Origin of the sequence: Aeromonas sp. Prich7-2, assembly GCF_017939255.1 — a bacterium.
Lineage (GTDB): Bacteria > Pseudomonadota > Gammaproteobacteria > Enterobacterales > Aeromonadaceae > Aeromonas > Aeromonas caviae.
The window spans coordinates 1-55,313 of record NZ_JAGKRI010000030.1; the positions used below are offsets into that span (position 1 = coordinate 1).

Annotated in this window: 57 protein-coding genes (1 of these 57 running past the window's edge); 30 read left to right on the forward strand and 27 right to left on the reverse strand. The window is 60.3% G+C overall.

Features of this window, described 5'->3' with window-relative positions; genetic code table 11:
• Positions 1–181 precede the first annotated feature (181 nt).
• The 3 genes from J9892_RS06505 to J9892_RS06515 all read right to left on the reverse strand — a co-directional run bounded on the left by J9892_RS06505 (position 182) and on the right by J9892_RS06515 (position 3,545).
• Entirely contained in the window at positions 182–1,672 is a 1,491-nt protein-coding gene (locus tag J9892_RS06505; RefSeq protein WP_109421956.1) for a SulP family inorganic anion transporter, read from the reverse strand.
• A gap of 319 nt (positions 1,673–1,991) precedes the next feature.
• Complete coding sequence (locus J9892_RS06510; RefSeq protein WP_201984450.1) at positions 1,992–2,567, reverse strand: DJ-1 family glyoxalase III; 576 nt, start codon at positions 2,565–2,567, stop codon at positions 1,992–1,994.
• A 30-nt stretch (positions 2,568–2,597) separates the two neighbouring features.
• Positions 2,598–3,545 carry a 2-dehydropantoate 2-reductase gene (locus J9892_RS06515; RefSeq protein WP_128344696.1) on the reverse strand — a complete coding sequence of 316 codons (948 nt, stop codon included), beginning with the start codon at positions 3,543–3,545 and terminating at the stop codon, positions 2,598–2,600.
• A gap of 358 nt (positions 3,546–3,903) precedes the next feature.
• Between J9892_RS06515 and J9892_RS06520 the strand changes: the two genes are divergently transcribed.
• Positions 3,904–4,386, forward strand: a complete 483-nt coding sequence (locus J9892_RS06520) for a YajQ family cyclic di-GMP-binding protein (RefSeq protein WP_010673357.1) — start codon at positions 3,904–3,906, stop codon at positions 4,384–4,386.
• 104 nt (positions 4,387–4,490) lie between these two features.
• On the opposite strand, the gene J9892_RS06525 is transcribed toward J9892_RS06520, so the two are convergent.
• The 6 genes from J9892_RS06525 to J9892_RS06550 all read right to left on the reverse strand — a co-directional run bounded on the left by J9892_RS06525 (position 4,491) and on the right by J9892_RS06550 (position 9,719).
• Positions 4,491–5,333, reverse strand: coding sequence for an outer membrane protein OmpK (locus J9892_RS06525; RefSeq protein WP_111896963.1), 843 nt, complete (start codon positions 5,331–5,333; stop codon positions 4,491–4,493).
• A gap of 156 nt (positions 5,334–5,489) precedes the next feature.
• A complete protein-coding gene (locus J9892_RS06530) occupies positions 5,490–6,791 on the reverse strand; it encodes an MFS transporter (RefSeq protein WP_041215845.1) in 1,302 nt (433 codons plus the stop codon).
• Positions 6,792–6,978: 187 nt separating this feature from the next.
• The gene (locus J9892_RS06535; protein WP_042864276.1) at positions 6,979–7,308 is read right to left on the reverse strand and encodes a hypothetical protein; all 330 of its coding nucleotides are present in this window, start codon (positions 7,306–7,308) and stop codon (positions 6,979–6,981) included.
• A 114-nt stretch (positions 7,309–7,422) separates the two neighbouring features.
• A complete protein-coding gene (locus tag J9892_RS06540; protein ID WP_010673361.1) occupies positions 7,423–7,974 on the reverse strand; it encodes a peptidylprolyl isomerase in 552 nt (183 codons plus the stop codon).
• A gap of 14 nt (positions 7,975–7,988) precedes the next feature.
• Positions 7,989–8,561: a YajG family lipoprotein gene (locus J9892_RS06545; RefSeq protein ID WP_039040711.1), complete on the reverse strand. Its 573-nt coding sequence runs from the start codon at positions 8,559–8,561 to the stop codon at positions 7,989–7,991.
• A 24-nt stretch (positions 8,562–8,585) separates the two neighbouring features.
• Positions 8,586–9,719, reverse strand: coding sequence for a methyltransferase (locus J9892_RS06550; RefSeq protein ID WP_010673363.1), 1,134 nt, complete (start codon positions 9,717–9,719; stop codon positions 8,586–8,588).
• A gap of 207 nt (positions 9,720–9,926) precedes the next feature.
• Here J9892_RS06550 and J9892_RS06555 point away from each other — a divergent pair, with 207 nt between their 5' ends.
• The 9 genes from J9892_RS06555 (at position 9,927) to nqrM (ending at position 17,752) form a co-directional block, all read left to right on the forward strand.
• Positions 9,927–10,235, forward strand: a complete 309-nt coding sequence (locus tag J9892_RS06555; RefSeq protein WP_010673364.1) for a BolA/IbaG family iron-sulfur metabolism protein — start codon at positions 9,927–9,929, stop codon at positions 10,233–10,235.
• Between the two features lie 419 nt (positions 10,236–10,654).
• On the forward strand, positions 10,655–11,998 hold the full coding sequence (locus tag J9892_RS06560) for a Na(+)-translocating NADH-quinone reductase subunit A (RefSeq protein WP_029313920.1): 1,344 nt from the start codon (positions 10,655–10,657) through the stop codon (positions 11,996–11,998).
• Positions 11,999–12,001: 3 nt separating this feature from the next.
• The gene (locus tag J9892_RS06565) at positions 12,002–13,231 is read left to right on the forward strand and encodes an NADH:ubiquinone reductase (Na(+)-transporting) subunit B (RefSeq protein WP_010673367.1); all 1,230 of its coding nucleotides are present in this window, start codon (positions 12,002–12,004) and stop codon (positions 13,229–13,231) included.
• The gene (locus tag J9892_RS06570; protein ID WP_029313922.1) at positions 13,221–14,009 is read left to right on the forward strand and encodes a Na(+)-translocating NADH-quinone reductase subunit C; all 789 of its coding nucleotides are present in this window, start codon (positions 13,221–13,223) and stop codon (positions 14,007–14,009) included. The genes J9892_RS06565 and J9892_RS06570 overlap by 11 nt, the downstream gene beginning before the upstream one ends.
• Positions 14,002–14,634, forward strand: coding sequence for an NADH:ubiquinone reductase (Na(+)-transporting) subunit D (locus tag J9892_RS06575; RefSeq protein WP_005303545.1), 633 nt, complete (start codon positions 14,002–14,004; stop codon positions 14,632–14,634). Before J9892_RS06570 ends, J9892_RS06575 begins: the two co-directional genes overlap by 8 nt.
• A 3-nt stretch (positions 14,635–14,637) precedes the next feature.
• On the forward strand, positions 14,638–15,234 hold the full coding sequence (gene nqrE / locus J9892_RS06580) for an NADH:ubiquinone reductase (Na(+)-transporting) subunit E (protein WP_005303538.1): 597 nt from the start codon (positions 14,638–14,640) through the stop codon (positions 15,232–15,234).
• A gap of 17 nt (positions 15,235–15,251) precedes the next feature.
• On the forward strand, positions 15,252–16,475 hold the full coding sequence (nqrF, locus tag J9892_RS06585) for an NADH:ubiquinone reductase (Na(+)-transporting) subunit F (protein ID WP_010673369.1): 1,224 nt from the start codon (positions 15,252–15,254) through the stop codon (positions 16,473–16,475).
• Between the two features lie 3 nt (positions 16,476–16,478).
• Positions 16,479–17,516: an FAD:protein FMN transferase gene (locus tag J9892_RS06590; protein ID WP_029313924.1), complete on the forward strand. Its 1,038-nt coding sequence runs from the start codon at positions 16,479–16,481 to the stop codon at positions 17,514–17,516.
• An 11-nt stretch (positions 17,517–17,527) separates the two neighbouring features.
• Positions 17,528–17,752, forward strand: coding sequence for a (Na+)-NQR maturation NqrM (nqrM, locus tag J9892_RS06595; protein WP_010673371.1), 225 nt, complete (start codon positions 17,528–17,530; stop codon positions 17,750–17,752).
• A gap of 80 nt (positions 17,753–17,832) precedes the next feature.
• On the opposite strand, the gene J9892_RS06600 is transcribed toward nqrM, so the two are convergent.
• Positions 17,833–18,042 (reverse strand): hypothetical protein, encoded by a 210-nt coding sequence (locus tag J9892_RS06600; protein WP_069785571.1) that lies wholly within the window; start codon positions 18,040–18,042, stop codon positions 17,833–17,835.
• 216 nt (positions 18,043–18,258) lie between these two features.
• On the opposite strand from J9892_RS06600, the gene dinB reads away from it, so the two are divergent.
• The 6 genes from dinB (at position 18,259) to rlmM (ending at position 24,886) form a co-directional block, all read left to right on the forward strand.
• A complete protein-coding gene (gene dinB, locus J9892_RS06605; protein ID WP_200164423.1) occupies positions 18,259–19,311 on the forward strand; it encodes a DNA polymerase IV in 1,053 nt (350 codons plus the stop codon).
• Between the two features lie 67 nt (positions 19,312–19,378).
• Complete coding sequence (locus J9892_RS06610) at positions 19,379–21,514, forward strand: methyl-accepting chemotaxis protein (protein WP_210538109.1); 2,136 nt, start codon at positions 19,379–19,381, stop codon at positions 21,512–21,514.
• A gap of 286 nt (positions 21,515–21,800) precedes the next feature.
• On the forward strand, positions 21,801–22,721 hold the full coding sequence (locus J9892_RS06615) for a transcriptional regulator GcvA (RefSeq protein ID WP_103858147.1): 921 nt from the start codon (positions 21,801–21,803) through the stop codon (positions 22,719–22,721).
• 12 nt (positions 22,722–22,733) lie between these two features.
• Entirely contained in the window at positions 22,734–23,369 is a 636-nt protein-coding gene (locus tag J9892_RS06620) for an alpha/beta fold hydrolase (RefSeq protein WP_103858148.1), read from the forward strand.
• Between the two features lie 43 nt (positions 23,370–23,412).
• The gene (locus J9892_RS06625; protein WP_010673377.1) at positions 23,413–23,799 is read left to right on the forward strand and encodes a DUF423 domain-containing protein; all 387 of its coding nucleotides are present in this window, start codon (positions 23,413–23,415) and stop codon (positions 23,797–23,799) included.
• Positions 23,792–24,886, forward strand: a complete 1,095-nt coding sequence (gene rlmM, locus J9892_RS06630; protein WP_041214679.1) for a 23S rRNA (cytidine(2498)-2'-O)-methyltransferase RlmM — start codon at positions 23,792–23,794, stop codon at positions 24,884–24,886. The genes J9892_RS06625 and rlmM overlap by 8 nt, the downstream gene beginning before the upstream one ends.
• Positions 24,887–24,952: 66 nt before the next feature.
• Here the strand turns inward: rlmM and J9892_RS06635 are convergent, their stop codons facing one another.
• From J9892_RS06635 to queF, 7 genes are all read right to left on the reverse strand, one after another.
• The gene (locus J9892_RS06635; RefSeq protein ID WP_041211281.1) at positions 24,953–25,396 is read right to left on the reverse strand and encodes a hypothetical protein; all 444 of its coding nucleotides are present in this window, start codon (positions 25,394–25,396) and stop codon (positions 24,953–24,955) included.
• 120 nt (positions 25,397–25,516) lie between these two features.
• Complete coding sequence (locus J9892_RS06640; protein WP_049636264.1) at positions 25,517–26,524, reverse strand: isocitrate dehydrogenase; 1,008 nt, start codon at positions 26,522–26,524, stop codon at positions 25,517–25,519.
• Positions 26,525–26,666: 142 nt separating this feature from the next.
• Positions 26,667–27,464 carry a flap endonuclease Xni gene (gene xni, locus J9892_RS06645; protein WP_210538110.1) on the reverse strand — a complete coding sequence of 266 codons (798 nt, stop codon included), beginning with the start codon at positions 27,462–27,464 and terminating at the stop codon, positions 26,667–26,669.
• 122 nt (positions 27,465–27,586) lie between these two features.
• Positions 27,587–28,942: a nucleotide 5'-monophosphate nucleosidase PpnN gene (gene ppnN, locus J9892_RS06650; protein ID WP_010673382.1), complete on the reverse strand. Its 1,356-nt coding sequence runs from the start codon at positions 28,940–28,942 to the stop codon at positions 27,587–27,589.
• 158 nt (positions 28,943–29,100) lie between these two features.
• Positions 29,101–30,702 (reverse strand): GGDEF domain-containing protein, encoded by a 1,602-nt coding sequence (locus J9892_RS06655; RefSeq protein ID WP_200164418.1) that lies wholly within the window; start codon positions 30,700–30,702, stop codon positions 29,101–29,103.
• A gap of 85 nt (positions 30,703–30,787) precedes the next feature.
• Positions 30,788–33,058 (reverse strand): hypothetical protein, encoded by a 2,271-nt coding sequence (locus tag J9892_RS06660; protein WP_103858152.1) that lies wholly within the window; start codon positions 33,056–33,058, stop codon positions 30,788–30,790.
• Between the two features lie 116 nt (positions 33,059–33,174).
• The gene (gene queF, locus J9892_RS06665) at positions 33,175–34,023 is read right to left on the reverse strand and encodes an NADPH-dependent 7-cyano-7-deazaguanine reductase QueF (protein ID WP_010673385.1); all 849 of its coding nucleotides are present in this window, start codon (positions 34,021–34,023) and stop codon (positions 33,175–33,177) included.
• A 105-nt stretch (positions 34,024–34,128) separates the two neighbouring features.
• Here queF and syd point away from each other — a divergent pair, with 105 nt between their 5' ends.
• A complete protein-coding gene (syd, locus tag J9892_RS06670) occupies positions 34,129–34,677 on the forward strand; it encodes a SecY-interacting protein (protein WP_128343641.1) in 549 nt (182 codons plus the stop codon).
• A 73-nt stretch (positions 34,678–34,750) separates the two neighbouring features.
• Here syd and J9892_RS06675 read toward each other — a convergent pair whose 3' ends face one another.
• The 5 genes from J9892_RS06675 to J9892_RS06695 form a co-directional block, all read right to left on the reverse strand.
• A complete protein-coding gene (locus J9892_RS06675; RefSeq protein WP_210538111.1) occupies positions 34,751–35,536 on the reverse strand; it encodes a Zn-ribbon-containing protein in 786 nt (261 codons plus the stop codon).
• Between the two features lie 9 nt (positions 35,537–35,545).
• On the reverse strand, positions 35,546–35,851 hold the full coding sequence (locus tag J9892_RS06680) for a DNA-binding protein (protein WP_045523590.1): 306 nt from the start codon (positions 35,849–35,851) through the stop codon (positions 35,546–35,548).
• Positions 35,852–36,009: 158 nt separating this feature from the next.
• The gene (locus J9892_RS06685; RefSeq protein WP_039039420.1) at positions 36,010–36,246 is read right to left on the reverse strand and encodes a DUF2789 domain-containing protein; all 237 of its coding nucleotides are present in this window, start codon (positions 36,244–36,246) and stop codon (positions 36,010–36,012) included.
• Between the two features lie 59 nt (positions 36,247–36,305).
• Entirely contained in the window at positions 36,306–36,602 is a 297-nt protein-coding gene (locus J9892_RS06690) for a DUF3301 domain-containing protein (RefSeq protein ID WP_039039421.1), read from the reverse strand.
• A 68-nt stretch (positions 36,603–36,670) separates the two neighbouring features.
• Positions 36,671–37,699: a DUF3549 family protein gene (locus J9892_RS06695; protein WP_049636270.1), complete on the reverse strand. Its 1,029-nt coding sequence runs from the start codon at positions 37,697–37,699 to the stop codon at positions 36,671–36,673.
• Positions 37,700–37,896: 197 nt separating this feature from the next.
• Between J9892_RS06695 and J9892_RS06700 the strand changes: the two genes are divergently transcribed.
• From J9892_RS06700 to J9892_RS06710, 3 genes are all read left to right on the forward strand, one after another.
• Entirely contained in the window at positions 37,897–38,232 is a 336-nt protein-coding gene (locus J9892_RS06700) for a YqcC family protein (protein WP_010673392.1), read from the forward strand.
• Entirely contained in the window at positions 38,229–39,008 is a 780-nt protein-coding gene (gene truC / locus J9892_RS06705; protein ID WP_010673393.1) for a tRNA pseudouridine(65) synthase TruC, read from the forward strand. The genes J9892_RS06700 and truC overlap by 4 nt, the downstream gene beginning before the upstream one ends.
• A gap of 184 nt (positions 39,009–39,192) precedes the next feature.
• Entirely contained in the window at positions 39,193–39,633 is a 441-nt protein-coding gene (locus J9892_RS06710) for a flavodoxin (RefSeq protein WP_043152293.1), read from the forward strand.
• Positions 39,634–39,704: 71 nt separating this feature from the next.
• Here the strand turns inward: J9892_RS06710 and J9892_RS06715 are convergent, their stop codons facing one another.
• The gene (locus J9892_RS06715; RefSeq protein WP_155488369.1) at positions 39,705–39,845 is read right to left on the reverse strand and encodes a hypothetical protein; all 141 of its coding nucleotides are present in this window, start codon (positions 39,843–39,845) and stop codon (positions 39,705–39,707) included.
• Positions 39,846–40,160: 315 nt separating this feature from the next.
• On the opposite strand from J9892_RS06715, the gene J9892_RS06720 reads away from it, so the two are divergent.
• From J9892_RS06720 to ptsG, 3 genes are all read left to right on the forward strand, one after another.
• A complete protein-coding gene (locus tag J9892_RS06720) occupies positions 40,161–41,435 on the forward strand; it encodes a maltoporin (RefSeq protein WP_210538112.1) in 1,275 nt (424 codons plus the stop codon).
• Between the two features lie 182 nt (positions 41,436–41,617).
• Entirely contained in the window at positions 41,618–42,487 is an 870-nt protein-coding gene (locus tag J9892_RS06725; RefSeq protein WP_246876633.1) for a MalM family protein, read from the forward strand.
• 432 nt (positions 42,488–42,919) lie between these two features.
• Positions 42,920–44,353 (forward strand): PTS glucose transporter subunit IIBC, encoded by a 1,434-nt coding sequence (gene ptsG / locus J9892_RS06730; protein WP_010673398.1) that lies wholly within the window; start codon positions 42,920–42,922, stop codon positions 44,351–44,353.
• Between the two features lie 163 nt (positions 44,354–44,516).
• Here ptsG and J9892_RS06735 read toward each other — a convergent pair whose 3' ends face one another.
• The 4 genes from J9892_RS06735 to map all read right to left on the reverse strand — a co-directional run bounded on the left by J9892_RS06735 (position 44,517) and on the right by map (position 49,676).
• A complete protein-coding gene (locus J9892_RS06735; RefSeq protein ID WP_039039426.1) occupies positions 44,517–44,900 on the reverse strand; it encodes a DUF3461 family protein in 384 nt (127 codons plus the stop codon).
• 274 nt (positions 44,901–45,174) lie between these two features.
• Complete coding sequence (gene dapD / locus J9892_RS06740; RefSeq protein ID WP_010673400.1) at positions 45,175–46,002, reverse strand: 2,3,4,5-tetrahydropyridine-2,6-dicarboxylate N-succinyltransferase; 828 nt, start codon at positions 46,000–46,002, stop codon at positions 45,175–45,177.
• A gap of 178 nt (positions 46,003–46,180) precedes the next feature.
• Positions 46,181–48,823: a bifunctional uridylyltransferase/uridylyl-removing protein GlnD gene (gene glnD, locus J9892_RS06745; protein WP_042015535.1), complete on the reverse strand. Its 2,643-nt coding sequence runs from the start codon at positions 48,821–48,823 to the stop codon at positions 46,181–46,183.
• 64 nt (positions 48,824–48,887) lie between these two features.
• Positions 48,888–49,676 carry a type I methionyl aminopeptidase gene (gene map, locus J9892_RS06750; RefSeq protein WP_010673402.1) on the reverse strand — a complete coding sequence of 263 codons (789 nt, stop codon included), beginning with the start codon at positions 49,674–49,676 and terminating at the stop codon, positions 48,888–48,890.
• A 358-nt stretch (positions 49,677–50,034) separates the two neighbouring features.
• Between map and rpsB the strand changes: the two genes are divergently transcribed.
• From rpsB to ispC, 7 genes are all read left to right on the forward strand, one after another.
• Positions 50,035–50,763 carry a 30S ribosomal protein S2 gene (rpsB, locus tag J9892_RS06755; RefSeq protein WP_010673403.1) on the forward strand — a complete coding sequence of 243 codons (729 nt, stop codon included), beginning with the start codon at positions 50,035–50,037 and terminating at the stop codon, positions 50,761–50,763.
• Between the two features lie 104 nt (positions 50,764–50,867).
• Positions 50,868–51,749: a translation elongation factor Ts gene (gene tsf, locus J9892_RS06760; RefSeq protein WP_010673404.1), complete on the forward strand. Its 882-nt coding sequence runs from the start codon at positions 50,868–50,870 to the stop codon at positions 51,747–51,749.
• A 71-nt stretch (positions 51,750–51,820) separates the two neighbouring features.
• The gene (gene pyrH / locus J9892_RS06765) at positions 51,821–52,555 is read left to right on the forward strand and encodes a UMP kinase (protein ID WP_010673405.1); all 735 of its coding nucleotides are present in this window, start codon (positions 51,821–51,823) and stop codon (positions 52,553–52,555) included.
• 95 nt (positions 52,556–52,650) lie between these two features.
• Positions 52,651–53,208, forward strand: a complete 558-nt coding sequence (gene frr, locus J9892_RS06770; protein ID WP_010673406.1) for a ribosome recycling factor — start codon at positions 52,651–52,653, stop codon at positions 53,206–53,208.
• 72 nt (positions 53,209–53,280) lie between these two features.
• Positions 53,281–54,057, forward strand: coding sequence for a polyprenyl diphosphate synthase (uppS, locus tag J9892_RS06775; RefSeq protein ID WP_039039427.1), 777 nt, complete (start codon positions 53,281–53,283; stop codon positions 54,055–54,057).
• A 27-nt stretch (positions 54,058–54,084) separates the two neighbouring features.
• Entirely contained in the window at positions 54,085–54,942 is an 858-nt protein-coding gene (locus tag J9892_RS06780; RefSeq protein ID WP_039039428.1) for a phosphatidate cytidylyltransferase, read from the forward strand.
• Between the two features lie 67 nt (positions 54,943–55,009).
• A protein-coding gene (gene ispC / locus J9892_RS06785; RefSeq protein ID WP_113977718.1) for a 1-deoxy-D-xylulose-5-phosphate reductoisomerase crosses the window boundary here: on the forward strand, positions 55,010–55,313 show its start. Its footprint extends 893 nt past the window's final position; only the first 304 of its 1,197 coding nucleotides appear in the window; the start codon lies at positions 55,010–55,012; the stop codon falls past the right edge of the window.

Genomic DNA, 55,313 nt, shown 5'->3' on the forward strand with positions numbered 1-55,313 from the left:
ATAACCTGGCCAGAAGGAGGCAATATCAATATGATGCACGGCGACAGCAGGGTGATGGTGGTGGTGTGTTTGGAGACAGCCAGTTTACCAGCACCCTGTCTGTCAACTTCCACTTCCCCAAGATCCCGCGAAGAACCTTTTTTATGGCTTGCAGGCAGCGCCCTCTTGGGGCGCGCCGGGATCAATGCTCGGCCAGCAGGGGCTCTCCCTCCTGGCGTTTGTCGTGGATGGCAAAGCGATCGACCAGGGTGGCACTGGCGTCGTTCAGGCCGATGACCGCCACCTCTTTCCCCTCACGGCGGAACTTGATGACCACCTTGTCGAGGGCCGTGATGGCGGTGATGTCCCAGAAGTGGGCGTGCGTCAGGTCGATGACCACCTTCTCCACTTCCTCCCTGAAATCGAAACCGGCCAGGAACTGCTCGGCGCTGGCAAAGAAGATCTGGCCCCGCACCAGATAGGTACGCACGGCGCCGCTGCGCTCGCTGTCGCTCTTGACCAGCATGACGCGGGCAACCTTGTGGGCGAAGAAGAGGGAGGCGAGCAGCACCCCTACGAATACCCCGAGTGCCAGGTTGTGGGTCGCGACCACCACGGCGACGGTGGTTACCATCACCAGGTTGGTGGAGAGGGGGTGGCTCTTCAGGTTGCGTACCGACTCCCAGGAAAACGTGCCGATGGAAACCATGATCATCACGGCCACCAGGGCTGCCATGGGGATCTGACGGATCCACTCATCCATGAAGACCACCATCAGGATGAGCAGGGTCCCCGCCACGAAGGTGGAGAGGCGGCCGCGGCCACCGGATTTGATGTTGATGACGGACTGGCCAATCATGGCGCACCCCGCCATGCCTCCCAGCAGACCGGCGCCGATGTTGGCGATCCCCTGACCCTTGCACTCGCGGTTGCGATCGCTTGGGGTGTCGGTCATCTCGTCGACGATGGCTGCCGTCATCATGGACTCGAGCAGTCCCACCACCGCCAGCCCCGCTGAGTAGGGGAAGATGATGGCCAGGGTCTCCAGATTGAGGGGCACGTCGGGCCAGAGGAAGACCGGCAGGGTATCGGGCAGCTCGCCCATGTCGCCCACGGTACGGATGTCGATGCCCAGGGTGATGGCCACCGCCGTCAGGATGACGATGCACAGCAGGGGGGAGGGGAGCAGTTTGCCCACCACGGGAACGAGCGGGAACAGATAGATGATGCCAAGCCCGGCCGCGGTCATGGCGTAGACCTGCCAGGTGACGTTGGTGAGCTCGGGCAGCTGGGCCATGAAGATAAGGATGGCCAGGGCGTTGACGAAGCCGGTCACCACGGAGCGGGAGACGAATCGCATCAGGCTGCCGAGCCTGAGGTAGCCCGCCGCTATCTGGAAGAGGCCGGTGAGCAGGGTGGCCGCCAGCAGATACTGCAGGCCATGTTCCTTGACCAGGGTCACCATCAGGAGCGCCATCGCGCCGGTGGCGGCGGAAATCATGCCGGGACGACCGCCGACGAAGGCGATGACCACGGCGATAGAGAAGGAGGCATAAAGGCCGACCTTGGGGTCGACGCCCGCAATGATGGAGAAGGCGATGGCCTCCGGGATCAGCGCCAGGGCGACGACGATGCCCGACAGCAGATCGCCCCGTATGTTGGAGAACCACTCTTGTCTTGCACGTTCCAGCATGGGGATTTTCTCGCTCGTTGAGGATCCATGGCCACAGGCCCGCAAATCAGGGGGAATGGCGGGGATCACAGGGTTGGATTGGCTGTTGATGGTCGGGTAAACCGGCCGGTCGGCATAACCGGAGTCAGGCGGCAGAGGCCGCACAGGGCTGGGTCAGGGCGGCGTGACGGCCACCCCAGAGCACATAACAGGCATAAGGGGCGCATGTTAACAGCCGGTGCCAGGCCGGGGAAGCCCGGATTGTTTTATCTAGCACAAGAGCAGCCAACATAGACCAAACAAGGGGGCTCTGCCGTTTTCAGAGAAGTGATTGATGCGATTATGGCAACACCGAAGGGGGCAACACCATGGGACCGGCCACCGTACGGGCTGCCTCGTCACCTCGCAGTACCCGTACTATCTCGAGAGCGAACTCGATGGCGGTGCCTGGTCCCTGGCTGGTGATCAGGCGATGGGCTTCATCGGTCACTACCCTTGCCGTGCTCAATTGTGTCGCGGGCAGACGGGCCTGAAAGCCCGGGTGGCAGGTGGTGCTCGCATCCCCTAGCAAGCCGTGATGGTGGAGTACCACGGCGGGTGCGGCGCAGATGGCGGCGCGCCAGCGGCCGAGGCCTGCCTGCTCCCGTAGCAGGTCGATGGCGAGGGGGGTGTCGCGGATCACTTCGCTGCCGGGCAGACCGCCCGGTACGACCATGGCATCGAAGTCACGGGTGGTCAGCTCGTCGAGATGGCAATCCGCCACCAGTTGCACCCCGCGAGAGGCGCGGATCTGGCGCGCTCCTGTGGGGCAGCAGGAGGCCAGCACCACATCGATGCCACCCCGAACCAGGGTATCGACGATGGCAACCGTCTCTATCTCTTCCGACCCGGGGGCCACCAGTACCAGTACGCTCATCCTGCACTCCTTGCTTGCCAGCTGCTCTGCTCAGCGCTTCTCTTTGACGGCCTGATAGAGGCCCTGATTGACCGGCACCGCGATACCGTGAAGGGCGGCCTTGCCCAGCAGGAAGCCGGTGATGGCTTCGATCTCGGTCTCTCGGCCCTGTTCCATGTCCTGATACATGGAAGAGTAATTGTCGGCGGTGAGCTCCACCACCATCATGACGCGGCGCAGCAGCTCTTCGCTGCCGGTGGGCTGACCTTCGGCCCGCATGACGTCAGCCACTTCCACGCAGATTTGCTGCAGGGCATCGGCAAAACGCGGACCGGCCAATTCGCCGTTCTTGAGCTTGTAGAGCGCGGTGAGGGGATTGATGGCGCAGTTGACGGCGAGTTTCTGCCACTGGCGTGTCAGGATCTGCTCATCCCAACCGGCCTGACCCAGGGCGCTGGCCAGCTCGTCGGCGAGGTGGGCATGGGCACGGGCCGCTTCGTTGACAGGGCCCAGCCAGGTCTCCCCCTTGCCGGTGTGGCGGAACACGAAGTGGCCGCTCTGCATGGCGCCATGGCTGGTGACGCCGGCGATCACCGGATTGTCGGGGAAGAGTGCGACCACCTGATCGGCGATCCCCATGCCGTTGTGCAGCAGCACGATGGGCACCCCTGCCGCCAGTTGCCCGACCAGGGGAGTGAGGGCCGATATCACCTGCCCCGCCTTAGTCATCACCAGCAGGCGTTTGATGCTGCCCGGCTTGTCGATGAAGGCGCGTTCGATGGCCAGGAGCTGGGTATGCCCCTCAAGGGAGGTAAAGTCGACGCCGGGGTGCAAGGTGGCACGATGGCGCTCGCGCAGCAGGAGGCGGGTTGCTTGGCCGCTTTGGGTCAACAGGGAGGCGAAGACGCCGCCCAGGGCGCCGCAGCCCAGCAAGGTCCACTCGGGAGAGACAGGGTGACGGCGTGTTTTCAGGTTGTTGTCGCGTAATCCGCTTGGCATGAAGAGGCTCGATCATGGGAAGGGCTGCCATCCTGTCAACCGCCAACCCGGGATAAGGGAAGATGTCGCTTGGTGAATACCTGGAACCGGTGCATGAGCTGGTTGCCGGGTCGTGCTCAAGGTTCATGCGCAGCCAGGTAGCCTCATGTATGCATGAACATGCGGGTTCCTGGGCTGCACTTCACCGAGTGTCGGACCTCTCGCGACCGCTCCTGAACGGGTTCTAACGGGTCTCACCATTCCTGTGCGCAGGGGATTCTAGCAGAGCAATCCCATCGAAATCAGCAAATTTGCCCGTTTTCTGGTAGATTTGCCCACCTGTCAGCACAACCTGAAGTACAGCATGAGGAGCCCGGCTATGCCGTCATTCGATATTGTCTCTGAAGTCAAAATGAACGAGGTGTTGAACGCCGTTGATAACGCCAACCGTGAACTGGCGACCCGTTTCGATTTTCGTGGTGTGGAAGCCAGCTTCGAATTGAACAAGGAAGAAGTAAAGCTGGAAGCCGACGCCGATTTCCAGCTCAAGCAGATGGTCGAGATCCTGCGCGGCGCCCTGCTCAAGCGCCAGATCGAGAACAGTTCCATGGATGTGGGTGACAGCGTCCACTCCGGCAAGCGTTTCCACCTGACCGTGAAGTTCAAGCAGGGGATCGACAAGGAAGTGGCCAAGAAGCTGGTGAAGCTCATCAAGGATTCCAAGATCAAGGTGCAGGCCGCCATCCAGGGCGACGAGGTGCGGGTCACCGGCAAGAAGCGCGACGATCTGCAAGAGACCATGGCTCTGGTGCGTGGCGCCGAACTGGGCCAGCCGATGCAGTTCCAGAACTTCCGCGATTGATGGCGAACGGGGAGGGCGCGGCTTTCCCCCCCACTGCCAGCATGAGGGCATAAAAAAACCGGAGCAGCTGCTCCGGTTTTTTTGTGTCCGTGTGACGAGTTCGATTAGAACTTGTAGGTCACGGAGAAGTAGTGGCTGAAGCCAGAGCTCTTCCAGGGGGTACCGTCGTAGGCGGTGGAGCCGTCTTTGGTGCCGTAGGCATCCATGAAGTACTTCAGGCCGTAACCCACTGCATAGCGGTCGGAGTGCCAGTAGATACCGTGGAAGGTAGCCAGGTTGTCGCTGGTGCGGTCGGCACGGTCGTGGGTATCCAGGTCGAACGCGTAGTCCAGATAGCCTTGGTAGGAGACGAAGCTGCCGTTGCCGAAGGTGTAGAAAGGCTTGAACCAGTTCATAGCGAACCAGTAACCGTTCCAGTCACCTTCTTCTTCAACGAAGAACTGGTTTTCGGTGGAGTGGCGGGCATACAGGTTCATGCCAACCTTGCCGAACCAAGGCACTTGCACATCAGCACCCAGACCGATCATGTTCTCCATCTGGTGGTCACCGATGTTATTCAGGGAGGCGATGTAAACCTCTTGCACCGGGCCGAAGGAGAGATCTTTACCAGTCAGCGCATCCAGAGACATACGCGGCGCAAACTTCATGAACAGGTTCTGATCGCGGTGCTTGTTGCTGTGACGGGAATCGAAGATATCGAATACATCGACGTAACCGTACAGGTCGAACAGACCGGAGCGGCCACCAAACTCCATTTCGAAGTAGGTGTCGTTGTAATCTTCAGCACCAGTGGTGAAAGGACGTTGGTCGATGGTGTGCATCACGTTGAACTGCATCCACTTGTAGTCGTTCTTGTGGATGTCGCCGCTGTAATCGGCAGCAAGGGCCGGAGTGGCGGAGGCAGCCAGCAGACCGGCAGCGATCAGAGTCTTGGTAAATTTGGCCATTTTATTGGTCTCTTGTGCGTTAGTTGAGGTTTTCCGTAGCCTGCCCACAAGGAGCGGAAGGGATTCTAGCCAAATAAATTCAGCGGATAAACAAGCACCAGGGAACTTTGTCAGGATTTGTGAATCTAATCACCCCCTAAAATGCGCAAACGCTTGCTATTTGTGCGTTTGTGGTGACAAGGTGCTGCCTCGTTTGGCAACCATGATGATCAGGATCATCACCGGGATGCCGAGCAGACTGGTGCCGATGAAGAAGTGGCTGTAGCCGATCTGCTCCACCACGCGACCAGAAAACCCCGCCAGCAACTTGGGCAGCAACAGCATGATGGAGCTGAACAGGGCGTACTGGGTGGCGGAGAAGGCGACGTTGGTGAGGCTCGAGAGATAGGTCACAAACGCAGCCGTCGCTATGCCGGCGCTGAGGTTGTCCAGCGAGATGATCAGAGTCAGCAGCTCCAGGTTGTGGCCCACTTCGTTGAGGAGAGCGAACAGCAGGTTGGTGCTGGCGGTCAGCACGGCGCCGAGGAACAGGATGCGCAGGGTACCAAAGCGCATCACCAGCACGCCCCCGAGCGCGGCTCCCACCAGCGTCATGATGACGCCATAGACCTTGGTGATGGTGGCCACTTCCGTCTTGCTGAACTGCAGATCCACATAGAAGCTGTTGGACATCACCCCCATCACCACGTCCGAGATGCGATAGCAGGCGATAAGCCCGAGGATCAGCAGGGCCGAGGAGCCGTAGCGGCGGAAGAAGTCGGCGAAGGGACACCAGATGGCCTCGTAGGTCCACGCCCCCAGCCCGGCCAGCGTGGGTGACCAACCCCGTGCCAGCAGGGTGGCCTTGCGCGCCATCTGCTGCTCGTCCTGACTCTTGAGATCGATCTGCGGCTCGTGACTCATCAGGGTGGTGAGGATGCCAAGAGACATCAGCCCTCCCATCAGCAGATAGGTGAGCTGCCAGCCGCGATAGTCATAGCCGCTGTTGCTGCCGAGCCAGGCCGCCAGCGCCAGCGCCCCCGCTCCCGCCATGATCATGGCGAGTCGATACCCCGTCATATAAGAAGCGGCCATGGCCGCCTGCAGCCGCTCGGGAGCGGATTCGATGCGATAGGCATCGATGACGATGTCCTGGGTGGCAGAGGAGAAAGCCACCAGCAGGGCGAAGAGGGCCAGTTGGGCGAGCTGGGTCTTGGGATCGCAATAGGCCATCCCCACCAGGGAGAGGGCGATCAGCACCTGGGAGAACAGCATCCAACTGCGTCGTCGCCCAAGCAGCCGTGACAGCAGGGGCAGGGGCAGCCGATCCACCAGGGGCGACCACAGCCACTTGAAACCGTAGGCCAGTGCAACCCAGCTCATGTAACCGATGTCGGTCAGGCTGACATCCGCCTCGCGCAGCCAGAACGAGAGGGTGCCAAAGACCAGCAGCAAGGGCAGGCCGGAGGAGAATCCCATGGCGAACAGGATGAGTACCCGCGCTTCCAGATAGACGGCGAGGGCATCTCGCCAGCGGGTGGCGCGGCCCGGTGTGTGACTGGGCGGGCGGAGATTGTTCAACAGCCTGACTCCTCTGGGAAAAGGGGGTCATTTTGTCAGGTTCGGCAGGAGTAGCCAAGGCAAGCCGAGTGGCGGGCGGCAGGTTTCAGGGACGTGAGCCGATGCAGTGGTGCGGGCAGGGGCCCTCGTCGGCGAGAAAATTGGCGCAGGCCATGAGTTGCAGGCGCAGCGCGTCATCACAGAGGAGGCGCTGCTCATCCCACAGGTGCAGGCTGTGAAGCAGATGCCAGAACACACCTTCCTGTGCGTTGGCGGGGGTTTTGTCCATGGGGATCACGCAGAGCGCCTGCCAATGGGAGAGGAGCTGCCAGCTCAAGTCTTCCAGCTGCTGGTAGGGAATCTTGCGTGCCAGAAAATGGCGAACCGCCTGGGCCAGCGGGCCGGCGTGTTGGGTTATGTAATCATGACAGGTCACCGGCTCCTCCTTCTGGTTCTGCTCCCCGATGCGTGGCACACATCGGGGAGCAGAGTATAGAAAAAGAGACCGGTGACCCGTTCAGGGACGCGGTGGAATGTGATCCGGGCCGCGTTATTTGTCCGCGAGCAGCACCACTTTCTTCAGGATGATGGGGCTGGTGGGGACGTCGTTGGCACGCAGGATGGAGCTGTAGCCGGTCTGGACCTGGGCCAGTTTGTCCAGCACCTCCATCCCCTTCACGACCTGGCCGAACACGGTGTAACCGGCGCCGGCATTGGCGTTGAGGTTGTCGTTGTCCACCAGATTGAAATAGAACTGGCGAGTGGCGCTGTCGACCGCCTGGGTGCGGGCCATGGCGATGGTACCGCGCTTGTTGGGCAGGCCGCCTCTGGACTCGTTGACCACGGGATCGAAGGTCGGCAGGGGCTGGAACTGCTGGTTGTAGCCCCCACCCTGCACCACGAAGTTCTGGATCACCCGGTGGAACAGGCTGCCGTCATAGCTGCCGTCTGCCACATAGCGCAGGAAGTTCTTCACGGTCTGGGGTGCCTGTTTGGGGGCCAGCTCCACGACGATGGTGCCATGGTTGGTCTCCATCTGGACTTTTTGACCGGCAAAAGCCAGGGGGGCGATCAGGGTGACCAGTAACCAGAGTTTCTTCATTTATATGTCCTCGCTCAGCTCGGCTGGCCCTTGAGATAACCGCGCAGCGCCTCGTCGGCCATGATCTGCTGCAGCACGCTGCCCAGCTGCTGGTTCAGAGTGGATTCCAGATCGGCCATGCTCGGCTCGCCCGGGCCCTCCTTGCTGGAGGACATGTTGAACTGCTTGGTCAGCTTGCTGCCCTGGAAGTCGGCAATCACCTGCAGGCTGACGCGGGACTTGGTGACATAGGTGAAGGTCTTCTCTTCCACGGTGACGGCGGCAGTGGAGATGGCCAGCGTCAGGTTGGTGGTGCCGCTGTTGCCCACTTCCAGGCCCTGGCTGCGCAGCCCTTCCGCCAGTTTTTCAGCCAGCAGGCTGTTGAGAGGCTGACTGCTGTTCACCAGCACAGGGGCCTTCTCTTTTTTCTTGATGGAGAAAACATAGGCGGCTTCACGCTTGTCCACCCCTTCCATGGTGATGCGGTTGCCGGAGTAGTACTGCTGGTTGGAGGGGATGACTTGCGGGTTGAGCAGGGCGCTCTCGGGCCAGTGAGTAGCACAACCGCCCAATACCAGAGCGGCCAGCAGCAAGAGTGACTTTTTCATCATGGGTTTCCTTTAGCTTTATCTTTAGCGTTTGATGGCTTTCAAAATAACGAATTTGCTGTTCGACGCAACGACTTGTGCGTTGCCAAACAGGCGCTTGAGTTTGTTGTGATAGTCCAGATGACGGTTGCCTACTATCCAGAGTTCGCCCCCCTGAGGCAACACCCGGTGGGCATCGCTGAACATCTGCCAGGCGATGTGATCGGTGATCGCCTGCAACTGATGGAAGGGGGGATTGCAGAGGATCCTGTCCGCTGCCCCGACGGGAACGTCATCGAGACAGTTGTTGACCATGAAGTGGGCACGGGGCAGGGCATCGGGCAGGTTGTGCTCGACGTTGAGCCGTGCGGACGCCACCGCCATCCGGGATTCGTCGATGAAGGTCACCTCCACCTCGCTGTCCCGCGCGAGCAGGGAGAGCCCGAGCACGCCATTGCCACATCCCAGATCGATCACTCTGCGGGCACTGTGGATGGGCAGGTTGTCCAGCATGAAGCGGGCGCCGATATCCAGGCTCGTGCGCGAGAACACGTTGGCATGGTTGTGGATGAGCATGTCGGTGCCTTCCAGCGGCCAGACGGTCGGGAAGGGACTGGTCAGGGACGGGCGCTCGGCGGCCGGGGTGCAATGAATGAGGCGTGCCTTCTTCCAGGCGAGCGAGGTGCGGGTCTCCCCCAGATACTTTTCGAACAGCTTGAGGGTGGAGGTGTGGATGTCCTTGGCCTTGCCGGCAGCAATGATGCGGGTCGCAGGGGTCACGACCCCGCGCAGGGCAAGCAGTTGCTGCTCCAGCAGCGCCTGATACTTGGAGACCTTGATCACCACCAGGGCGGGGGCATCGGGCAGGGGGGCCAGGGCATCCTGCAGGGTGATGGCGTGGGGATCCAGCCCGTTTTCCGCCAGATTGGCCAGGGTGGCCCGCTCGCTGATGTGGGAGTCGGTCACGCAGACGGGGGCGTGGGCATGCAGATAGCCGGCCAGGGCACCGAAGCCGTCGTTCATGATGATGACGGGGCCGTCAGGTGCCTGCTGCGATTCGGCAAGGTGGCTTATCAGATACTCGTCCGCCGCATCCCAGGCCTGCAGGGGGTCCTGGCTCTGCCGCGGGTAACGATACAGGGTCAGGCGGCAGTGGGCCGTGTCGAGCAGGGTTTGCATAGGCAAGAGTCCAACGTGTGATTGATGAATGGCGACCGTCTGCCCCGTGTTGCCCGGCAGCGGTGAAAGTGGCGCTATTCTAGCGGCGGCGGAGAAATTCACCAGTCCGGTGCGGCGAGAGCGAGCGGATCCTTCGTACCTGATGCATCGGGCGCACAACCCTGGCTACAATGGCCGGATATTCAACGAGGAGTCCTTACCGTGAGCATGCAACAACAGATAGAGGCCAAGCTGGCCGCCGCGCTCTCCCCGAGCCACCTGGAAGTGATCAATGAGAGCTACATGCACAGGGTGGCACCGGGCTCCGAAAGCCACTTCAAGGTAGTCGTGGTGAGCCAGGCGTTTGAGGGACAGCGTTTGCTGGGTCGCCATCGTCAGGTGAACGGGGTGCTGGCCGACGAGCTGGCGGGAGCCATTCATGCATTGGCGCTGCATACCTATACCGAATCCGAGTGGCAGGCCAGGGAGCAGGCGCCAAAGACGCCGGGTTGCGTCAGCAAATCCCCCTTTGCGTGAGCCGTTGGACCTTCTGATGGCGCCTTCCTCGGGCCATTAACAGCGCTATCACGAATGGTGTGCCGCCAGGGATGAGGGGTGTAGCATTATTTTTTCTAATCCTTTTCCTTACGCCTGAAAAATACCTCTATATGGTTAGTTTTGCGAAAAGTCCTTTAAAACCACGGTTTGCAAGGACGTGCGCGAAATATTCAGTGAAGGTTAATTTTGTGATAGGGCGGGGATTTTCCCCATTTGGCGTGGCGGCTAACTCGCCTAAGGTGGTAAACTCAGGCGCTTTTGAATGATCCTGTATGTTGCTGATTTGTTTATTTCTTCGACAGCTTTCCGCGATGTTGACGGGCTCATTCAACAACTCGTCGTGATGTATTTCTCGGCGCTAACCAACCTGTCTTCCCTTAACGGTAGTGCAAGTGAGTATGATTACAATTAAAAGAGGACTGGACATCCCCGTGCTGGGTGCTCCGGAGCAAGTAATCTACGATGGCCCGGCCATCACCCGTGTTGCTACACTCGGCGAAGAGTTCGTGGGGATGCGTCCTACTATGTTTGTCAAAGTAGGTGATCGCGTCATTAAAGGTCAGGAGCTCTTCGAAGATAAGAAGAATCCCGGCGTTAAATTCACGGCCCCTGCCACCGGTGTGGTTTCTGAGATCAACCGTGGTGCCAAGCGTGTTCTCCAGTCCGTCGTCATCGACATCGATGGGTCCGACGAGCAGGTGACCTTTGAGCATTTTGCCTCCGCTGAGCTGGCACAGCTCGAGCGTAGCAAGGTGCAGGAGATCCTGGTCGCATCAGGCCAATGGACCGCGCTGCGTACCCGCCCGTTCAGCAAGGTGCCTGCCGTGGGTTCCACCCCGCGCGCCATCTTCGTCACCGCCATGGACACCAACCCGCTGGCCGCCAGTGCGGAGCTGATCATCAAGGAACAGGCCCAGGCCTTCCTCGACGGTCTGGCCGTGCTGACCCGCCTGACCGATGGTACCGTCCACGTCTGCAAGGGCGAAGCCAGCCTGCCGCACTCCTCCTTGGCCCAGGTCAAGGAAGCCGTGTTCGTCGGTCCGCATCCCGCCGGTCTGCCGGGCACCCACATCCACTTCCTGGATCCGGTCGGTGCCAACAAGGTGCAGTGGCACATCAACTATCAGGACGTGATCGCTTACGGCAAGCTGTTCACCACCGGCCAGATCTTCACCGACAAGGTGATCTCCCTGGCTGGCCCGAACGTCATCAAGCCGCGTCTGCTGCGTACCCGTCTGGGTGCCAGCCTCAGCCAGCTGACCAACAACGAGCTGCGTGCGGACGAAAACCGCATCATCTCCGGTTCCCTGCTGAGCGGTGCCAAGGCCGAAGGGGTCCATGACTATCTGGGTCGCTTCCACAACCAGGTGAGCGTGCTGGGCGAAGGCCGTGAGAAAGAGTTCATGGGCTGGGTCAAACCCAGTGCCAACAAGTTCTCCATCACCCGTACCACCCTCTCTCACCTGATGAAGGGCAAACTCATCAACTTCACTACCACCACCAACGGTAGTGATCGCTCCATGGTGCCTATCGGCAACTATGAGCGTGTGATGCCGCTCGACATCCTGCCGACCCTGCTGCTGCGGGATCTGATCTCCGGTGACACCGACAGCGCGCAGGCGCTCGGCTGCCTGGAGCTGGATGAGGAAGATTTGGCGCTCTGTACCTTCGTCTGCCCCGGCAAGACAGAGTACGGCCCCGTCTTGCGTGAGTGCCTGACCAAGATCGAACTGGAAGGTTAAGCGATGAGTTTCAAGCAACTTCTTGAAAATATGGAACATCACTTCGAGCCGGGTGGCAAGTACGCCAAGTACTATGCCCTGTTCGAAGCGGCGTACACCCTGTTTTATACCCCGGGTTCCGTGACCCGCAATGCCGCCCACGTCCGTGATGCGATCGATCTGAAGCGCATGATGATCATGGTGTGGCTGGCCGTGTTCCCGGCCATGTTCTGGGGCATGTACAACGTCGGCAACCAGTCCATCGCCGCCATCGCCCACATGGGCAGCGCGGCCGGTGCCGATTCCTGGCAATACGCCCTGGCCACCCTGTTCGGTGCCTCGCTGGATCCGGCCGTCGCCGGCATCGGCAGCAAGATGCTGATCGGTGCGGCTCACTTCTTCCCGATCTACATCACCGTCTTCATCGTCGGTGGATTCTGGGAAGTGTTGTTCGCCATGGTGCGCAAGCACGAGATCAACGAAGGCTTCTTCGTGACCTCCATCCTGTTTGCCCTGATCGTGCCGCCCGAGCTGCCCCTGTGGCAAGCTGCCCTGGGTATCACCTTCGGTGTGGTGCTGGCCAAGGAAGTGTTCGGTGGTACCGGCAAAAACTTCCTGAACCCGGCGCTGGCGGGTCGTGCCTTCCTGTTCTTCGCCTACCCGGGTCAAATCTCCGGTGATGCGGTCTGGGTTGCCGTTGACGGCTTCTCCGGCGCAACCGCACTGAGCCAGTGGGCCCAGGGCGGCCAGATGGCGCTGATCAACGGTGCCACCGGTGAAGCCATCAGCTGGATGGACGCCTTCCTTGGCAACCTGCCCGGTTCCATCGGTGAAGTTTCCACCCTGATGATCCTCATCGGCGCAGCCATGATCGTCTACATGCGCATCGCCTCCTGGCGCATCATCGCCGGCGTCATGGTGGGCATGGTCGCGACCTCCCTGCTGTTCAACGTCATCGGTTCCGATACCAACCCCATGTTCAGCATGCCGTGGCACTGGCACCTGGTGCTGGGTGGCTTCGCGTTCGGCATGGCCTTCATGGCGACCGACCCCGTCTCCGCTGCCTTCACCAACAAGGGCAAGTGGTGGTATGGCGCCCTGATCGGCGTGATGGTGGTGCTGATCCGGGTAGTTAACCCTGCATTCCCGGAAGGCATGATGCTGGCCATTCTGTTCGCCAACCTGTTTGCCCCCTTGTTTGACCATTTCGTGGCACAGGCGAACATCAAGCGGAGGATCGCACGTGGCGTTTAATAAAGACTCTACTACCGGCACTCTCGCCGTAGTGACCGGTCTGTGTCTGGTCTGCTCCATCGTGGTCTCCGTGGCTGCCGTGGGTCTGCGTCCGGCCCAGCTGGAAAACAAGGCACTGGACAAGCAAAGCAACATCCTGTCCGTCGCCGGCGTCGACATCAGCGCCGTGGCCAAGCGTGATCTGGCCCAGCTCTATGGCGACAAGATTGAAGCGCGTCTGGTGGATCTGACCAGCGGTGAGTTCGTTGACGGCGACGCCGACAACTTCGACACCAAGGTTGCCGCCAAGGATCCGGCCAAGAGCATCCGTCTGGCCCCGGCCGACGACAAGGCCGGCCTGCGTCAGATCTCCAAGCTGGTTCCCGTGTTCTTCGCGAAAGATGCCGAAGGCAAGGTCGACAACATCATCCTGCCGATCTACGGCCAGGGTCTGTGGTCCACCATGTATGCCTTCGTAGCGGTCGCGGCCGACGGTCAGACCATCAAGGGCATCACCTACTATGACCACGGTGAAACCCCGGGTCTGGGTGGCGAGATCGAGAACCCGGCCTGGCGCGAACTGTTCGTCGGCAAGAAGCTGTTCGACCAGAACGGTCAGCCTGCGCTGCGGGTGATCAAGGGCCATGCTCCGGCTGGTTCCGAGCATGAAATCGACGGCCTGTCTGGTGCAACCCTGACCGGTAATGGTGTACAGCACACCTTCGACTTCTGGATGGGCCCCAAGGGCTTCGGTCCCTTCCTGGCCAAGGTACGTGCAGGAGAAATCAACAATGGCTGACAAGAGCGAAATGAAAAAGTTGCTGTTGACGCCTGTGCTCGGCAACAACCCCATCGCACTGCAGGTGCTGGGTGTCTGTTCCGCGCTGGCCGTTACCAGCCAGATGAAGACGGCGTTCGTGATGACGCTGGCCGTTACCGCGGTCACCGCCTTCTCCAACCTGTTCATCTCCCTGATCCGCAACCAGATCCCGAACAGCGTGCGGATCATCGCCCAGATGGCGGTGATTGCCTCGCTGGTTATCGTGGTTGACCAGGTGCTCAAGGCGTATGCCTATGACATCTCCAAGCAACTGTCGGTGTTCGTCGGCCTCATCATCACCAACTGTATCGTGATGGGTCGTGCCGAAGCCTACGCCATGAAGAGTGCCCCGCTGCCCTCCTTCCTGGACGGTATCGGCAACGGTCTGGGTTATGGCGCCGTGCTGCTGACCGTGGCCACCGTGCGCGAGATCCTGGGTTCCGGCACCTGGTTCGGCATCGAGCTGCTGCCGCTGGTGAACAATGGTGGCTGGTATGTGCCCAACGGCCTGCTGCTGCTGCCGCCGAGTGCGTTCTTCATCATTGGTCTGATCATCTGGGGCGTGCGCACCAAGGATCCCAAGCAGGTGGAGGCGAAGGATTAAGGTATGGAACACTATATCAGTCTGTTGATTCGCTCGATCTTCATCGAGAACCTGGCGCTCTCCTTCTTCTTGGGGATGTGTACCTTCCTGGCGGTGTCCAAGAAGGTCAAGACCGCCATGGGCCTGGGGATTGCCGTTATCGTGGTTCAGACCGTTGCCGTCCCGGCCAACAACCTGATCTACAACTACGTGCTTAAAGACGGTGCCCTGGTATCCGGTCTGGATCTGAGTTTCCTGAGCTTCATCACCTTCATCGGGGTGATCGCGGCCCTGGTACAGATCCTGGAGATGGCCCTGGACAAGTACTTCCCGGCCCTCTACAACGCCCTCGGTATCTTCCTGCCGCTCATCACCGTGAACTGCGCCATCTTCGGCGGCGTCTCCTTCATGGTGCAGCGTGACTACAACTTCGTTGAGTCCGTGGTCTATGGCGTGGGTTCGGGTGCAGGCTGGATGCTGGCCATCGTCGCGATGGCAGGGATCCGCGAGAAGATGAAATATTCCGATGTTCCGGAAGGCCTGCGTGGCCTTGGCATCACCTTCATCACCGCGGGTCTGATGGCGCTGGGCTTCATGTCCTTCTCTGGTATTTCCCTGTAATCGGAAAGGAAATATAGATGGAAATTATTCTGGGTGTGGTCATGTTCACCGTGATCCTGCTGGCCTTGGTGGCAGTCATTCTGTTCGCCAAGTCCAAGCTGGTGACCGCCGGTGACGTGACAATCAGCATCAACGGCGACCCGGCCAAGGCTGTGACCAGCCCGGCGGGTGGCAAGCTGCTTGGCGTGCTCGCCGGCAGTGGTATCTTCGTCTCCTCCGCCTGTGGCGGCGGCGGCTCCTGTGGTCAGTGCAAGGTGCGTGTGAAATCCGGCGGCGGCGACATCCTGCCGACCGAGCTGGATCACATCAGCAAGGGCGAAGCCCGTCATGGCGAGCGTCTGGCCTGCCAGGTCACCGTCCGCTCCGACATGGACATCGAGCTGCCGGAAGAGATCTTCGGCGTGAAGAAGTGGGACTGTACCGTCATCTCCAATGACAACAAGGCCACCTTCATCAAGGAGCTCAAGCTGCAGATCCCGGATGGTGAGAGCGTGCCGTTCCGCGCCGGTGGTTATATCCAGATCGAAGCGCCTGCCCACCACGTGCAGTACAAGAACTTCGATATTCCCGAGGAGTATCGTGGCGACTGGGATCGCTTCAAGATCTTCGAGCTGGAGTCCAAGGTCAACGAGCCGATCATCCGTGCCTACTCCATGGCGAACTATCCGGAAGAGTTCGGCATCATCATGCTGAACGTGCGGATCGCAACCCCGCCTCCCAGCAACTGGACTGCCCCTCCCGGCCAGATGTCTTCCTACATCTTCAGCCTGAAGGCCGGTGACAAGGTGACCATCTCCGGTCCGTTCGGCGAGTTCTTCGCCAAGGACACCGACGCCGAAATGGTGTTCGTCGGTGGTGGTGCGGGTATGGCGCCGATGCGCTCCCACATCTTCGACCAGCTGCGCCGTCTGAAGACCAAGCGCAAGATGAGCTTCTGGTACGGTGCCCGTTCCAAGCGCGAGATGTTCTATGTCGAAGACTTCGACATGCTGCAGGCCGAGAACGACAACTTCCAGTGGCACGTCGCCCTGTCCGATCCGCAACCGGAAGACAACTGGGATGGCTACACTGGCTTCATCCACAACGTGTTGTTCGAGAACTACCTCAAGAACCACGAGGCGCCTGAGGATTGCGAGTTCTACATGTGCGGGCCTCCCGTGATGAACGCCGCCGTCATCAACATGCTGAAAAACCTCGGTGTTGAAGACGAAAACATCCTGCTGGATGACTTCGGTGGTTAATCCATGCACAGCGTTGTAAAGACCTGGCTAGCCTTCGGGCTAGCCTTTTTCTTGACTGGGTGCGGTCAGGAAACGGTCCAATCGAAGCCGGAGATCCACATCACCGGCAGCACCATGGGTACCTACTACTCCATCAAGGTGGCGGATAGCGCCGTTCAGGATGCCGCCAGGCTGCAAGCCGAGGTCGACGTCTTGCTGGAGCGGGTCAACGATCAGATGTCGACCTATCGCCCGGATTCCGAGCTGTCACGCTTCAACCAGCACAAGAGCAATACCCCTGTGGTGGTTTCCCGCGATACCGCGCGGGTGGTGACCGAGGCCATTCACATTGGCCGCGAGAGCCGTGGGGCGCTGGACGTCACCGTCGGGCCTCTGGTCAATCTGTGGGGCTTTGGGCCGGATGCCAGACCGACCAAGGTGCCGTCCGACGAGCTGATCGCCCAGACCCGGCAGAAGACGGGCCTTGGCAATCTGCATGTGATAACCTCTGCCGATGCCGATACCCTGCAAAAGGACATCCCGGACCTCTACGTGGATCTCTCCGCCATTGCCAAGGGGTTTGGCGTGGACAAGGTGGCCGAGTACCTGGAGTCCCAGGGGGCACGCAACTATCTGGTTGAGATAGGCGGCGAGCTGCGCATCAACGGTGTCAACGGCAAGGGGCATCCCTGGCGTGTCGCCATCGAGAAGCCGACCGTCAATGCCGGTTCAGTACAGGAGGTGATCCTGCCCGGTGACAACGGGGTGGCCACCTCGGGCGAGTACCGCAACTATTACGAGCTGGACGGCAAGCGCTTCTCCCACACCATGGATCCGCTGACGGGCAAGCCCATCCAGCACCGCCTGGTGTCGGTGACCGTCATCCACCCCTCCTGCATGACTGCAGACGGGTTGGCGACCGTGTTCATGGTCATGGGGCCGGAGAAGAGCCTGGCCTATGCCAAGGAACGGGGGCTGGCCATCTTCACCATCACCAAGACGGATGACGGGTTCGAAGAGGCTTATTCGGATGCCTTCAAACCATATCTGGTCAAGAAGTAAGGGGTAACTACATGCAGATCTTTCTGATCACCTTCGGGGTGTTTCTGATGGTCGTGGTGGCCATGGCCATCGGCTACATTTTCCAGCGCAAGTCCATCTCCGGCTCCTGTGGCGGCCTGGGTTCCATCGGGATCGAGAAGGAGTGCGACTGCCCCGAGCCTTGCGACAACCGCAAGAAGAAGATGGCCAAGGAAGAGGCCCGTCGCAAGATGCTTGTGGACAACCGCATCATCTAACGGCGGATATCGCTCTGAAGGCAGCCTTGCAACGAAACGAGCCGACCCCTGGGTCGGCTCGTTTTTTATGTGGCATGGGGTCAGTAGTCATATTGGCTGCATGCCTTTGCCTTGAACTCTTTCTTTCGCTTTGCCAGCTCCTCCCTGGTGCCCAGTTCATCCCCTTGCTGTATGGCTTTTTCCAAGGCGGCGATGCGCTGATAGAGCCAGTTGCACTCCGCAGTCGGGTGATCCTTGCTCGCGCCCGTCAGCGGCAGCAGCAGGCCCAGCAGCGGCCAGAATCTTCTCATCCTGCACCTCCCAGCCCCCGCAAATGGGAGCCCTGAGAGTCTATGCCCTAGCCCGAACTGGCGCGCTGGCAGAAATGACAGGCTTGGGGTAGCATGGAACGTTCAACTGGTTATCCATACAGTATTTTTGTCGTTCGACACGCCTCCTCGCCGGATGCCCAGGGTCTATCCCTATGATCTGTTCGGGAGGCTGTCGACACAGCAACAGACACGGCCATGCGCAAGATCATTCACATCGACATGGACTGCTTCTTCGCCGCGGTGGAGATGCGGGACAACCCGGCCCTCAGGGAGGTGCCGCTCGCCATCGGTGGCGCCGCCGACCGACGCGGGGTCATCTCCACCTGCAACTACGTGGCGCGCCGCTTCGGGGTGCGCTCTGCCATGCCGAGCGCCCTGGCCAGAAAGCTCTGTCCGCCATTGGTGCTGATCCCCGGGCGGATGGCCGTCTACAAAGAAACTTCGCGCCAGTTGCGCGCCATCTTCCTGCGCTACACCGAGCAGGTGGAGCCGCTCTCCCTCGATGAAGCCTATCTCGACGTGACCCAGAGTCCCCGCTGCGGTGGCAGCGCCACCCTGATGGCGGCGGAGATCCGTGCCGCCATCAGCGCCGAGCTTGGGCTGACGGCCTCGGCCGGTGTGGCGCCGAACAAGTTTCTGGCCAAGCTCGCCTCGGAGCAGCGCAAGCCTGACGGCCTGTTCGTCATCCGTCCCCAGGAGGTGGACGAGTTCGTGCGCCAGCTCCCCCTTGGCAAGCTGCCCGGCATCGGCCGCAAGACGGCAGAGCGGCTGGAGTCCCTCGGGCTCTACTCCTGCGAAGATGCCCGCCAGCTCGGCAACGAGGAGCTGATCGCCCGTTTCGGCAAGCTCGGGGAGATGCTGGCCAGCCGCATCTGGGGGCATGACGATCAGCCGGTGCAGGCCAGGCGGGTGCGCAAGAGCATCGGCGTAGAGACGACGCTCGCCAGCGACGTGCTGGACGAGGACGCCTGCTGGCAGGTGCTCAGCCGGCTCATTCCCGAGCTGGAGCTGCGTTTTGCCAAGGCCTGCCCTGCGGAGATGCTGATGGGACAGGGGATCAAGCTGAAGTTTGCCGATTTTCACCAGACCACCGTCTATCGCAAGGGGAGTTATCAGGCGGCCCGCTTCCACGATCTGCTGCACGAGGGACTGCAACGGGCTCAAGGAAAACCCATTCGCCTGCTCGGTCTGGTCGTTGGTTTGCCCGGAGCGGGTGAAATCAATCAATTAAGCCTGGATCTCTGCTGATTTAGTTAAGTTTCTGTTTCCAAATCCGATACAGTGGTTACATCTGTAGACGTTAGGAAATAGTGGCATGAGTTCTCTTTCTGTTCAGGGACGGATCACCCTGATCGCCGGTTGCTGTCTGCTGGCCAGTGCCGTCGCGCTGGTGGCTTCTTCTCTTTTCAACGCGGCCCGCATGCAGGAGCAGGTGCTCACCTCCACCACCCTGGAGGGGCAGCACGCGGCAGAAAACTGGATGCAGGCCATGGGAGCGACCCAGGCAGCCCGGGTGACCAGCTACCTCGATGAGGCTTACTTCAGGGCGACCCTGCTTGCCGAGGGTATCTTGTTCCAGCGCAAGAACGCGGCCGACAACTTCGTTCACTCCGAGGCGCTGCGCAATGCCGTCAACCAGCAGTTGCAGGATGCGGCGGAGTCGTCAGCGAACCTGCTCGGTGTCTATGCGGTATTCGAACCCAACCAGCTCGACGGGGAGGATGACAACTATCAGGGGTCGACGGCGCTCGGCGCCAACGACAAGGGGCGTTTTTCCAGCTATTGGGCCAGGGTCGATGGCAAGGTGACCCTGGAGGTGATGGACGAGGCGATACTGGCCAACGACAAGCCCTCCGGACACGGCGGCCTTGAGAACGACTGGTACAGTTGCAGCATCCGCAGCAAGGCGCTCTGTCTGCTCGAACCCTATGTGGACGAGGTGGGGACCCAGCAGGTGTTGATGACCTCGGTAACCGTGCCGCTGCTGGACCAGGGCTCCCTGCTTGGCATGGTGGGGGTCGACATCTCCCTGGGGACCCTGCAGAGCCTGGTGGAAGAGATGGGCCGGACCCTCTACAAGGGGCAGGGCAAGGTGCTTCTGCTCAGCAGTGAAGGGCGGGTGGCCGGCGTGGAAGGGTTCCCGGTCGCCCTTGGCAATCTGCTGGAGCAGCAAGGGCTGGCGCAGGATCTCAAGGGGTGGCTGACCAAGGGAGATGTGGTGACGCGCTGGAGCCCGGATGGCGCACTGTTGCAGACCTTCGTGCCGGTCAGCATGCGCGGTACGGATCGCAAGTGGGGCACCTATATCGAGCTGCCCCGCGCCGTGGTGCTCGCCTCGGCCCTGCAACTGCAAGGGGAGCTTGAGGATCAGGCCCAGCGCAGCGTGGCCACCCAGCTCACCATAGGTGGCGGGATTTCGGCGCTCGCCCTGCTCTGCATCTGGCTGATGGCCCAGCGCATCGTGGCGCCCATCCGCGCCGTGGTGGCACGCCTCAAGGACATCGCCAGCGGGGAGGGGGATCTCACCCAGCGCATCGATCTGCGCAGGGATGACGAGATAGGCGAGCTGGCCAAGTGGTTCAACAAGTTTCTGGACAAGCTGCAATCCACCATCAGCCAGGTGATCGACACCGTTGCGGGCACTCGGGCCAGTGCGGCCCTGGCGGCGCAAGGGGCAGCCCGTACCAGCGCCGGCATGCAGTCCCAGTATCAGGAGGTGGATCTGGTGGCGACCGCGTTTGAAGAGTTGAGCGCCACCGCCCTGCAGGTCGCCGGTAATGCCAATGCGGCGGTGGCGGCGGCCGATGAGGCCGACACGGCGGCCCAGGAGGGCAAGTCCGTGGTGGCGCAGACCCAGGAGGCCATGTCCAGACTGATGACGGTGATAAGCGATGCCAAACCAGTGGTGGAACACCTCTCCGCCAACAGCGACAACATCAACGACATCCTGGTGGTGATCCAGGGGATTGCCGAGCAGACCAACCTGCTTGCCCTGAACGCGGCCATCGAGGCGGCCCGAGCCGGTGAGCAGGGGCGCGGTTTTGCGGTGGTCGCCGACGAGGTGCGCAACCTGGCGGGCCGAACCCAGAACGCCATCGTCGAGATCCAGAACCTCATCGGCCAGTTGCAGTCGGGGACGGAGGCGGTGGTGAAGGCGATCCTGACCGGCCATCACCAGGCGGATCTGACCCTCACCAAGGTGGAGCAGTCGGTCAGCGTGCTGGAGCAGATCATCCAGGCTGTCGGCACCATCCACCAGATGAACGAGCAGATCGCGAGGGCCGCGCAGGAGCAGAGCGGAGTGGCGGACGAGATCAATCGCAACGTCAGCAACATTCGCGATGTGAGCCATACCATTCGGGCGGAAGCGGCGACCTCCGCTGACAACGGGCGCGAGCTGTCGCAACTGGCGGACAAGCAGCAGCAACTGGTGGGCCAGTTCCGGGTGTAGGGGAGGATAAGAAAAAAGGCGCCATCCAACCGGAGGCGCCAAACACATTCAGATGACAGACTGGGTTAAATCGACCTGATTTAGCCCTTCTTCCCGCAGAGGAAGAAACACAACACCACAATCACTGTCGACTCACTCACAAAAACCACATGTAAACCAACATGGAAGAGAAGGTGTGAGCCATATGACAACGAATTGCGTGGCGAATTATGTTTATTCACTGGTCGACCCGCAACCGACAATTTATAATGCGCCCCATTAGAAAAATTCATCGTCGGCCGATTCCATGTCTCGTCGTTTACCTCCGCTCAATGCACTGAAAGCGTTTGAAGCCGCGGCTCGTCACTTGAGCTTTACCCGCGCAGCAGAAGAGCTGTTCGTGACCCAGGCAGCCATCAGCCACCAGATCAAGGCGCTGGAGGAGTATCTCGGCATCAAGCTGTTTCGCCGCAAGAATCGCTCCCTGCTACTGACCGAGGAGGGGCAGAGCTACTTCCTCGACATCAAGGACATCTTCGCCTCCATCTCCGAGGCGACCGACAAGCTGCTGGCCCGCAGCGCCAAGGGGGCGCTCACCGTCTCCCTGCAGCCGAGCTTCGCCATCCAGTGGCTGGTGCCCCGCCTGGTCAAGTTCAGCGAACGCCACCCGGACATCGATGTGCGGATCAAGGCGGTGGACATGGACGAGGGGTCGCTGACCGACGACGTGGACGTGGCCATCTACTACGGCCGCGGCAACTGGCCGGGTCTTCGTTCGGACAAGCTGCACACCGAGTACCTGATCCCGGTCTGCTCGCCCCTGCTGCTGACCGGCCCCAAGCCCCTGCGCACCCCGGACGATCTGACCCGTCACACCCTGCTGCACGACACCTCCCGGCGCGACTGGAAGGCCTGGTTCCGCCAGCTCGACATCGACGCGCCCAATGTGAATCAGGGGCCCATCTTCAGCCACTCCACCATGGTGATCCAGGCGGCGATCCACGGTCAGGGGGTGGCGCTCGGCCACAGCGTGCTGGCCCAGCCGGAGATAGAGGCGGGTCGTCTCATCTGCCCGTTCGAACAGGTGCTGGTGAGCAAGAACGCTTTCTATCTGGTGTGTCAGGAGCAGCAGTCCGATCAGGGCAAGATAGTGGCCTTCCGTGACTGGATGCTGGAACTGGTGGAGCAGGAAGAGGCCCGCAGGAGTGCCCGCCTTGCCGATGCCTGAGGAGTTGACCTGGTGACTGACCTGACAAGAGAGGGGGCGAGTGACGCCCCCGTTCGCATTCTGCTGGCCCACGGCGCGGGGGCGGGCATGGAGCACCGCTTCCTGGCCGAGTTGTCGCGACTGTTGGCGGGGCCGGAGATCGAGGTGGTGCGCTTCAACTTCCCCTATATGACCAAACGGGCTCAGGACGGCAAACGCAGGCCGCCGGACAGACAACCCGTGCTGCTGGCTCACTGGCGCGAGATGGTGCGCCAGTTTGCCCATCCCCGGCTGTTTCTGGCGGGCAAGTCCATGGGGGGAAGGATGGCGGCCGAGCTGTTTTGCGAGGGGGGCGACGAGATGGATGCTGCAGGATTGATCGTTCTCGGGTATCCTTTCCACCCCCCGGCCAAGCCCGACGCATGGCGGGGCGAGGTGCTCAAGCTGATCACGACGCCCACGCTGCTGCTGCAGGGGGAGCGCGATACCTTCGGTTCCCGCGCCGAGCTGGCCGATTTCCCCTTCTCACCCGCCGTATCGGTCCACTGGCTGACCGACGGGGATCATGGTTTCAAACCGAGAAAGGCGAGCGGTATGAGCGAGCAGGAGAACCTGCGCCTGGCTGCGGAGCGGATCAAGGGTTTTATCGCGGCGGTGGGCCGCTCCTGACCATCTCGAGCGGGTCGAGAGAAGAAGCGTGCAAGGAGAGAAGATGCAGATCCAACGACATTGGCTGGTGCTGGCGGGCTTCTTCGGCCTGACGGCCACCATGCTCGGGGCCTACGGCGCTCACGGGCTGGCGGCGACCGGCATTGCTCCTTCGTTGCTGGCGGCGTTCAACACCGCCGTGCAATACCAGTTTTTCCACGCCCTGGCCCTGCTGGTGCTGGGGCTGTGCGGCGTGCGCGGCAAGGTGATCACCTTCGCGGGCGCCGTCTTTGTGCTGGGGATCCTGGGATTCTCCGGCAGTATTTACGCCATGGTGCTGCTTGGCAGCAAGGGGCTGGGGCTCATCACCCCGGCCGGTGGCCTCTGTTTTATGTTGGGATGGGCGGCTCTGATGTGGGCCGGCTGTCGTCTTGGAGGAAAGAATGAATAATCTGCTGCTTTATTGCCGCCCGGGTTTTGAGAAAGAGGCGGCGGCAGAGATCACCGAGCGTGCCGGCAACATGCAGTGCTACGGCTTTGCCCGGGTCAAGGACGACAGCGGCTATGTGATCTTCGAGTTGTATGACGAGGAGCAGGCCGATCTGCTGGCGCGCAAGTTGCCGTTCCGCGAGCTCATCTTCATTCGCCAGATGCTGGTGGTGACCCACGAGCTGAAAGATCTGGAAATAAGCGATCGGGTCTCTCCCATCCTGGAGGCGGCGAGCGGTTACGCCATCTGCGGGGATCTGCGGGTGGAGACGGCCGATACCAACGAGGCGAAGGAGCTCTCCGCCTTCTGCCGCAAGTTCACCGTGCCGCTTCGCCAGGCGCTGCGCAGCAACGAGATCCTGACCAAGAAGGAGACCCCGAACCGTCCCGTGTTCCACGCCTTCTTCCTGGCCAATGACCACCTGATGCTGGGGTACTCCTACTCCTTCAACAACTCCGCCTTCCACATGGGGATCCCGCGCCTGCGCTTCCCGGCCGATGCCCCGAGCCGCTCCAGCCTCAAGCTGGAAGAGGCGTTCTACGTCTTCGTGCCGAAGGAAGAGTGGGACTTGCGCCTGTGCTCCGGCCTGAAGGCCGTGGATCTTGGCGCCTGCCCGGGTGGCTGGACCTATCAGCTGGTGCGTCGCGGCATGATGGTGACGGCGGTGGACAACGGCATGATGGCCCAATCCCTGATGGACACAGGTCAGGTGAAGCACATCCGTGACGATGGTTTCGTGTGGCGGCCGAGCAAGAAGAATACCTACTGGCTGGTGTGCGACATGGTGGACAAACCGGCGCGAGTGACCCACATGGTGGCCGACTGGTTCAGGGAGAACGACTGTCAGGAAGCCATGTTCAACCTCAAGCTGCCGATGAAGAAGCGCTACGCCGAGGCGGTGCACAACATCGAGGTGCTGCGCGGACTGCTGGCCGACATCGACGGCGGTTTCATCATTCAGGCCAAACAGCTCTATCACGATCGCGAAGAGATCACGGTGCACGTTTACAACAAGTTCTGGGTCTCCAAGCTGTCCCCCAAGTCCTGAAGCAGCATCGGGAACAGGGCATGAAAAAACCGGACGGCGACGTCCGGTTTTTTTGTGTCTGGGTCATCAGAAGCGGTAGTCCAGACGCATCATGGACTCGTCGTCGGTGATCTTCAGCTCAATTTGCAGGGGAATGGTCTTGTCACTGGGGTTGAACTGCATCTTGACGCCATCCCCGCGAAGCTTGACAGAGGTGTTGATGCCACCAGCGTTGAACTTGATCCTGGGCTTTTGCTTTTCGAAGGAGAGGCTGACGCTCTTCTCTGCCGTGAGGTTCAGCTTCTGATAGGGGGTGACCTGCCGATTGCCGTTGCTGTCGGTGGTGATATCCACCCCCAGAGAGAGCGGCTTGGGCTGTTTGAGCAGATCGTTGGTATCCAGGGTGGATTGCCAGGTCTGCTTGGCTGGCGCCTCGTGCTGGGGGGGCGGCGTCAACCAGGCATTGTCGACTGGCCTGTCTAATGCCGTGGCACTGCTGCTGACAATCAGCAAGATGAAAGTAGCACGCATGGTGGATCTCCTTATCCCTCATATCAACATAGTATTCATCTGGCGTGGGAGGTAGGGAGGCGTTGGCATAAAACAAAGGGAGCCGAAGCTCCCTTTTAAAATCATATGGTTGGATTCTATTTATAGACGGTCGATGATGGCCTGGGTGAATTCGCTGGTGGACGCTGTGCCCCCCAGGTCACGGGTCACCCGATCGCCGGACTCGATGGTCGTCCGCACGGCCTCGCGAATGCGCTCCGCCTTGTCCTGCATGCCGAGATATTCCAGCATCTGGATGGAGGCGAGGATCACCGAGGTGGGGTTGGCGATGTTCTTGCCGGCGATGTCCGGCGCAGAGCCGTGCACCGCTTCGAAGATGGCGGCCCCTTCACCGATGTTGGCGCCCGGCGCCATGCCCAGCCCCCCCACCAGACCGGCACAGAGATCCGAGAGAATGTCGCCGAACAGGTTGGTGGTGACCATCACATCGAAGCGCTCCGGGTACATCACCAGGTTCATGCAGGCGGCGTCGACGATCATCTCCTCGTTCTGGATGTCCGGGTAGCGGGCCGCGACCTGACGGGCCACTTCCAGGAACAGGCCGGAGGTGGACTTGAGGATGTTGGCCTTGTGGATGATGGTGACCTTCTTGCGTCCTTCCTGGCGCGCCAGCTCGAAGGCGAAGGTGACGATGCGCTCGGCCCCTTCCCGGGTGATGATGCTCATCGCCTCGGCGCTCTGGTTGTCATCGCTGCGCTTCTGGCCAGCACCGGAGTACATGCCTTCGGTGTTCTCGCGCACCGTGATGATGTCGATGTTGTCGTAACGGCTCTTGGTGCCCTTGAAGGAGAGGACGGGGCGCACGTTGGCGTAGAGATTGAACTTCTTGCGCAGGGAGACGTTGATGGAGGTGAAGCCGCCGCCGACCGGAGTGGTGAGCGGGCCTTTCAGGCTGACCTTGTTCTTCTCGATCAGGTCGAGGGTGGCCTGGGGCAGCAGCTCGCCATGTTTTTCCAGGGCTACCAGACCGGCATCTGCGTATTCGTAGTCGAAGTCACAACCCGCGTGGGTCAGGATCTGGATGGCGGATTCGATGATGCTGGGGCCGATGCCGTCGCCCGGGATGACGGTAATCTTTCTTTTTGACATGAGGCGTATCCACTTCTAGGGAACAGAGGGGGAGGATTCGTCGGCTTTATACCATTTTTGCACCACATCCTCCATGTTTCTTTACATTTTACCCATTTATGTCAACAGGTACGGCCTGTCTTGGGAAATGGTGTGCTGGGGATCACGCCCCGGCATCAGGGACGGGAGGGTAGCGGATCTCCCGCAGGTTGAACCCGAGCGGGATATCGTGCAGCAGCCGGACCAGGCGTTGGGCCAGCAGGGCCTCTTCCCGGTGCTGACGCAGCTTGAGCAGGGGTCTGGTGGCCTCCTCCCGCTCACAGGCCTCCAGCATGGCAGCCAGGTCCCCGTATTGCTGCAGCAACTGGGTGGCGGTCTTGGGGCCAATGCCGGGCACCCCCTTGATGTTGGAGCCGCTGATACCGGTCAGGGCCCAGAAGTCCACAAGCTGGGTCGGTGTAACGCCGTACTGCTGCTGGACGAAGGCGGCATCCAGCCAGCGTTTGTTGAAGTAATCCCGCACCCGGATCTGCGGGCAGATGAGCTGGCAGAACCCCTTGTCGGTGGAGATGATGGTGGCGCTGGCGCCGTGCTGGGCAATGCCGCTTGCCAGGGTGGCGATGAGATCGTCCGCCTCGTCGGTCTGGGAGAGCAGGGCATCCACACCGCACTCCCAGAAGGCGTCCTGCAGGTCGGCAAGCCCTTCCCTCAGCTCATCCGGCATGGGGGTGCGGCCCTCCTTGTAGGGGGGATAGAGCGTCTTGCGCCAGCTGTGGACCTCACCGTCAAAGACCGCGATGGCGTGGGTCGGCTCGCTGGCCGCCAGGAGCTTCTTGCTGGTGTTGATGAGGTTGGCACGGGTGGCGAGCAGGGCCTGGGCCGGGGTCAGTCCCTGCTGGCTCTGCACCGCGTGCAGTCGGCGGATGAGGTTGAGGGCATCGATGATGAGCAGGTGTGGCATGGGGCACTCCGGGCGTCGGGGAGTGTCATTGTAACAATGGTGGCGTCTCCTGCTAACCCCATAGAAGACCAGTCAATGAAAGAGGGGCCCATGGGCCCCTCCGGTGCATTGTGGTGTCCCGACTATTTGACTATCTCGTAGCAGGGAACGTACTGGCTGCCCGGCAGCTTCATGCGCTGCTGCTTGACGAAGCTTTCCAGCAACCTGTCCATCAGGTGCATCAGCTCCTTGTCGCCGTGCAGCTTGAAGGGACCCTTCTTCTCGATGGCCCTGATGCCCCCTTCCTTGACGTTGCCTGCGACGATGCCTGAGAAGGCGCGGCGCAGGTTGGCTGCCAGCAGCTGGGGCGGCTGGTTGCGATGCAGATCCAGGCTGGCCATGCTGGCGTGATCCGGCTCGAACGGCAGCTGGAACTCGGGCTCGATCCGCAGGGACCAGTTGAAGGAGTAGGCATCTCCCACCGACTTGCGGTATTCGCGGATCTTCGGCATCGCCTCCTTCATCACGCGGGCCACCTCGGGCGCATCGCCGATGATGATCCGGTAGAGACTGGTGGCGGCTTCCCCCAGGGTCGCCTTGACGAAGTCGTCGATGGCGCGGAAGTAGTCGGCACTTTCTTTCGGGCCGGTCAGCACGATGGGGATGGGTTGGCGATCGTTGGCCGGGTGCATCATGATGCCGAGCAGGTAGAGCAGCTCCTCGGCAGTTCCGACCCCGCCCGGGAAGATGATGATGCCGTGACCCAGACGCACGAAGGCTTCCAGCCGCTTCTCGATGTCCGGCAGGATCACCAGCTCGTTGACGATGGGGTTCGGCGGTTCGGCGGCGATGATGGAAGGCTCGGTGAGACCGATGTAACGGCCGTTGCGCACCCGCTGCTTGGCGTGGCCGACGGCGGCCCCCTTCATGGGGCCCTCCATGGCACCCGGACCGCAGCCGGTACAGATGTTGAGCTCGCGCAGACCCAGCTCGCTACCCACCGCCCGGGTGTACTGGTATTCCACCTCGTTGATGGAGTGGCCGCCCCAGCAGACCACCAGGTTGGGATCAGCGCCGGGCAGGATCGCCTTGGCGTTGCGCAGGATGGCGAACACCACGTTGGAGATATGGGTGGAGCTGGTCAGGTTGACCAGACGATTGGACTCGAGCTGGGTCGACACATAGAGAATGTCCCGCAGCACGGAGAACAGGTGCTCCTGGATGCCGCGGATGATCTCGCCGTCGACGAAGGCGTGCTCGGGGGCGTTGAACAGCTCGAGCTTGACCCCGCGCTCGCGCCGGATCACGTGAATATCGAAGGATTTGAAACGTTCCAGTATCTCTTTGGAACTGTCGGTATGGCTGCCGGAGTTGAGGACCGCCAGCGAGCAGTTGCGAAACAGTTGATAGATATCGCTGGAGGCCGTCTGCTTGAGGCGATCCACCTCGAGCTGGGACAGCAGGTCCATGCTGCCCACGGGATTGATGTGTGTAATCATAATTTCCCCTTTCACTCGCTTGTTATCGTTGTGCTTTCCCTGGGGAGAAAACGGGATGCTTTGGCATCCCTCGGGTTCGATAGTAGAGGCAAGGGGGTGGGCAGGGGAATAGGGGGACTGTGCGTTTGCCGCTTTTTTAGCCGCCCCTCAAAGCGGATTCAGGCGAGATTGACCTGATCCCGGCCGGAGTGCTTGGAACTGTAAAGCGCCTTGTCGGCGCGCTCGAACGCATCCGTGGTATGGTCGCCGGTCCGAAACAGGGTGGCACCGATGGAGATGGTGATCTCGACCCTGGCATCGCGAAAGCGGAACGGGATGCTCTTGATGGTCTGACGCAGGTTCTCCAGCGGCTTCTGGTACTTGTCCGGATTGATGTTCGGCAGCAGGACCACGAACTCCTCACCGCCAAAGCGGGCGATGAAGTCGGTGTCGCGCAAGGCGTTCTGCAGGGCCTTGGCAACCACCTTCAATGCCTTGTCGCCGGCCATGTGGCCGTAATTGTCATTGATGTGCTTGAAGTGGTCGATGTCGATGATGGCCAGGCACAGGGGGGTGCCATAGCGTAGCCAGCGTTTGTATTCGAGCTCGAGCCGCTCGTCCAGGGCCGCCCGGTTGTGTACCTGGGTCAGGCTGTCGAGGAAGAGCTTGTGTTTCTGGATGGTGAGCCGCTTCTTGTACTCGGCGGTCTCGTCCTTCATCAACCTGAGCTTGGCTTCCATGTTGGAGAGGTGGGTGAGCAGGTGGCGCTCGCGGTTGGCCATCTCCTCCCGCTCCTGCTGCAGCCGGCGGATGGTGTCCAGATGCCCAGAAATGGCGCCCCTGAGTATCTGTGGCGAGTCATGGGCTGCCATGGCGCGATCGATGGCGGCGAGTTCCCGCTCCAGCGCCTGTCCGCTGAGATGGGCGGCATTTTGCAGCGCCCGCCCTTCATCCAGGGATTCGGTAAAGCTGTAATGGACCGAGGAGAGACTCTCGTTCAGGGTGCTGAGAAACGCCTGGGAGGCTTTGCGCTCTTCCCGGGTACCCTCGATGATGAGCTCGATGATCTGCAGGCAGACTTCGGCCAGCAGGGCAGGGGTGATGCCCCCGAGCAACTGGCGGCGGATGTCTGCGAGGCTCTCGCCCACGGCGCCGGCAAAGTCGAGCTCGGTGATGAGACGCTGCAACTCGTCTGAAATCTGGGCATGTGCCTTGATGTCAAAGGAGTCGGTAGGGGCCGGGCTGGAGAGCTCGGTGGGGATCTCCGCCGAAGGGGGGATCAGCGGCTTGCGCGGCAGCAGCTGGATCTTGATCGCCTGCTGGTAGAACTCCAGCAGCCGGATCACCTTCTTCTGGTGATCGCCGATGCCGTAACTCTCCGGGCTGGCGAGAAAATCCTTGAGGGCGCGGCGGGTATCTTCCGGAAACCCCTTGATGGTTTTGAGCTGTTTGCTGCCGAGATCGATGGCTGCCCGGGTCAGGCTGATGGACTCTTCCATGGTGTGGCTGTGCTGCTGCAACAGCTTCTCGATGGCGATCAGATCGGCATCGATGGAGGTGAGCGGAGGGTTGCCTTCAAGTTTCTGCTTGAGCTTGGCGAGCCGGTTGTCGAGCTCGCGATCGTGGCCGCGACAGGCTTGCATCAGCTTGCCGATGAACTGGATACTGCGGGTGCGTTCGGCATCGGAGAAGCTCGCCATGCCGTCAAGCTCCTGCTGTTTCTGCTGGAGGGATTCCCTGAGTCTTGCCAGTTGTCCTGTTACGGCAGCCATATCATTCATTCTTCAGGTCGCCCTGTTGTCATTATCGTTTTTGTTTCGTCCAGCAACAGAAAGCCAATCAAAGACCCCGTTGAGTACCTTTTTGTCACGGATTGTCCGCAACCTTCGTCCGTGAAAGCGCAAGCCAGTTAACCCATTGCTTTTCATGAGAAGAATTTACTTTTACCAGTCCCTTGTCAATTGCCATCAAGCAGCATTGCCACACATCTCCGTTAAAAAATGCGGCCTGCTGGCAATCGATGGCAGCCAGCTCAAGCCAGACGCTCTGCTGGCATTTTTCGCTGAGCTGAATGGCACCCGAGAGGGCCAGGTAGCAGAGATCGAACAGGCCGTGGTGATCGAGGGCCATGGCCGCCTTGGGCAGGAAGGGATGACTGACGATGCCGAGGCTGATGCGCCTGTCCAGCGGGTGCTCGCAGGGGAAGGCTGCCAGGGTGTCGAGCAGGGTCTGGGCCAGCTGATGCAACTGGGCCACGTGGCGCTGGGGCACCACATAGAGCAGGTGGCCTTCGCGCAGGTCGTAGATGCGGCCATCCTGCGGGGTCAGTTCGTTGACGTAGCGGCCGAAGGCCTGCTCTATCTCGCGGCTGACCTGATAGCCGTGCTGTTCCAGACTGTTGATCAGGAAGGGAACCCGGAACAGCAGGTAGTGCAGCTTGTCGTCAAATTCGCTGGTGGGGCGTTCGCTCAGGTACCAGCGCTCGGATTTTTGCTGGCGCTTGGCCATCTCCCGCGGCCAGCGACTCATCAGTCGCTGCCAGTTGGCCAGGCCGCTGCGCGGCTCTACCAGCAGGGCTTCTCCCAGCTGTTTGGCATGAAGGCGTGCGACCCGCAGTTTCAGCCAGAGGGTGAAGAACAGATAGATGAAGAGTGCCAGCAGCAGCCCGGTGCTGACGCTGGTCCAGAGGTATCGCTCCTGCTGGTGCTGGCTGGCGTCGAGTTGCTGTTCCAGCTCCTTGACCTGTTGCACCCGCTCCACCTGGGCGTAGTTGTCGCGCACCGCCTCCTGCTCCAGCGCCAGCTGCTGCTGGCGAACCAGTTCGCTGCGCTGGTGGTAATTCTTGTAGCTCTCCAGGGCCTGCTGGAGGTAACCCTTCTGCTCATAGGCGACGGAGAGCAGGCGGAAGATCTCGAATTGGCGCCGGATGTCCCCAATCCGGTTGGCCAGGGTGAGAGCGTTCTCCAACTGCAGGATGGCGATGCCTGCCTCCTGCTGCTTGAGGTGCAGCTCTCCCAGCAACAGCAGGGTGTCGATGAGCGACTCCTTGTCATCCCCCAGCTCATGGGACTGGCGTGCGGCGTTCAGGTAGTTTCGCGCCAGGTTGAGATTGCCGGTCTGCAGGTAGGTTTTGCCTATCTCGAACTTGAGGTGGGCGATGCGGGTACGGTTGCTGCTCTCGTCCAGCAGGTCGAGGGCATTGAAGAAATAGACCAGCGCCATGTTCATCTCGCCCTGATCCCGGTTGAGGCGGGCGAGCACGATCAGGGCGTCGCTCAGCATGGAGGAATTGCCGAGGGCATGAAAATAGTTGGCCGCCTCGCTGGCGTATTGCAGCGCTTTTTGTGGCTCCTGCTCTTCCTGATAGAGGCTGACCATCTGGTTCGAGAGCAGGCCGAGGAAGAGGGGATCCTGCAGGGGCTTGGCTTGCTGTTGTGCTTCGATGTACTCCCCCAGTGCAAGCTGGGGCTGACCCAGAGCCTGATAGAGATCCCCGCCCACGGCGCTGGTCCAGGCCCTGGCCAGAGGCTGTTTGGCGTGATCCGCCCATTTGCGGGTCTCGGCCAGCTGCTGTTTGGCGAGATCGAATTGCCGCTCCTCTATGCTGGCGTTGACGCGCAGCAAGCGGCTGTAGACCTGCAACTGGCTCTCCTTGAGGTCGGGATTGGCCAGCAGTTTGTCGAGTTTGTCGAGCAGGGGGGCCGCGGCGCCATGGGTATGCTGTTGCAGGTTGCGGCTTCGAACCAGCAGATAGAGCCCATGGGCCTGCAGCTCGAACTGCTGCTCTTTCTCGGCCATGGCGATGCCCTGCTCGAAGGACTCCTGTGCCTGGGCGAACTGCCCTAGCTGCTGCAGACACTCCCCCTTGAGCAGATAGGCGCCCGTGGTCTGGGTGGCGGTACCGTAGTTCAGCATCGGCTCGCGATAGCCGTACTCCTGACGGTTGCTGATGATCTGCTTGGGATTGTTGGCCGTGCGTTCGAGGAAGGAGGTGGCAATCTGGGCACATCTGGCGGGATCGGTCAGCACCAGGGTCTGGGCCTGCTGCAGGTCGATGGACAACTGCTCCTTGGCCAGATCCAGATCAGGAGCCGACAGGGAGGACATCATCATTGCCAGAAAAAACAGTTGATTCATTGGATTAAGAACGGCACGGAGGTGCAGGCATGTTATCCAAGCCCACCCCCGCCCGTCCAGAGTTTACTGAGGTGATGCGCAGCGGGCCGCAGCCCGCAGGATGGTGGCGCCGGTGATTACTGGCGAATGAGGCGCAGGTTCGCTGGAACCGGCTCCCAGTCGCTGCGGAAGGGGTTGATGTCCAGGCCGCCGCGGCGGGTGTAACGGGCATGGACGGTCAGTTGTTCCGGGGCGCAGAAGTGCTTGAGATCGGTAAAGATGCGCTCGATGCACTGCTCGTGGAACTCGTTGTGCTGGCGGAACGAGATGAGGTAGCGCAACAGCTTCTCCCGGTCGAGACGCGGGCCGCGATAGTGGATCACCACGGATCCCCAGTCCGGCTGGCTGGTCACCAGGCAGTTGGACTTGAGCAGGTGGCTGTGCAGGGTCTCCTCCACGATCTCGCGACCGGCGGCCCCTTGCAGCAGGGTCTCGTCAAACTCGTAGCCGTCCACCTCGATATCCAGGCTGTCGATGCACTCACCGGGCAGCTGGGCTATCTGGTGGGGGGCCTGGTCGAGGGTGAAGAGGGTGACGCTCACCGGGGCACCAGCGCAGCCACTCAGGTCCTGAACCAGCAGCGCCTGCACCGCCTCCAGGGAGTCGCAGCGGGTCTGGTTGAAGGAGTTCAGGTAAAGCTTGAACGACTTGGACTCGATGAGATTCGGGCTGGTAGCAGGCACAAAGACCTCCCCGATGGCAACCACGGGCTTGCCTTTGGCATTGAGCCAGGAGAGTTCATACAGGGTCCAGACGTCGCACCCCTGGAAGGGCAGTTCACCTCTCAGGCCAAGATCGTCGCGGTTCAGGCTGCGTGGCACGGGCTGCAGCAGACTCGGGGTGTACTGGCTGATGTAGGCGGACTGCTGCCCCAGGCTCAGGCCTTGCAGCGCACTGGCGCCGGCGTATCTCTCTTGTTTGCTCATGCTGGTTTGCTCACGCTTGTCTGATAAGGGGTTTGATGGTGCAATGGCCCGATTTTTCGATCAGGTACTTGCGGCCATCAGAGGCCGCTATTGTGGGGAATATCGATGTCGGATCAAGTCCTGTCTGCCCTGAAGCAGTTCTTTTTACGCTGGCAGCGCGATGGTGAAGGAAGGCGGGGGCTGCCCCTGTGTGACTGGGAGGCCGACTGGCGCTCTCCTTGCGAGCTGGATGAACCCAGGGAGGGGCGGGTCGCCTGGCGTCCGTTCCAGCGGGAGCAGGCAGCCGACTTCACGGCCATGGCGAACGCCCTGGAGCTGACCCTGCATCCCAGCGCCATCGCCCTGTTTGGCCACTGGTTCAGCCGCCCTCTGCCCTGCTCTTTCAAGGGGCTGCGCATCGAACTCATCCTGCCGTGGAACGATGCCGATCTGGATCTGCTCAAGGAGAACCTCATCGGCCACCTGCTGATGCTGCGCAAGTTGAAGCGATCCCCTTCACTCTTCATTGCCACGACCCGCAACGAGATGACGCTGGTGTCCCTCGATAACGAGAGCGGCCAGGTGTGGCTGGAGTGGCTGGACTCCGGACGGCGCCTGACGCTGGCCCCCTCGTTGCCGGCCTTTCTGGCGCGACTGGAAACCTTGCCCCAGTGATGCTCCAAAAGAGAGGGCCTTGCCACCTGGCAAGGCCCTCTCTTTTTAATGCGCCATTGTGCGCGGTGGGCACCTACTCCTTGAAGTCCCAGGAGAGGTTGGAGACCAGCCTGCAAGGCTCGCACTTGAAGTCGAAGATCTCGTGCAGGGGGGCGGCCAGCGCCCATGGGCCACCACAGCCAGGGCAGGGGCGAGCCCGCTCTTCGGTAGCGCTCAGGCCGCCTACCCGGTAGAGATAGTAATAGGTGGGGATGCCGCTCAGGAGCTCCAGCCGTCTGGCGAGATCGCTGCCCCGGCGATGAAGGCGGCTGCCCACCTCGCCGATTTCGTGCAGGGCGGCGTGTTCGGCGATGGAGCCGTTCATCTGCAACTGATCGCAGGCCTCCCAATCTTCCTGCCACTTGATGATCTGCTTGTGGTCACCGTTGGCGACGGCGGGCAGCCGATAGAGCGGGATGGGGGCGAAGTGATCGCCACAGCGCAGGGGAGAGCAACTGTGCAGGAAGCTGGTGTAGAGCAGCATCCAGCTGGGACGCTCTCCCTGCTCTGCGCACGGGTCCGTACTGTCCGAGAGCAGATCCGCCCCTTGCAGGTGGAGTTTGGGGGCGAGCAGGCCCGCCTGGTGCAGACCTTGCTCGGCAAGGGCGACCAGCTCGCTCTGGTTGTCAGGGTGCAGGCTGTCCTGCTCCGGGCAGACCACCCGGCTGACGAAATAGCCTTCGTGCATGCTGGTGGGAAACTCCCGCCCCAGGATCTGACCCTGATAGCGCAGCATGTCGAGGTAGTGGACGATGGCCCGTTCGGCCTCCCCGAGGGAGGTATCGCGGTAGCACTCAAAGGTGAGTTCGAGGATATACATGGCGATGGGTCAATCCGGCTTCTGGTTGAGCAGCAGATCGGTGAGGCGATCGACCTTCTGCTCCAGCCGGGCGAGCTGTTCGCTCAGTTGCTGAAGAGTGACGCTTTCCGTGGCCAAGGGGGGCGCCTCGGGGGTACTGGCGGGGGCGGGCGCTGTCGACGCGGGCTGGGGTTGTTGCTTCCACTGGCTCAACACCTTGAGCAGCTCGGCCATGGGCACGGGATGGCTGAGGCGGGCCTTGACCATGGCGGTAGAAGGGGTGATCCCCCTGGCACTGAGTTCGTTGGCTATCTGGATGATCTCTTGGGCTGACATCTTGGCTCCTGCACGGCCGTCTTGCTGCGGGTGGATAGTGGCACAGAGCTTAATCAAAGCCTGTCCATCAGGAAAGCGGAGCGAAGGGCGTGGGTGGCGAGAGGGAGGGGATTGGCGGCTCCGCGTCTACCCAACGCTGGCCGCCGGGAGTGCGGGGATCAGGTCCCCTGGCGCAGCATCACATCCAGCTGGTCGATGGCTTCCGCCCAGTCGGCGTCGTGGCTGAGGGCATCGCGCAGAAAGCCTGCCTGGGAAGGCGTCCAGAACGGCGCGTCGGGCAACTGGGTATGGCGATCGATGGGATGGTCGCGGATAAAACGCTGCTGGCTGATGTCGTCACTGGCCAGCCCCAGCTGGGCAAACAGGGCGGCCATGTCATGGGTGAGCAATTCCATGTCGGTACTCCTTGGAAGGGGGCTGTGGAAGAGTATAGCCAGCCCCCGTGCTCTCAAATCTAGGAGGGGAGACGATGGGGTGGCAGTTCGACACCGGCGACATGCAGCCCCTGCATGCAGAGCTGCCCCTGATAATGGCTCTCTCCGTCGCTGGAGAACTCGAACTGGTAGTAGGTGAGCAGGCGCAGGGGCTTGTGCCCCAGGGCACGGTGTGTCCGCGCCAGCGACAGCAGTTGCAGGTCGTGGTGCTGGCAGTAGCGGCGCATGTATTGCCAAGCCAACTCCGCCTGGCGGCGCTGTTGCCAGAAGGCCCAGCCAACGAGGCCGAGCAGCAAGATCCCAAGCATTTCTCCCATCAGCGGGTTCCTTCTGTGATGTGTGTGGTGCCCTGTTCACCTCAGGCAACAGGGCCGTTGTGTCGGGCCTAGGTGGCAGCGAACAGGCGACCGATGGCCAGACCCAGGGCCTCGCTGCGTTCGGGGTCACGCAGTTTTGCCAGCATATCATTGCGCAATGCCGGTAGCGTGACGAGCTCGGCAAATACCTGGTTGAAGAACTGGGTGGGTTGCAGGGCGAGCTGCTCCAGAAACAGGCCGAGCAGTTCGGGGTGTTTCAGATCGGGCCAGAGGCGGCCAGCGATGGCGAGGAGCAGGGAGGGGCTTGGCCGGGTTTGCAGCAGGGTCAGCAGCTTGTTGGTGCGCAGTCCGTTGCCCGGGCAGGAGGCCAGTGCCCGGCACAGATAGGCCAGGGTTTCGGGGTCAGGCTCGGCGCACTCCTGCTCCTTGCCGATGCGCTCCAGCAATGCGCCTTGCAGGGCAGGAGGCAGGGGGGCGTTCTCCAGGCTCTGGCACAGGGCGTAGAGGGGGGCCTGCGGCAGCACGGGCAAGGCCTTGCAGACCAGTGCCAGGTTGCGTTCAACCTGCAGCTGCTCCGCGAGATCTGCAAACCCTTGCAGTCCCAGGGCCTGCCACCCCTCTTCCCCCGGCGCCGCCAGATAGTGGCAGAGGGCCTCGTAGTAAGCGGAAGGGGCTTGTTCCAGCTGGCGGGCCAGCTTGGCGTGCACACTGGCCATCTTGGCCTCGGCCGGACGGAAGGTGTAGGGGTTGTCCGCCAGACGCTGGGCCTTCTCTTCGTCCAGTTCACCGGTGAGCTTGTAGCCCAGAGTCTCTACCACCTGATCCATGAAATGCTTGGGGCCGCTGGAGATGAGCAGGCCGCGTTCATCAAGGGCGAACTTGAGGAACCAGAGGTAGTGCCTGGATTCGGTCGGCTGGAAGAAGTGCACGCCGAGCCAGGCGTGCTGCTGCAACGGCCAGGGGTAGGGCTCCTGCTGCTGCTCGATGCGCACGAAGAGGTCGCTGGGGAGCGGGCGCACCTGGCGGCCCAGATCGAACAGCTGGAACTGGGTATCGGCCTGGGTCAGAAACTCGGTCAGGGTGTTGATGGAAGACATGAAGAGATCCCGCTTGAAGATAATGCGGGCGATTATAAGGGGGCTGCACCAGATAGCCAGAGGCGGTGATGCAGGGGATGAAGGTGACGGTAACATGGCAGCCATTGCGGGGTCGGTGTATAGTAGCGCCCCTTTTTGATGGCCGTATTGAGTGGGGCCCCGTCGCAGACCGGGCCCGCGATGAGGAAGTGAGCGAGATGAATCAATATCTGCTGGTTGCCGGTCTGCTGGGAGAGCTGACTGCCGAGTTGCAACGTCTGGAACGCTGGCAAGCCGACCATCCGGGGAGCGAGGCGCTGGCAAGCGAGCTGCCGTTTTGTGTCGATACCCTGAGTTTCGATCAGTGGCTGCAGTTCGTGCTGATCCCGCGCATGGAGCAGCTGGTGCTGCTGCAGGCTCCGCTGCCGACCAGCGTCTCCCTCTATCCCATGGCGAGTGAGGTCTATAAAGAGGAGCTGGCGGAGGTCGAGGCCCTGCTTCGTCTGATCGCCCGTTTCGATCTGCTGCTCTCCGGCAAAGTGGTCGAACAATGATGGACGAGCAGACCCGGACAGCGGATGCCTTGCAGCCGACTCTGCTCTATCAGGATGACTGGCTGGTGGCGGTGAACAAACCGTCCGGTCTCCTGGTGCACCGCAGTTGGCTCGACAAGGCCGAGACCCGTTTCGCCATGCAGATGACCCGGGATCTGATCGGGGGTCGTCATGTCTACCCCGTGCACCGACTGGACAGGCCCACTTCGGGTGTGCTGCTGTTTGCTCTCGATCCTGCCGTGGCCCGTACCCTGACCGAGGCCTTTGCTGCCCGTCAGGTCCACAAGGAGTACCTGGCACTGGTGCGGGGATGGGCCCCCGAAGAGGGGCTCATCGACTATCCGCTCAAGGAGCAGCTGGACAAGATTGCCGATGCCTTCAGCGACCCGGATCGCCCCGCCCAGGAGGCGGTGACCGCGTTTCGTCGTCTGCATCAGGTCGAGCTGCCCTTCGCCGTCTCCAAGAAGCATCCCACCAGTCGCTACAGCCTGGTCCGCCTCTTTCCCAAGACGGGGCGCAAGCACCAGCTGCGCCGCCATCTGGATCACCTGTTCCACCCCATCGTCGGTGATACCACCCACGGGGATGGCCGACACAACCGCTTCTTTCGCGAGCACTACGGGTGCGACCGCCTGCTGCTGATCGCGCACCGTCTGAGCTTCGAGCATCCGGTGCTCAAGGTGCCGATGCGGATCCAGGCGCCCCTGGGCCCCGAGGTGCTGGGTCTGTTCGCCCGTCTGGGCTGGCCTGCCAGCGAGCAAGACTACGGCGCCTGAGCCTCTTTCCATCTGTTGCCTCTGACCGGGCTGTGGCATGCTGTAGCCCAGGTACGTCAGAGGAATGACTTATGGCTCAACGAGATATCGCCTGCGCAATCGCGTACCCCCCGCCTGTTCAGGGGGGCTCTTCCTACCCATCCCGGTCTTGCCGGGCCCAATGTCTGTCCCTGAGGAGTCGCTGATGGCCGAGATCGACATCCTGGTCGGCACCGTCTACGGCTCTGCCATGCTGGTGGCCGAGACCCTCTGTGACCACCTGCAAGCCGATGGCCATGTCTGCCAGATCTTCGATGACGCGGCGCTGACCGACATCGATGCCTCCCGCGTTCTGCTCATCGTGACCGCCACCACGGGGCAGGGGGATATACCGCCCAATTTGCAGTCCTTTGCCAGTGCTCTGGCCGATCGTGCTCCTTATATGAAGGGATGGCGCTATGCCCTCATCGCCATGGGAGACAGCAGCTATGAACACTTCTGCGGAGCGGGGCGATCGCTGGATGCCCTGTTGCAGGAGCTGGCTGCCGAGCCACTGGTTGTGCACCTGGAAATCGATGCGACGGTAGAAGATGAGCCTGAAGTGGCGGCGCTGGCCTGGTTGAAAACCTGGGAAAATAGACTGTAGCCAGACCCTTCTCCCCGAGAATAAATTCACCTCCGTGAGTGTGCTGTCGGGGGTGTTTTATTTTTGGGGCGTCACGCCTCAGCCCCCAAATATATCCTCTCTTTCGTCCGGTTATTTTTCTCGCCAATGATGATAAGCGATTGGCCATATTCATCATCAACCACGACAAATTGAAAAATTAAAAGTTCCGCATTGAAAGCGATTTCAGTCATGTTTTTGCTACTGCGACATGGATTTATCACTTAACTCTCGTTGCAAATTAATATTTGAAAGCGCTTTCTTTAGTTATTGTTTTTCTTTTTTGTGCTTATCTTGGGTGGTTGGTGCCAAAAAATGAAAATTCATTGACATTTTGTGGCTGTGGCTGTCGGTGGCGTGCGATTTGTCATCGTTTTGTGAATCAGCTCATGTTTGCAGGGAATTTGGGTACCTATAATCGACCTCGGTTATCACCAAAACGTTTTTCCGGTGATAAGAACTTGAATATCAGGATCACACTCCTCTCAGCGGGAATAAGGAAAATGAAAATGAAAGCAAAGTGGCTCCCGATCGCTGCAGCAGTAACCGCAGCCCTGGCTTCCCAAGCCGCCTTCGCCGTTGATTTCCACGGCTACATGCGTTCCGGTGTCGGTACTTCCGATAACGGCAGCCTGCAAACCTATTCCAAGGCGAAAGTCGGTCGTCTGGGCAATGAAGCCGAGACCTACGGCGAAGTCCAGCTAGGTCAAGAGGCTTACAACAAGGACGGCAAGTCTTTCTACGTAGACTCCATGTTTGCAATGGTTTCTGGTCAGCAAGGTCGCGACTGGGAAAGCACTAGCGGTAGTGATGCCGACTTTGCCCTGCGCCAATTCAACGTCCAGGCCAAAGGTGTGCTGGGCTTCGCGCCGGAAGCCACTCTGTGGGCCGGTAAGCGTTACTATCAACGTCACGACATCCACATCTCCGACTTCTACTACTGGGATGTGTCTGGTGCCGGTGCTGGTGTAGAAAATATCCAGGCTGGTCCGGGCAAGCTCTCTTTTGCATGGCTGCGTAACGACCCGTGGGATGATTACGATCAGTTTGTAGGTGGTGTTGGTGTCGACAAGCGTGTTGATACCGACGTACTGGACCTGCGTTATGCCGGTATCCCGCTGTGGAAAGACGGCTCCCTGGAGCTGGGATATGACTACGCCCGCGGTAACCTGACCGATGAGCAGAAAGCGGCTCTGGGCAGCAAAGATTACGAGAAAAACGGCCACATGCTGACCGCCGAGCTGACCCAATCCATGCTGGGTGGCTTCAACAAGACCGTGGTTCAGTATTTCGCCGACGGTTATGCCGCTCAGGCTGTTGACTACGGTAGCGGTTCTGGCAGCGGCCTGAGCCAATCTGCCGCCAAGGGCGATGGCTGGCGCTTCATCAACTGGGGCGTGCTGCCCGTTGGCGATAAGGTCGAGTTCGGTCATCAGCTGGTTTACGGTACTGCCAGTGATATCGACAATGACAGCGCTGACAAAGACACCTTCTCCGTTGTCGTTCGCCCGATGTACAAGTGGAATGACACCATGAAGACCATCGCCGAGCTTGGCTATCACCATGACAGCAACAAGCCGAACAATGGCACCGAAACCAGCACCATCGGTAAGAAATACACCCTGGCTCAGGCCTGGTCCGCTGGCTCCAGCTTCTGGGCCCGCCCGGAAATCCGCGTATATGCTTCCTACCTGGATTCTGACGGCCAGTTCCGCCCAGATGCCAATGGCGTGAAGCAGGACGACTCCTGGAACTTCGGTGTTCAAGCTGAAGCTTGGTGGTAATCTGTTGACGTCATGACTGCAAGTGCCCCCGCATGACGGGGGCTCTTTTTTTACAACACGTTTCTTAGGGTCACGCGATGAGATATTCCAGATTAGCCTTGACTGTATTCTGTTCTGTTGTGCTGGGTGGGTGCGCCACGTTGGAAACGACGGTAGCGCCGACTCAGGAGTTCAAGTCCATCATGGGAAATCGCGACGTTGCGATGAGCCAATTGGCTACGGTTGGCAGCTGCTGTCACGATGTCTCCAGTCTGCCGTTCCAGGACATACAACCGGGCGCAACTAAGCTTATCCCCATTGATGGCAGCTCCCCCGTTTACGCTTTCAGCGAAGGGAAAAGCCACTTTGCCGCCTTCCGGTTGCCGGTCAACTCCGGTGACCTGCGCATCACGGTTGATGGCTTGATCGACAAATCGCTGTTCAACCCGACCGTCTTGATGCTGGATTCCAAATTCAATGTGACCCGCAAGTTGGGCAGCGACGTGTTCAAGTACGAGCCTGCACGCATGCTGCAAGGGGATCGCATGGAAGCCGTGTTTACCGTGGATCGCTCCTATGTTGGTAACCCCAATAACGAAAGTTACATGGTGATCTACACAGACCAGAGCGGTCTGGACAAAACAACCACCATCCTTAGCCCTTCCAAGCTGATGACCAAGTCGCTGGGGGTGGTTGATTATGGTGAAAAAGACCCCGTCATTCCGCACTCCCCCTGGGGCGTGGTCAGCCTCTCTGTGGAGGACTTGAGTGGTGTCAAAACCGAGAGCAACTATTACAAGCCTGTCTATCAGGATGTGATTGATGCCAACACCCCGGTAGTCAACACGGCACCAAACAAGCTTGTCGTGCCCCTGGCGACCGCCGGCGCAGTCAAGAGCAGTGCCCCCATGCTGAGCGAAACCGAGGCCTTCTATCAATCCCAGATCGAAAAAGCGGTGAAAGCCGGTGATATCGACAAGGCGATGCAACTGGTCAGCGAAGCGGAGCGGGCCGGTTCGACCAAGGCGAAATCGGTCTTTATTGATGCGGTGAAGCGCTCCCAAAAGGGCTGAATATTGCCCAGTCTTTAAAAGATAATATTTATTTGAGGCCTCCCTTGTTGGAGGCCTTTTTAATCGGTAGACTAAAATAGAAAAAACAGCAAATAGTTACATTAAGTTACAATGCGTTTCGTTGGGTATTAATTTGATTGGCTAAAATACAATGCGAAACAGCACTTTTCATATTTATGGCTTAGCATGAAGATGCCGAAATATATCTGTAATTATCTGAAAATTCCCGCCGAAATTATCTTGTGATCTCCCCTCCAAATTTTTTATTCGCTTACCCCTGATGGAAGATATTTGCGATCTGCTGGGTTATATTCAGCTGGTCAAAATAAACAAACCCGCGTCGAATTCATGCCGATGAGAGATGATGTTGATGATCGTCTATAAATTGGACTGAAGCGTCTACGGTAAGACATTCCATTCAGGAGCGCACACATGTTAAAAAATGCTTTCTCTAATCTGCAAAAGGTCGGTAAGGCGCTGATGCTGCCCGTATCGGTCTTGCCCGTTGCAGGTATTCTGCTGGGGGTGGGTGCTGCCCACTTCAGCTGGTTGCCGGAAATCGTCTCCCAACTGATGGAGCAGGCCGGTGGTTCCGTATTCGGCCAGATGGCTCTGCTGTTCGCCGTGGGCGTCGCCCTTGGCTTCACCAATAACGACGGTGTTTCCGGCCTGTCCGCCATCGTCGGCTACGGCATCATGACCGCCACCCTGACTGTGATGGCGCCTGTGATGGGTGTCGAGAAGATCGATACCGGTGTGCTGGGTGGTATCCTCGCCGGTGGCGTGGCTGCCTGGGCGTTCAACCGCTTCTACAAGATCCAGCTGCCAGAGTACCTCGGCTTCTTCGCTGGCAAGCGCGCCGTGCCCATCATCACCGGTTTTGTTTCCATCGGTCTGGGTGTCGTGCTCTCCTTCATCTGGCCGCCGATTGGTGGTGCCATCGGTGCCTTCTCCGACTGGGCTGCCAACCAGAACCCGGTCCTGGCCTTCGGTATCTACGGCGTGGTTGAGCGCTCCCTGATCCCGTTCGGTCTGCACCACATCTGGAACGTGCCGTTCTTCTATCAGGCTGGTACCTGCGTCAACGCCGCCGGTGAAACCGTACACGGCATCATGACCTGCTTCCTGACTGCTGATGACGCTTCCCGTGCTGCCGGCAACGGCTTCGGTCAGCTGGCGGGTGGCTACCTGTTCAAGATGTTCGGTCTGCCTGCCGCCGCGTTTGCCATTGCGCACTCCGCCAAGCCGGAAAACCGCGCCAAGATCGTAGGTATCATGGCTTCTGCTGCCCTGACCTCCTTCCTGACCGGTATCACCGAGCCTATCGAATTCTCCTTCCTGTTCGTGGCCCCGGTTCTGTACGCCATCCACGCCCTGCTGGCCGGTCTGGCCTACGTGCTGACCAACATGCTGGGTGTCGTTCACGGTCACACCTTCTCCAACGGCTTCATCGATTTCGTGGTGCAATCCCCGCGTGCCGACAACATGCTGCTGCTGGTGGGTCTGGGTCTGGTCTACGCGGTCATCTACTACGTGGTCTTCACCGTGGTCATCCGTGCCATGAACCTGAAAACCCCGGGTCGTGAAGACGAAGCTGCCCAAGAGTCCTCTGCCGGTCAAAGCAAGGACGAGATGTCTGCTGCACTGGTCTCCGCCTTCGGTGGCAAAGAGAACATCGCCTCTCTGGACGCCTGCATCACCCGTCTGCGTGTCGGTGTGAAGGATGTGGCCAAGGTTGACCAGGCTGGTCTGAAGAAGCTGGGTGCCGCCGGTGTGGTGGTGGCGGGTTCCGGTGTACAAGCCATCTTCGGCACCAAGTCCGACAACCTGAAAACTGAAATGGACATCTGGATGAAGAGCAACTGATTGTCGCTCCAATATCCGAGTTCCGAAAAGGGAGGCGCAAGCCTCCCTTTTTGCTGGGTTGCGTTTGGTGGCGGGACATGTGCGGGGGCTTTCCTGGCGGCGCCAGCATGGTGTGACCCAATGAAAAAGGCGCCCCTGGGCGCCTTTGCTGCATCAGACCGGCTTAAAGCTTTTCGAGATCCCGTTCTATCTCGCTGATCTTGTTCTGCACCACTTTTTCCAGATGACGCAAGTCGCGCAGTATTTTCTGCTTGATGTCCGGATCGGCGGAAGGCTGGCCGCCCTGGGTCAGATTGTCCAGCTCATCCACCACGTATTTGAGGTTGGCGTTGATCTCGGTGACATCTTTGTACTCATGGGTCCCCGAGTCGACCAGCATGGTCTTGCGCTGGCGGGGGTATTTGAATTTGACGCTCTTGGCGAAGAATTCACCCTTCTGCTTCTTGAAATAGATCTTGAGGATGTCGTGGTTGGCTTCCTGGCGCAGGGTGTAGCTGTCCACCGAGGTGGGTTCCTGGATCCCCAGGCTCTTGAGATTCTCGTACATCGGGCTTCCTTGGTTTGAAACGATCCTGACCCCTCTATCTTACCCGAGTCCGGACGCCTTGCCTGTGACAGGCGCGCCAAATTCAAATTGGTGTCAAAAAGGTCTTTTTTAATCAACGAGCCAAGGGGAGGGGTGAACGCCTTGCCAGCACTGCCATAAGCGGTATCGTCTCATGGGGGTGTGCAGTGCTGGTGGGGCAGGGGAGTTGGCGCCCACCCATGAGAGCGGGCATGAAAAAGGGCACCAGAGGTGCCCTTGATGACATCGACGTGGATTACTCGTCGATGGAGCGCAGCAGGGCGTTGATGCCGACCTTGGCGCGGGTCTTGGCATCCACCTTCTTGACGATGACGGCGGCGTAGAGGCTGTACTTGCCGCACTTGGAGGGCAGGGAGCCGGAAACGACCACGGAGCCGGCCGGGACGCGGCCGTAGTGGATTTCGCCGGTTTCGCGGTCATAGATGCGGGTGGACTGGCCGATGAAGACCCCCATGGAGATGACGGAGCCTTCCTCGACGATCACCCCTTCCACCACTTCGGAACGGGCACCGATGAAGCAGTTGTCTTCGATGATGGTCGGGTTGGCCTGCAGTGGCTCCAGTACGCCGCCGATGCCGACGCCGCCGGAGAGATGCACGTTCTTGCCGATCTGGGCGCAGGAGCCCACGGTGGCCCAGGTGTCGACCATGGTGCCTTCATCGACGAAGGCGCCGATGTTGACGTAGGAGGGCATCAGCACGGTGTTCGGGGCGATGAAGGAGCCTTTGCGCGCGGTCGCGGGCGGCACGACGCGAACACCGGCAGCCTTGAACTGCTCTTCGGTGTAGTTGGAGAACTTCAGGGGAACCTTGTCGTAGTACTGGGCATCGTCGCCCTTGATGATGCCGTTGTCGTTGATGCGGAAGGAGAGCAGCACGGCCTTCTTCAGCCACTGGTGGACGACCCACTCGCCGGCAATCTTCTCGGCAACCCGGGCTTTGCCGGAGTCCAGCAGGTCGATGGCTTCCAGAATGGCGGCCTTGGTGGCGGCATCGACGGAGCCGGGGGTGATGGAGTCACGGCGCTCGAAGGCCGCTTCGATGGTCTGTTGCAACTGGGTCATGACAGGTTTCCTTTATAAAATTCTGTTTGTTGTATCACACTTTTCCAATCGTTTTTAAGGGCTCTCGCCGATTTCTTCAGAATCAGGGCGATTTATTGTACTTGAGTGGTCCAACCATTTGTTCTGATTGAGGAATCAATACGTCAAAAAGCCTCTTTCGAGGCTTCATCCGAGCGTGTCAGGCACTCTCGCCAACCGGTTCCTGGGGGTTGAGCTGATTGACCAGCCTCTCCTCGAGGGCCTGTTGCTCCTCCGGGTTCAGCGGCTCTCCGGCCAGGGTGGTGAGGCTGAAGAAGTCCTCCACCCGCTCACCGATGGTGGTGATCTTGGCGGCATGGAGGGAGAGGCCGCACTGCTGGAACACGGCACCGATACGGGCCAATAGGCCCGGAGTGTCCAGGGCCGTCAGCTCCAGCAGGGTGTGGCGGTTTTCCCCCTTGTGGGGCAGGAAGACCACCCTGGTCGGCACGCTGAACTGGCGGTGGCGTCTGGACAGGGGCTTGCTGCGCAGCACCAGCTTGCCCGGCTCCTGAAGGGCTTTCTCCAGCGCCTTCTTGATGGTGGCGGTACGGTTGGGGCTGATGGGCTCTCCGTTTGGCTCCAGCACGATGAAGGTGTCGAGCACGTAGTCGTTGCGCGAATTCATGATCTGGGCGTCGTGGATGCTGAGGTTCTTCTGATCCAGCGCCGAGGCCACGGTGGCAAAGAGGTTGGGAGTATCGCGACAATAGATGAACACCTCGCTACCGCCCCGTATGGGGTGCTTGCCGATGAGCACCAGGGGGGCCGGGTTGTCACCGTGGGCGATGATCTTGCGGCAGTGCCAGGCGATCTGCTCCGGGCTGTGGCGCAGGAAGTAATCGGCCTTGAAGTCGTTCCAGAGGGCGGTGACCGCCTCCTGTGGCACCTCGCGCTGAGTCAGGATCTGCCTGGCCTGGCGCTGGTTTTCACGGATCTTGAGGCGCATGTCCGGCGGGTTTTCCAACCCCTGGCGCAGGGCCTTCTGGGTGGCGAAGTAGAGTTCGCGCAGCAGGGTGCCCTTCCAGTCGTTCCACAGACTGTCGTTGGTGGCACAGATGTCGGCCACGGTCAGGCAATAGAGCAGGTCGAGGTGCAATTCATCCCGCACCTTCTGGGCGAAGTCGGTGACCACATCCGGGTCGTAGATGTCGCGGCGCTGGGCGGTGACCGACATCAGCAGATGGTGGCGCACCAGCCAGGCGACCAGTCGGCTCTCGTAGCGATCCAGCCCGTGCAACTGGCAGAACTCCAGCGCATCCACGGCCCCGAGTTCGGAGTGATCGCCGCGCCTGCCCTTGGCGATGTCGTGGAAGAGGGCGGCGATGCTGAGCAGCTCGGGCTTGCGCAACTGGGTGAACACCTCGTGGCAGAGCGGGTGAGTCTGGCGGCTGGCCGGATTCGGGAAGCGATGGATGTTCTGCAGCAGCCGATGGGTGTGCTCGTCCACCGTGTAGGCGTGGAACATGTCGAACTGCATCTGGCCGACAATGAGGTTCCACTGGGGCAGGTAGGCCGCGAGGATCCCGTACTTGTGCATCAGGGTGAGCGGCTGGCCGATGCCGTTGGGGTGGCGCAGGAGCGCCATGAAGAGACGGCGGCACTCGGGTAGATCTTGCAGCCAGCAGTTGAGGGTGCGTCTGGCCTCGCGCAACTGGCGCAAGGTGGCGGAGTGGATGCCGGCGATCTCCGGGTGCTGGGCTATCTGGTAGAAGAGTCGCAGGATGGCGGCAGGATCCCGGCCGAACAGCTCGGAGTCCACCGCATCGATGAGGCGGCCGCGCAGCTGGAATTCGTCGCTGATGCGGCGCACGTCCATGGCGGTGTTGCCAAGAATGGCCTCGTCAAAGAGTTGCAGCAGCATCTCGTTGAGTTCGGCCACCCGTCGCACCGTCTGGTAGAAGCGCTTCATCATCTGCTCGACCGGGCCGTTTCCTTCCCCCTCGAACCCCAGCATCTGGGCCACGGTGCGCTGGCGGTCGAACAAGAGGCGGTTGTCCCCCTTGTTGATGGCCATGTGCAGGGCGAAGCGCACCTTCCACAGGAAGTTCTGACAGTCGAGCAGCTCCCGGTACTCGGCCCGGTTGAGAAAACCGTGGCTGGTCATCTCGAACAGGGTGGTGGCGCCGAAGTGGCGGCGGGCGACCCAGGCCAGGGTCTGGATGTCGCGAAGGCCCCCGGGATTGTTCTTGAGATCCGGCTCCAGCTTGTAGGCGGTGCCGAGAAACTGCTGGTGGCGCAGGGCCTGCTCTTCGCGTTTGGCACGAAAGAAGGCTTCGCTCGGCCAGAAGTGCTGGGGCTGGGTGGCCGCCTGCAACTGCTCGAATCCCGCCAGGCGACCCGTGATGTAACGGGCCTCGATGAGGTTGGTGGCAACCGTGATGTCGTTGCGGCCCTGCTCGATGCACTCGGCCACGTTGCGTACCGACTGCCCCACTTCCAGCTTGAGATCCCACAAGAGGGTGATGAACTCGCCGATGCGCAGCCCCAGCACCTCGTCCAGTTCATCTCCTTCGTAGAGGATCAGCAGGTCGATGTCGGAGTGGGGATGGAGTTCGCCGCGGCCATAGCCGCCTACCGCGATCAGGGTGAGCTCGGTCCTGTCGAAGCCGAACTTGTGCCAGAGCCTGGTCAGCAGCGCGTCCATGTATTCGGAGCGGGTGGCCACCAGTTCGATGATGTTGTCACCGGCGTCGAAGCGTTCGTGCAGCCAGGCGAGAAAGCGGCTCAGGTACTCCTTGCAGTTGTCACGGGTGAGCTGATCGTCTGGGAGCAGATGGGGAGAAAGCAGGCTGGCATCCATGGCATGTCACACTCTCGGTCGGGCCGGGTAAAGAGCAACCCCGGCGCGCGGCCGGGGTTGAATGTCAAACGTGGCGGATAAAACGCTCGATAGTGTCGTCGGGGCGCAGGGTCAGGACCTCGCAGCCATCCTCGGTCACCAGCAGGGTGTGCTCCCACTGGGCGGAGTCGCCGCCGTCCTTGGTGGTCACGGTCCAGCCATCCTTCGGATTGACCTTGCAGTGGTACTTCTTGCTGTTGACCATGGGCTCGATGGTGAAGCACATGCCCGCTTTCAGCTCCAGCTTGCCGCCGTTGCGGTAGTGGAGGATCTGCGGCTCTTCGTGGAACTCGGCACCGATGCCATGGCCGCAGTAGTCGCGTACCACGGAGAAGCCTGCCTGCTCGACGATGGGCTGGATGACGGCGCCGATCTCGGTGATGCACATGCCCGGGCGCACCCGCTTGATGGCGGCATAGAGGCTATCCTGGGCCACCTTGCAGAGCTGGCGACGCAGGGGGGTGGTCTGGCCCACGATGAACATGGCGGAGGTATCGCCGTGATAACCATCCTTGATGACGGTGATATCCAGATTGATGATGTCCCCTTCCCGCAGTTTCTTGTGGTTCGGGATGCCATGGCAGATGACATCGTTCACTGAAGTACAGATGGACTTGGGGAAGCCGTGGTAATTGAGCGGCGCGGGGATGGCCTGTTGCACGTCGACGATGTAGTCGTGGCAGAGGGTATTCAGTTCGTCTGTGGTGACGCCCGCCTTGACGTGGGGGGCGATCATGACCAGCACGTCGGCGGCCAGCTGGCCGGCGACACGCATTTTCTCAATCTCTTCCGGTGTCTTGATTTTAATGGACATGGGATCTCTCTTGGGGCCTGATTGCGCATCCTGCCGATGCCCAACAACCAGGTAATGAAAAATAGATGCGTTTGCAATCAGGGCGAAATTTTATCCCCAACCCCCGTTTACTTCCAGTGTGATCGTCATCGCAACGTCATCAGGCGGTCGCACCATGGTCCGGGATCCATTTTTAGCACCCGGGCTGGTGGTGTCATGACCAAAGTTATGGTATAAAGCGCGCCGGAATGGGGAACTCGTGTCCTCATGCCATCACCCTTACTCAACAACACACACACATCGACACATATGCCGGGGTGCCTTAACGGGTCGGTTATATGGGATGTGTGGAGGCCTAACCCCAATACAGAGGTATAAAATGGCTAAAGTTTCTATGCGCGACATGCTGCAAGCCGGCGTTCACTTCGGTCACCAGACTCGTTACTGGAACCCGAAAATGAAGTCCTACATCTTCGGCGCCCGCAGCAAAGTTCACATCATCAACCTGGAAAAAACCGTTCCGATGTTTGACGATGCCATGAACTTCATCAGCTCCGTAGCTGCCAAGAAAGGCAAGGTACTGTTCGTAGGTACCAAGCGTGCCGCGTCTGAAGCCGTCAAAGAAGCCGCTGAGCGTTGCGACCAGTTCTATGTTAACCACCGCTGGCTGGGCGGCATGCTGACCAACTGGAAAACCGTTCGTCAGTCCATCAAGCGCCTGAAAGATCTGGAAACCCAGAGCGAAGACGGTACCTTCGACAAGCTGACCAAGAAAGAGGCGCTGATGCGTACTCGCGAAATGGAAAAGCTGGAGAAGAGCCTGGGTGGTATCAAGAACATGGGCGGCCTGCCTGACGTTCTGTTCGTTGTCGATGCCGACCACGAGCACATCGCTATCAAAGAAGCCAACAACCTGGGTATCCCGGTAGTTTCCATCGTTGATACCAACTCCAACCCGGACGGCGTTGACTATGTCATCCCGGGTAACGACGACGCTATCCGTGCCGTACAGCTGTACCTGAACGCTGCTGCTGACACCGTTCTGGAAGCCCGCGAGCAGGACATCGTTGTTCAAGCCGAACAAGATGGCTTCGTTGAAGCTGAGTAATTGATAAGGACTGAAAAGCCCTTATTAACCAAGCTGATGTAATTGGTTAGCAGGGGCCCTTGTGGCCCCTGTTTCTTGTCAATTCAAGACCGAGGATACTGGACATGGCAAACATTTCTGCCGCCCTGGTAAAAGAACTGCGCGAGCGCACCGCCGCTGGCATGATGGATTGCAAAAAAGCGCTGGAAGAAGCCAACGGTGATATCGAGCTGGCTATCGAGAACATGCGTAAATCCGGTCAGGCCAAGGCCGCCAAGAAAGCTGGCCGTATCGCCGCTGAAGGTGTGATCTTCGCCCGTACCGAAGGCAACGTTGCCGTCATGATCGAGCTGAACTGCGAGACTGACTTCGTTTCCAAGGATGCCGGTTTCCTGGCCATGGGTCAGAAGATCGTCGAGATCGCTGCTACCCAGAAAATCGCTGACGTTGATGCGCTGAAAGCCGCCGACTTCGGCAACGGCGAGTCCGTCGAGCTGACCATCACCAACCTGATCGCCAAGATCGGTGAGAACATGAACCTGCGTCGCGTGATGCTGGTTGAAGGTGACAACCTGGGCACCTACGTTCACGGCTCCCGCATCGGTGTTATCACCAAGCTGGTTGGCGGTACCGACGAGCTGGCCAAAGATCTGGCCATGCACGTTGCTGCCAACAGCCCGCAATTCGTCAAACCGGAAGACGTGTCTGCCGAAGTCGTTGCCAAAGAGCGCGAAATCCAGATCGACATCGCCATCAACTCCGGCAAGCCGAAAGAGATCGCCGAGAAGATGGTTGAAGGCCGCATGAAGAAGTTCACCGGTGAGGTTTCCCTGACTGGTCAACCGTTCGTGAAAGATCCTTCCATGACCGTTGCCGAGCTGCTGAAGAAAGAAGGCGCTGACGTTGTTTCCTTCACCCGTTTCGAAGTGGGCGAAGGCATCGAGAAGCAAGAGACCGACTTCGCTGCTGAAGTAGCAGCCCAGATCGCGGCCGCTCAGAAGGCCTAATCGAACCGGTTTTTCCGTTTCCCCAGACCGCGACTTATGTCGCGGTCTTTATATGACCAGGAATCAGTGACATGAGTACCAATCCCAAGCCTGCATACAGACGTGTTCTTCTGAAGTTGAGTGGTGAAGCCCTGCAAGGATCCGAGGGTTTCGGCATTGATCCGGCGGTGCTGGAACGGATGGCCCAAGAGATCAAAGAGCTGGTTGAGCTGGGTGTTCAGGTCGGTCTGGTCATCGGTGGCGGCAACCTGTTCCGTGGTGCCGGCCTTGCCAAGGCAGGCATGAATCGCGTGGTGGGTGACCACATGGGCATGCTGGCGACCGTCATGAACGGCTTGGCCATGCGTGATGCCCTGCATCGTGCTTATGTGAATGCCCGCCTGATGTCGGCCATCTCCCTGCAAGGGGTCTGCGACTCCTACAGCTGGGCCGAAGCCATCAGCCAGCTGCGCGCCGGCAAGGTGGTGATCTTCTCTGCCGGTACCGGCAACCCCTTCTTTACCACCGACTCGGCAGCCTGCCTGCGCGGTATCGAGATCGAAGCCGACGTCGTGCTGAAAGCCACCAAGGTCGATGGCGTGTTCACCGATGACCCGGTCAAGAACCCGGATGCCGTGCTCTATCAGGAACTGAGTTATGATGAAGTTCTTGAAAAAGAACTCAAAGTGATGGATCTTGCTGCTTTTACCCTGGCCCGCGACCACGATCTGCCGATCCGGGTGTTCAACATGAACAAACCGGGCGCGCTGCGCCGCGTGATCATGGGTGAGCCGGAAGGTACCCTGATCCACCAGGCCAGCAAGTAAGGCAAGTGTGAGCCCCAGGCTCGCTTGTCCATTACGCCAGTCAACAAGATAGATACGAGCCGCCCGTCGGCTCGTTCGCCAAAAGGAAAACCACTGTGATCAACGAGATTAAAAACGACGCCAAGGACCGCATGGGCAAAAGCGTAGAGTCGCTGAAGACCCAGATGTCCAAGATCCGTACCGGCCGTGCTCACCCGAGCCTGCTCGACGGCATCCAGGTGGAGTATTACGGTGCTGCCACTCCTCTGAAGCAGTTGGCCAACGTGGTGGCAGAAGATGCCCGTACTCTCTCCATCTCCATCTTCGATCGCTCCATGATCCAGGCGGTGGAAAAAGCCATCCTGACCTCCGATCTGGGCCTGAACCCGTCCAGCAACGGCCAGACTCTGCGCGTGCCGCTGCCGCCGCTGACCGAAGAGCGTCGCCGTGATCTGACCAAGATCGTCCGTGCCGAAGCCGAAGGTGCCCGGGTTGCCATTCGCAACATCCGTCGCGATGCCAACGCCGATCTGAAAGCCCTGCTGAAAGAGAAAGAGATCTCCGAAGACGACGACCGTCGCGCCCAGGAAGAGATCCAGAAGCTGACCGATACCTTCATCAAGCTGGTGGATGACGCCCTGGTTGTGAAGGAAAAGGAGCTAATGGAAATCTAAGCCTCCGACAGGTATATTACGAGCGCCGTGTAGTGCCCCTGCACGGCGCTTTTGTCTTTGTGGGAGAAATGAATGTCGCTTTTGGCAGCGCTAGGCGATAGCGCCAGCTCGTCCTTGCCCCGTCACGTCGCCATCATCATGGATGGCAATGGTCGCTGGGCCCAGAACCGCGGCAAGATGCGGGTTTCCGGGCACAAGGCGGGCGTGAAATCCGTGCGTGAGGCCGTGGCCTTTGCCGCTCGTGCCAAGATGGAGGCGCTGACCCTGTTTGCGTTTTCCAGCGAGAACTGGCGCCGTCCGGAAGGGGAAGTCAACGCCCTGATGGAGTTGTTCATGACGGTGCTGGGTCGCGAGGTGAGCAAGTTGCACAGCAACGGCATTCGCCTTCGGGTGATTGGCGACACTGCCCGCTTCAGCGAGCGGCTGCAGGCCAAGATTGCCAAGGCCGAGGCCCTGACCGCCAACAATCAGGGATTGACCCTCAATATCGCCGCCAACTATGGCGGTCAGTGGGACATCGCCCAGGCGGCCCGGACCCTGGCACGGGCCGTGGCGGCGGGTGAACTGGATGCCGAGGCGGTCGATGAGGCGGCATTGGGTCGTCATGTCTGCATGGCTGATCTGCCCCCCGTGGATCTGTTGATCCGCACCGGCGGGGATCATCGCATCAGCAACTTTGTCCTGTGGCAGCTCGCCTATGCCGAACTCTATTTTACCCCGGTCCTGTGGCCCGATTTTGACGAGGCCGAGTTCAGTGGGGCAGTTGCCTCCTTCGTTGCTCGCGAGCGTCGCTTCGGGTGTACGGGTGAACAGATCCGGGAATTGATCGCCGCGCAACAGACCGGCTAAACCCCGCTCCCAAGAGAGAGGTTTCTTTTGCTAAAACAACGAATTATTACCGCATTACTGTTAGTTCCCCTGGTGTTGGGGGCGCTGTTTTTTCTGCCGTTGAAATTCTTTGCCCTGCTCGCCGCCCTGGTCTTTCTGCTGGCCAGCCGTGAGTGGAGTGCCTTCGTCACTGCCCAGCCGCAACAGTGGTTGCCGCTGGTGTTCTGTCTGCTGCTGGGGGCCAGCCTCTTCTGGGTGCCCGTGGAGCAACTCTGGATCCCCCAACTGCATCCGCTGGTGATGGGCGTGCTCTGGACCGCCGTCAGCTGGTGGCTGCTGGGGCTGCTGCTGGTGCTGCGCTACCCGCAAAGCGCCAGGCTGTGGCGTGAATCCATCTGGCTCAAATCCCTGTTCGGTCTGGTGACCCTGGTTCCCTTCTTCTGGTCCCTGGTGGCCATTCGCGGCTACAACTTCTACCACGACCCCATGATGGGGGCCTGGATCCTGCTGTTCGTGATGGGGCTGGTCTGGGCGGCAGATTCTGGCGCGTATTTTTTCGGCAAGGCGTTCGGCAAACACAAGCTGGCGCCGGCCGTGAGCCCGGGTAAAACCATCGAAGGCATGCTGGGCGGCCTCTTTACCGCCAGCCTGCTGGCCATCGGCGTGACCTGGTTCATGGGCTTCGTGCCTGCCAAGATGGGCACCGTGCTGCTCTGTTCCCTGCTGGCGGTGCTGGCCTCCGTGCTTGGCGATCTGGCCGAGAGCATGTTCAAGCGGGAAGCCGGCATCAAGGATTCCGGCACCCTGTTGCCGGGCCATGGGGGCATTCTCGATCGCATCGACAGCCTGACGGCGGCGCTGCCCGTCTTCCTGCTCAGCTACCTGTTGCTCGGTCCGGAGTTTTGATGTTTCGCGCACTGATGATCCCGGGAGCGTCCCGCTCCATCAGTCTGTTACCCAATCAGGAGTCTTGATGCAAAACCTGGTGATCCTGGGAGCGTCAGGCTCCATCGGTCAGAGCACCCTCAAGGTACTGCGCCACAACCCCGGGCGCTGGCAGGTGCTGGCGCTGACCGCTGCCCGCAGCGTGGATGCCATGCTGCGCGACTGTCTCGAATTCTCCCCCCGGTTCGCTGTCATGGTGGACGAAGGCGCCGCCAGCGATCTGGCGGGTCGGCTCAAGGCTCACGGCAGCACCACCTGGGTGTTGTCCGGTCAGGCAGCCCTGTGCGACGTGGCTGCTCACCCCGAGGCCCACAGCGTGATGGCGGCCATTG

Excerpts from the sequence above, each read along its gene's own strand:
- J9892_RS06505 (WP_109421956.1), bottom strand. The coding sequence starts at position 1,672 with ATGCTGGAACGTGCAAGACAAGAGTGGTTCTCCAACATACGGGGCGAT.
- J9892_RS06510 (WP_201984450.1), bottom strand. The coding sequence starts at position 2,567 with ATGAGCGTACTGGTACTGGTGGCCCCCGGGTCGGAAGAGATAGAGACG.
- J9892_RS06515 (WP_128344696.1), bottom strand. The coding sequence starts at position 3,545 with ATGCCAAGCGGATTACGCGACAACAACCTGAAAACACGCCGTCACCCT.
- J9892_RS06520 (WP_010673357.1), top strand. The coding sequence starts at position 3,904 with ATGCCGTCATTCGATATTGTCTCTGAAGTCAAAATGAACGAGGTGTTG.
- J9892_RS06525 (WP_111896963.1), bottom strand. The coding sequence starts at position 5,333 with ATGGCCAAATTTACCAAGACTCTGATCGCTGCCGGTCTGCTGGCTGCC.
- J9892_RS06530 (WP_041215845.1), bottom strand. The coding sequence starts at position 6,791 with ATGGGATTCTCCTCCGGCCTGCCCTTGCTGCTGGTCTTTGGCACCCTC.
- J9892_RS06540 (WP_010673361.1), bottom strand. The coding sequence starts at position 7,974 with ATGAAGAAACTCTGGTTACTGGTCACCCTGATCGCCCCCCTGGCTTTT.
- J9892_RS06545 (WP_039040711.1), bottom strand. The coding sequence starts at position 8,561 with ATGAAAAAGTCACTCTTGCTGCTGGCCGCTCTGGTATTGGGCGGTTGT.
- J9892_RS06550 (WP_010673363.1), bottom strand. The coding sequence starts at position 9,719 with ATGCAAACCCTGCTCGACACGGCCCACTGCCGCCTGACCCTGTATCGT.
- J9892_RS06555 (WP_010673364.1), top strand. The coding sequence starts at position 9,927 with ATGCAACAACAGATAGAGGCCAAGCTGGCCGCCGCGCTCTCCCCGAGC.
- J9892_RS06560 (WP_029313920.1), top strand. The coding sequence starts at position 10,655 with ATGATTACAATTAAAAGAGGACTGGACATCCCCGTGCTGGGTGCTCCG.
- J9892_RS06565 (WP_010673367.1), top strand. The coding sequence starts at position 12,002 with ATGAGTTTCAAGCAACTTCTTGAAAATATGGAACATCACTTCGAGCCG.
- J9892_RS06575 (WP_005303545.1), top strand. The coding sequence starts at position 14,002 with ATGGCTGACAAGAGCGAAATGAAAAAGTTGCTGTTGACGCCTGTGCTC.
- nqrE (WP_005303538.1), top strand. The coding sequence starts at position 14,638 with ATGGAACACTATATCAGTCTGTTGATTCGCTCGATCTTCATCGAGAAC.
- nqrF (WP_010673369.1), top strand. The coding sequence starts at position 15,252 with ATGGAAATTATTCTGGGTGTGGTCATGTTCACCGTGATCCTGCTGGCC.
- J9892_RS06590 (WP_029313924.1), top strand. The coding sequence starts at position 16,479 with ATGCACAGCGTTGTAAAGACCTGGCTAGCCTTCGGGCTAGCCTTTTTC.
- nqrM (WP_010673371.1), top strand. The coding sequence starts at position 17,528 with ATGCAGATCTTTCTGATCACCTTCGGGGTGTTTCTGATGGTCGTGGTG.
- J9892_RS06600 (WP_069785571.1), bottom strand. The coding sequence starts at position 18,042 with ATGAGAAGATTCTGGCCGCTGCTGGGCCTGCTGCTGCCGCTGACGGGC.
- dinB (WP_200164423.1), top strand. The coding sequence starts at position 18,259 with ATGCGCAAGATCATTCACATCGACATGGACTGCTTCTTCGCCGCGGTG.
- J9892_RS06610 (WP_210538109.1), top strand. The coding sequence starts at position 19,379 with ATGAGTTCTCTTTCTGTTCAGGGACGGATCACCCTGATCGCCGGTTGC.
- J9892_RS06615 (WP_103858147.1), top strand. The coding sequence starts at position 21,801 with ATGTCTCGTCGTTTACCTCCGCTCAATGCACTGAAAGCGTTTGAAGCC.
- J9892_RS06625 (WP_010673377.1), top strand. The coding sequence starts at position 23,413 with ATGCAGATCCAACGACATTGGCTGGTGCTGGCGGGCTTCTTCGGCCTG.
- rlmM (WP_041214679.1), top strand. The coding sequence starts at position 23,792 with ATGAATAATCTGCTGCTTTATTGCCGCCCGGGTTTTGAGAAAGAGGCG.
- J9892_RS06635 (WP_041211281.1), bottom strand. The coding sequence starts at position 25,396 with ATGCGTGCTACTTTCATCTTGCTGATTGTCAGCAGCAGTGCCACGGCA.
- J9892_RS06640 (WP_049636264.1), bottom strand. The coding sequence starts at position 26,524 with ATGTCAAAAAGAAAGATTACCGTCATCCCGGGCGACGGCATCGGCCCC.
- xni (WP_210538110.1), bottom strand. The coding sequence starts at position 27,464 with ATGCCACACCTGCTCATCATCGATGCCCTCAACCTCATCCGCCGACTG.
- ppnN (WP_010673382.1), bottom strand. The coding sequence starts at position 28,942 with ATGATTACACACATCAATCCCGTGGGCAGCATGGACCTGCTGTCCCAG.
- J9892_RS06655 (WP_200164418.1), bottom strand. The coding sequence starts at position 30,702 with ATGAATGATATGGCTGCCGTAACAGGACAACTGGCAAGACTCAGGGAA.
- J9892_RS06660 (WP_103858152.1), bottom strand. The coding sequence starts at position 33,058 with ATGAATCAACTGTTTTTTCTGGCAATGATGATGTCCTCCCTGTCGGCT.
- queF (WP_010673385.1), bottom strand. The coding sequence starts at position 34,023 with ATGAGCAAACAAGAGAGATACGCCGGCGCCAGTGCGCTGCAAGGCCTG.
- syd (WP_128343641.1), top strand. The coding sequence starts at position 34,129 with ATGTCGGATCAAGTCCTGTCTGCCCTGAAGCAGTTCTTTTTACGCTGG.
- J9892_RS06675 (WP_210538111.1), bottom strand. The coding sequence starts at position 35,536 with ATGTATATCCTCGAACTCACCTTTGAGTGCTACCGCGATACCTCCCTC.
- J9892_RS06680 (WP_045523590.1), bottom strand. The coding sequence starts at position 35,851 with ATGTCAGCCCAAGAGATCATCCAGATAGCCAACGAACTCAGTGCCAGG.
- J9892_RS06685 (WP_039039420.1), bottom strand. The coding sequence starts at position 36,246 with ATGGAATTGCTCACCCATGACATGGCCGCCCTGTTTGCCCAGCTGGGG.
- J9892_RS06690 (WP_039039421.1), bottom strand. The coding sequence starts at position 36,602 with ATGGGAGAAATGCTTGGGATCTTGCTGCTCGGCCTCGTTGGCTGGGCC.
- J9892_RS06695 (WP_049636270.1), bottom strand. The coding sequence starts at position 37,699 with ATGTCTTCCATCAACACCCTGACCGAGTTTCTGACCCAGGCCGATACC.
- J9892_RS06700 (WP_010673392.1), top strand. The coding sequence starts at position 37,897 with ATGAATCAATATCTGCTGGTTGCCGGTCTGCTGGGAGAGCTGACTGCC.
- truC (WP_010673393.1), top strand. The coding sequence starts at position 38,229 with ATGATGGACGAGCAGACCCGGACAGCGGATGCCTTGCAGCCGACTCTG.
- J9892_RS06710 (WP_043152293.1), top strand. The coding sequence starts at position 39,193 with ATGGCCGAGATCGACATCCTGGTCGGCACCGTCTACGGCTCTGCCATG.
- J9892_RS06715 (WP_155488369.1), bottom strand. The coding sequence starts at position 39,845 with ATGACTGAAATCGCTTTCAATGCGGAACTTTTAATTTTTCAATTTGTC.
- J9892_RS06720 (WP_210538112.1), top strand. The coding sequence starts at position 40,161 with ATGAAAGCAAAGTGGCTCCCGATCGCTGCAGCAGTAACCGCAGCCCTG.
- J9892_RS06725 (WP_246876633.1), top strand. The coding sequence starts at position 41,618 with ATGGGAAATCGCGACGTTGCGATGAGCCAATTGGCTACGGTTGGCAGC.
- ptsG (WP_010673398.1), top strand. The coding sequence starts at position 42,920 with ATGTTAAAAAATGCTTTCTCTAATCTGCAAAAGGTCGGTAAGGCGCTG.
- J9892_RS06735 (WP_039039426.1), bottom strand. The coding sequence starts at position 44,900 with ATGTACGAGAATCTCAAGAGCCTGGGGATCCAGGAACCCACCTCGGTG.
- dapD (WP_010673400.1), bottom strand. The coding sequence starts at position 46,002 with ATGACCCAGTTGCAACAGACCATCGAAGCGGCCTTCGAGCGCCGTGAC.
- glnD (WP_042015535.1), bottom strand. The coding sequence starts at position 48,823 with ATGGATGCCAGCCTGCTTTCTCCCCATCTGCTCCCAGACGATCAGCTC.
- map (WP_010673402.1), bottom strand. The coding sequence starts at position 49,676 with ATGTCCATTAAAATCAAGACACCGGAAGAGATTGAGAAAATGCGTGTC.
- rpsB (WP_010673403.1), top strand. The coding sequence starts at position 50,035 with ATGGCTAAAGTTTCTATGCGCGACATGCTGCAAGCCGGCGTTCACTTC.
- tsf (WP_010673404.1), top strand. The coding sequence starts at position 50,868 with ATGGCAAACATTTCTGCCGCCCTGGTAAAAGAACTGCGCGAGCGCACC.
- pyrH (WP_010673405.1), top strand. The coding sequence starts at position 51,821 with ATGAGTACCAATCCCAAGCCTGCATACAGACGTGTTCTTCTGAAGTTG.
- uppS (WP_039039427.1), top strand. The coding sequence starts at position 53,281 with ATGTCGCTTTTGGCAGCGCTAGGCGATAGCGCCAGCTCGTCCTTGCCC.